General features: G+C 47.7%; 43 protein-coding genes (1 of these 43 running past the window's edge). 21 read left to right on the top strand and 22 right to left on the bottom strand.

What is annotated here, in order from left to right; all coding sequences use genetic code 11:
* The 4 genes from LC073_RS09060 to LC073_RS09045 form a co-directional block, all read left to right on the top strand.
* Positions 1–1,149: the 3' end of an ABC transporter permease gene (locus LC073_RS09060; protein WP_226646292.1), read on the top strand. 1,287 nt of this gene lie to the left of the window's left edge; 1,149 of the gene's 2,436 nt are visible here — the last part of the coding sequence; the start codon falls outside the window, past its left edge; the stop codon is at positions 1,147–1,149.
* Positions 1,150–1,238: 89 nt separating this feature from the next.
* Positions 1,239–2,147, top strand: a complete 909-nt coding sequence (locus tag LC073_RS09055) for an alpha/beta fold hydrolase (RefSeq protein WP_226646290.1) — start codon at positions 1,239–1,241, stop codon at positions 2,145–2,147.
* Between the two features lie 666 nt (positions 2,148–2,813).
* Entirely contained in the window at positions 2,814–3,422 is a 609-nt protein-coding gene (locus tag LC073_RS09050; protein WP_226646288.1) for a hypothetical protein, read from the top strand.
* A 385-nt stretch (positions 3,423–3,807) separates the two neighbouring features.
* The gene (locus LC073_RS09045) at positions 3,808–4,125 is read left to right on the top strand and encodes a heavy metal-binding domain-containing protein (RefSeq protein WP_226646286.1); all 318 of its coding nucleotides are present in this window, start codon (positions 3,808–3,810) and stop codon (positions 4,123–4,125) included.
* A 198-nt stretch (positions 4,126–4,323) separates the two neighbouring features.
* Here the strand turns inward: LC073_RS09045 and LC073_RS09040 are convergent, their stop codons facing one another.
* Positions 4,324–5,574, bottom strand: a complete 1,251-nt coding sequence (locus LC073_RS09040; protein ID WP_226646284.1) for a S41 family peptidase — start codon at positions 5,572–5,574, stop codon at positions 4,324–4,326.
* A 462-nt stretch (positions 5,575–6,036) separates the two neighbouring features.
* Between LC073_RS09040 and LC073_RS09035 the strand changes: the two genes are divergently transcribed.
* The 7 genes from LC073_RS09035 (at position 6,037) to LC073_RS09005 (ending at position 18,354) form a co-directional block, all read left to right on the top strand.
* Positions 6,037–6,912: a S1 family peptidase gene (locus tag LC073_RS09035; RefSeq protein WP_226646283.1), complete on the top strand. Its 876-nt coding sequence runs from the start codon at positions 6,037–6,039 to the stop codon at positions 6,910–6,912.
* A 50-nt stretch (positions 6,913–6,962) separates the two neighbouring features.
* Positions 6,963–7,421, top strand: coding sequence for a nuclear transport factor 2 family protein (locus LC073_RS09030; RefSeq protein ID WP_226646281.1), 459 nt, complete (start codon positions 6,963–6,965; stop codon positions 7,419–7,421).
* 250 nt (positions 7,422–7,671) lie between these two features.
* Positions 7,672–8,169 (top strand): hypothetical protein, encoded by a 498-nt coding sequence (locus LC073_RS09025; protein WP_226646279.1) that lies wholly within the window; start codon positions 7,672–7,674, stop codon positions 8,167–8,169.
* A gap of 652 nt (positions 8,170–8,821) precedes the next feature.
* Positions 8,822–13,948 (top strand): alpha-2-macroglobulin family protein, encoded by a 5,127-nt coding sequence (locus LC073_RS09020; protein WP_226646277.1) that lies wholly within the window; start codon positions 8,822–8,824, stop codon positions 13,946–13,948.
* The gene (gene pbpC / locus LC073_RS09015; protein WP_226646275.1) at positions 13,945–16,317 is read left to right on the top strand and encodes a penicillin-binding protein 1C; all 2,373 of its coding nucleotides are present in this window, start codon (positions 13,945–13,947) and stop codon (positions 16,315–16,317) included. The genes LC073_RS09020 and pbpC overlap by 4 nt, the downstream gene beginning before the upstream one ends.
* A gap of 254 nt (positions 16,318–16,571) precedes the next feature.
* Entirely contained in the window at positions 16,572–17,036 is a 465-nt protein-coding gene (locus tag LC073_RS09010; protein ID WP_226646273.1) for an AgmX/PglI C-terminal domain-containing protein, read from the top strand.
* A gap of 757 nt (positions 17,037–17,793) precedes the next feature.
* Positions 17,794–18,354: a YdeI/OmpD-associated family protein gene (locus tag LC073_RS09005; RefSeq protein WP_226646271.1), complete on the top strand. Its 561-nt coding sequence runs from the start codon at positions 17,794–17,796 to the stop codon at positions 18,352–18,354.
* 454 nt (positions 18,355–18,808) lie between these two features.
* On the opposite strand, the gene LC073_RS09000 is transcribed toward LC073_RS09005, so the two are convergent.
* The 7 genes from LC073_RS09000 to LC073_RS08970 form a co-directional block, all read right to left on the bottom strand.
* Positions 18,809–21,448, bottom strand: coding sequence for a TonB-dependent receptor (locus tag LC073_RS09000; RefSeq protein ID WP_226646269.1), 2,640 nt, complete (start codon positions 21,446–21,448; stop codon positions 18,809–18,811).
* A 288-nt stretch (positions 21,449–21,736) separates the two neighbouring features.
* The gene (locus LC073_RS08995; RefSeq protein WP_226646267.1) at positions 21,737–22,486 is read right to left on the bottom strand and encodes a 2OG-Fe(II) oxygenase; all 750 of its coding nucleotides are present in this window, start codon (positions 22,484–22,486) and stop codon (positions 21,737–21,739) included.
* A 225-nt stretch (positions 22,487–22,711) separates the two neighbouring features.
* Positions 22,712–23,893, bottom strand: a complete 1,182-nt coding sequence (prpF, locus tag LC073_RS08990; protein WP_226646265.1) for a 2-methylaconitate cis-trans isomerase PrpF — start codon at positions 23,891–23,893, stop codon at positions 22,712–22,714.
* Positions 23,894–26,491, bottom strand: coding sequence for a Fe/S-dependent 2-methylisocitrate dehydratase AcnD (acnD, locus tag LC073_RS08985; protein WP_226646263.1), 2,598 nt, complete (start codon positions 26,489–26,491; stop codon positions 23,894–23,896).
* Between the two features lie 131 nt (positions 26,492–26,622).
* On the bottom strand, positions 26,623–27,750 hold the full coding sequence (gene prpC / locus LC073_RS08980; protein ID WP_226646261.1) for a 2-methylcitrate synthase: 1,128 nt from the start codon (positions 27,748–27,750) through the stop codon (positions 26,623–26,625).
* Positions 27,751–27,848: 98 nt separating this feature from the next.
* Positions 27,849–28,727, bottom strand: coding sequence for a methylisocitrate lyase (gene prpB / locus LC073_RS08975; protein WP_226646259.1), 879 nt, complete (start codon positions 28,725–28,727; stop codon positions 27,849–27,851).
* Positions 28,728–28,730: 3 nt separating this feature from the next.
* A complete protein-coding gene (locus LC073_RS08970; RefSeq protein ID WP_226646258.1) occupies positions 28,731–29,396 on the bottom strand; it encodes a GntR family transcriptional regulator in 666 nt (221 codons plus the stop codon).
* A gap of 320 nt (positions 29,397–29,716) precedes the next feature.
* Here LC073_RS08970 and LC073_RS08965 point away from each other — a divergent pair, with 320 nt between their 5' ends.
* Positions 29,717–30,244, top strand: coding sequence for a DUF2062 domain-containing protein (locus tag LC073_RS08965; RefSeq protein ID WP_226646527.1), 528 nt, complete (start codon positions 29,717–29,719; stop codon positions 30,242–30,244).
* Here the strand turns inward: LC073_RS08965 and LC073_RS08960 are convergent.
* The 6 genes from LC073_RS08960 to LC073_RS08935 form a co-directional block, all read right to left on the bottom strand.
* Positions 30,241–30,636, bottom strand: coding sequence for a hypothetical protein (locus LC073_RS08960; RefSeq protein WP_226646256.1), 396 nt, complete (start codon positions 30,634–30,636; stop codon positions 30,241–30,243). The genes LC073_RS08965 and LC073_RS08960 overlap by 4 nt on opposite strands.
* Positions 30,637–30,662: 26 nt before the next feature.
* A complete protein-coding gene (locus LC073_RS08955) occupies positions 30,663–31,922 on the bottom strand; it encodes a lipoprotein-releasing ABC transporter permease subunit (protein WP_226646254.1) in 1,260 nt (419 codons plus the stop codon).
* A complete protein-coding gene (lolD, locus tag LC073_RS08950; protein ID WP_226646251.1) occupies positions 31,915–32,667 on the bottom strand; it encodes a lipoprotein-releasing ABC transporter ATP-binding protein LolD in 753 nt (250 codons plus the stop codon). Before lolD ends, LC073_RS08955 begins: the two co-directional genes overlap by 8 nt.
* Before the next feature lie 72 nt (positions 32,668–32,739).
* Positions 32,740–33,981: a lipoprotein-releasing ABC transporter permease subunit gene (locus tag LC073_RS08945; RefSeq protein ID WP_226646249.1), complete on the bottom strand. Its 1,242-nt coding sequence runs from the start codon at positions 33,979–33,981 to the stop codon at positions 32,740–32,742.
* A 51-nt stretch (positions 33,982–34,032) separates the two neighbouring features.
* A complete protein-coding gene (locus tag LC073_RS08940; RefSeq protein ID WP_226646247.1) occupies positions 34,033–35,658 on the bottom strand; it encodes an alpha/beta hydrolase in 1,626 nt (541 codons plus the stop codon).
* 94 nt (positions 35,659–35,752) lie between these two features.
* Complete coding sequence (locus LC073_RS08935) at positions 35,753–37,387, bottom strand: alpha/beta hydrolase (RefSeq protein WP_226646245.1); 1,635 nt, start codon at positions 37,385–37,387, stop codon at positions 35,753–35,755.
* Between the two features lie 185 nt (positions 37,388–37,572).
* On the opposite strand from LC073_RS08935, the gene LC073_RS08930 reads away from it, so the two are divergent.
* Positions 37,573–37,869, top strand: coding sequence for a hypothetical protein (locus LC073_RS08930; protein WP_226646243.1), 297 nt, complete (start codon positions 37,573–37,575; stop codon positions 37,867–37,869).
* A 218-nt stretch (positions 37,870–38,087) separates the two neighbouring features.
* Positions 38,088–39,494 carry an asparagine--tRNA ligase gene (gene asnS, locus LC073_RS08925; RefSeq protein ID WP_226646241.1) on the top strand — a complete coding sequence of 469 codons (1,407 nt, stop codon included), beginning with the start codon at positions 38,088–38,090 and terminating at the stop codon, positions 39,492–39,494.
* Between the two features lie 46 nt (positions 39,495–39,540).
* Here asnS and LC073_RS08920 read toward each other — a convergent pair whose 3' ends face one another.
* The gene (locus LC073_RS08920; protein ID WP_226646238.1) at positions 39,541–41,502 is read right to left on the bottom strand and encodes a GMC family oxidoreductase; all 1,962 of its coding nucleotides are present in this window, start codon (positions 41,500–41,502) and stop codon (positions 39,541–39,543) included.
* A gap of 757 nt (positions 41,503–42,259) precedes the next feature.
* Between LC073_RS08920 and LC073_RS08915 the strand changes: the two genes are divergently transcribed.
* Together LC073_RS08915 and LC073_RS08910 are read left to right on the top strand one after the other, a co-directional pair.
* Complete coding sequence (locus LC073_RS08915) at positions 42,260–42,637, top strand: hypothetical protein (protein WP_226646236.1); 378 nt, start codon at positions 42,260–42,262, stop codon at positions 42,635–42,637.
* Between the two features lie 291 nt (positions 42,638–42,928).
* The gene (locus LC073_RS08910; protein WP_226646235.1) at positions 42,929–43,570 is read left to right on the top strand and encodes a hypothetical protein; all 642 of its coding nucleotides are present in this window, start codon (positions 42,929–42,931) and stop codon (positions 43,568–43,570) included.
* Between the two features lie 158 nt (positions 43,571–43,728).
* Here LC073_RS08910 and LC073_RS08905 read toward each other — a convergent pair whose 3' ends face one another.
* Positions 43,729–44,382, bottom strand: coding sequence for a hypothetical protein (locus tag LC073_RS08905; protein ID WP_226646233.1), 654 nt, complete (start codon positions 44,380–44,382; stop codon positions 43,729–43,731).
* Positions 44,383–44,813: 431 nt separating this feature from the next.
* Between LC073_RS08905 and LC073_RS08900 the strand changes: the two genes are divergently transcribed.
* Complete coding sequence (locus LC073_RS08900) at positions 44,814–45,083, top strand: DUF1330 domain-containing protein (RefSeq protein ID WP_226646232.1); 270 nt, start codon at positions 44,814–44,816, stop codon at positions 45,081–45,083.
* A gap of 130 nt (positions 45,084–45,213) precedes the next feature.
* Here the strand turns inward: LC073_RS08900 and LC073_RS08895 are convergent, their stop codons facing one another.
* A complete protein-coding gene (locus LC073_RS08895) occupies positions 45,214–45,486 on the bottom strand; it encodes a hypothetical protein (protein ID WP_226646231.1) in 273 nt (90 codons plus the stop codon).
* 74 nt (positions 45,487–45,560) lie between these two features.
* Between LC073_RS08895 and LC073_RS08890 the strand changes: the two genes are divergently transcribed.
* The gene (locus tag LC073_RS08890) at positions 45,561–46,532 is read left to right on the top strand and encodes an IS30 family transposase (RefSeq protein ID WP_226646230.1); all 972 of its coding nucleotides are present in this window, start codon (positions 45,561–45,563) and stop codon (positions 46,530–46,532) included.
* Here LC073_RS08890 and LC073_RS08885 read toward each other — a convergent pair.
* From LC073_RS08885 to LC073_RS08870, 4 genes are all read right to left on the bottom strand, one after another.
* The gene (locus LC073_RS08885) at positions 46,449–47,192 is read right to left on the bottom strand and encodes an alpha/beta hydrolase (RefSeq protein ID WP_226646229.1); all 744 of its coding nucleotides are present in this window, start codon (positions 47,190–47,192) and stop codon (positions 46,449–46,451) included. The two genes, LC073_RS08890 and LC073_RS08885, sit on opposite strands and share 84 nt — an antisense overlap.
* 247 nt (positions 47,193–47,439) lie before the next feature.
* On the bottom strand, positions 47,440–48,810 hold the full coding sequence (locus LC073_RS08880) for a M23 family metallopeptidase (RefSeq protein ID WP_226646228.1): 1,371 nt from the start codon (positions 48,808–48,810) through the stop codon (positions 47,440–47,442).
* Positions 48,811–48,813: 3 nt separating this feature from the next.
* Positions 48,814–50,310 carry a peptidoglycan DD-metalloendopeptidase family protein gene (locus tag LC073_RS08875; RefSeq protein ID WP_226646227.1) on the bottom strand — a complete coding sequence of 499 codons (1,497 nt, stop codon included), beginning with the start codon at positions 50,308–50,310 and terminating at the stop codon, positions 48,814–48,816.
* 22 nt (positions 50,311–50,332) lie between these two features.
* Positions 50,333–50,710, bottom strand: a complete 378-nt coding sequence (locus tag LC073_RS08870; protein ID WP_226646225.1) for a BlaI/MecI/CopY family transcriptional regulator — start codon at positions 50,708–50,710, stop codon at positions 50,333–50,335.
* A 1,201-nt stretch (positions 50,711–51,911) separates the two neighbouring features.
* Between LC073_RS08870 and LC073_RS08865 the strand changes: the two genes are divergently transcribed.
* Genes LC073_RS08865 through LC073_RS08855 form a run of 3 tightly spaced genes read left to right on the top strand, consistent with a single transcriptional unit; the run spans position 51,912 to position 55,755 of the window.
* On the top strand, positions 51,912–52,796 hold the full coding sequence (locus LC073_RS08865) for a peptidyl-prolyl cis-trans isomerase (protein WP_226646223.1): 885 nt from the start codon (positions 51,912–51,914) through the stop codon (positions 52,794–52,796).
* The gene (locus tag LC073_RS08860; protein WP_226646221.1) at positions 52,793–53,821 is read left to right on the top strand and encodes a HupE/UreJ family protein; all 1,029 of its coding nucleotides are present in this window, start codon (positions 52,793–52,795) and stop codon (positions 53,819–53,821) included. The genes LC073_RS08865 and LC073_RS08860 overlap by 4 nt, the downstream gene beginning before the upstream one ends.
* Positions 53,822–53,841: 20 nt before the next feature.
* Positions 53,842–55,755, top strand: a complete 1,914-nt coding sequence (locus tag LC073_RS08855; RefSeq protein ID WP_226646219.1) for a DUF3604 domain-containing protein — start codon at positions 53,842–53,844, stop codon at positions 55,753–55,755.
* Positions 55,756–56,461: 706 nt separating this feature from the next.
* On the opposite strand, the gene LC073_RS08850 is transcribed toward LC073_RS08855, so the two are convergent.
* On the bottom strand, positions 56,462–57,202 hold the full coding sequence (locus LC073_RS08850) for a carbon-nitrogen hydrolase family protein (RefSeq protein ID WP_226646217.1): 741 nt from the start codon (positions 57,200–57,202) through the stop codon (positions 56,462–56,464).
* Positions 57,203–57,671: the final 469 nt, after the last annotated feature.

The raw sequence follows: 57,671 nt of genomic DNA, 5'->3' as shown, positions 1-57,671 counted from the left end.
CTAATCCGCAAGGTACTCATCAGTAGCCAAGTGGCGATGACCAGCTTACTTATCGTCGCCAGTTTACAGATATTCCTGCAAGCCAATCGCCTGATTAACCAGCCATTTGGTTTCCCTTTTGACAACGTTCAGGTCATGACTCTGAATATCGGCAATCTTAGGAGCTCCCCCACTGCCGAGCGAGAGAGTTATCTGAAGGCCATCAGGCAGAGATTGCTGGAACACCCTAAAGTACAAAATGCCAGCCTGAGCTTAAACACGCCTATCTCTATCAGCCGGCCACTCTGGACCACATCCCTAAGCCATGATGCTAGCCGACAAAACCCGGTGATGGCCAAGACCACAGTAGTCGACGAAAACTACCTTTCCATTTTGCGTATGCCACTGGTAGCTGGCCGCCATATCAATGCGGCTGAGTTTTCCGATAACAATCGCATGATGCTCGTTAACGAAACCCTGGCCCAGCAGCTGGAACCGGATGGAGAAGTATTAGGCAAGCGCTACTACTGGCTAGGTGATTTGCCCTACCAAGTGGTCGGTGTAGTGCGTAACGCAAGCCTGCCCGGCAAAAAGGAACCCGCCCGCTTATTTGTGCGCGGTATCAATGTGAGCTATCCCCTACTCGTACTCAGGCATAAGCCTCACCAACCGCTCAGCACCACAGAGGTAAATCGGGAATTTGCTGAAGTAAACAGGCAGTACAAAGTTTCCGAGCTATTCTCCCTGGAGCAGGCGCGAGACCTTCTCCTAAGCAATGACCGGGTCTCAGTTTGGGTAACCACCGCCCTAACATTACTGGCACTCAGCCTCGCTGCCGTCGGTATCTTTGGTGTGCTCAGTTACAGCGTGCAACTGCAGCGTACTGAGCTTGGCGTGCGCATGGCAATCGGCGCCCGCCCAGCGACAATTTTCTATCACACCCTAATCGATAGCTTGATTCCCGTAATTATCGGTATCGCTGTAGCGACTTTGGTAATAGTCCCACTGGCACTTTGGCTTGAGCAAAGCGAGTTCAGTATTGAAACCAGCCTCTGGGGCTGGCTGCTACCACCACTACTTATTATCGGCCTAACCGCCTCGGTTACCCTGCTTTCTGTATGGAAGATAATCAACAAGCCCACGGTTTACGCATTGCAAGGAACAGGATAATTACTTTCCACCTGATAGCCGCTGCTTGAGGTTGCGCGCTTATCGTGCAATCTTTACCACAAATACAACGATAAGAAATGGAACAGCCAATGCAACCTCAGCAGTGGTTATCAAACGGAAAGATTTTTGAGCATCAAGGCCACCAACTTTTCTATGTCGATAGCAACCCAGGCTGTCGACATAAACCAGTACTGCTTTTGATTCACGGCTTCCCCACTAGTAGTTATGACTGGCAAAAGATATGGGCCGAACTGACAGAGCACTATCGCTGTATTGCTATGGATATGCTGGGCTTTGGCTATTCAGATAAACCCAAGCGGCATAGCTACAGTATCCACGGGCAAGCTGATTTACATGAAGCTCTTCTGCAACATTTAAACATCAACAAGGTCCACCTGTTGGCCCATGACTATGGGGATACTGTTGCCCAGGAGTTACTCGCCAGAGCCAATAGCGGTGGTACCACGGGGTATATCTCAGCATGCCTGCTGAACGGCGGCCTTTTCCCAGAAGCCCATCAAGCTCGTCTCGTGCAGAAACTCCTGCTCTCTCCCGCAGGTTTTCTGATCAATAAACTAATGAATTACCGACAGTTTTGCCGCAGCTTCAGTGCCATTTTCGGACCAGAGACACGACCCTCCGGAACAGATTTGAGAGACTTGTGGCAAACTCTCCAATATAAGAATGGCAACCGGCTCCTCTATAAACTGATCACCTATATGCACGACAGGCGCCAACATCGTCAGCGCTGGATCGACGCCCTGAACCAATACCCCGGTCCCCTGCTACTAATCAATGGCTCATTGGACCCAGTTTCAGGGAAGCATATGGTAGATCGATTTCGTCAGTTGATTGATCGTCCAGCAGATATTGTTGAGCTGGGAAAGATTGGGCACTATCCCCAGTGGGAGGCGCCTGATCATGTGATGAGTGCCTACCTAGAATTCACTGGGATGCGACTGGATAACCCTGCTCTTCTTTCTTTATTAGCAAAGTAGGATTATCTAACGACCTATCTAAACGCAACCAATTTGGTCAAAATTCGCTCAGAGCCATCGATTTTAATAAGGCTATATACTATCAGTAACAAAAGTATGAGTACTTCTATGGTTCCTACTAGTTGCCAAACTTACTAAATTTCTGGATAGTCATTAACTTACAATATTCATCAGAAAGCTACACGCTCTAAAATTGCTGACTTTAGACTCTGAAATGGTTTTCCAAAAAATTAAATTAACTCGTATATCCAAGACAAATGTTTAAGCCCAAGAATAAATGACAAAGAAATTAACATTATCCGCTGTATTGGCCATAATTCTTACAGGTTGTGCGCACCAGGAGGATACCCTAAATAACGAACTGTGGTCTGGGGATCTGAGTATGTATCAACTTAGATACTCTAATGAACCTCAGAATACCAGCATTCAGCAAACTTATAAGCAACCTGAGAATAAAGAATCTAATTATAAGCTATACCTTAGGTCTGACCTTATAGGCTGGCATATCAAACTTGGGGATATGACAATCATTTTTTGATGATAATTATAAAGCTTATAGTTCCCCCCCCTTTTCTTTAAGAAGGGGTCCATATTCACTTGAATTTCTACTCTCAAAAACGGAAACAATCAAGTGCCATTATTTAGAAACAGGCTGTAGATCTGAATATGAAATGTATCCCAATTAAATACCTACCTCTTTTTCTGATTTTTGTTTCTTTCTCCTCCCTCACTGTTGAAAAAGCGGGAGCTTGCCAAGACCATGACAACAAAATTTCGCAGGAAAACAGTCATCTCTTGGAACTATTTAACCAAGACCAAAGCGCGCGCAGTATTCCCCACCGTGAAATCGACTGGAGCTCACTTGATCATGAAGACAAGAATCGACGGGGAAAAGTCTTAAAAATGCTAGCGGATGGCCGAATTAGGACTTCAAAGGATTACTATCATGCGGCACTCATCTTCCAACATGGGAGTGATGTAGAAGATATAAGACTCGCTCACTCTCTTGCCACAATTGCTGCAATCTTAACTGAAAATAAGAGTAAAGCTAATTGGCTTAAGGCAGCAACCTGGGATCGCTTAATGATGAATCTTGATCAGCCACAATGGTACGGTACTCAGTTCATTAAAGACAACTCTGGGAACTGGAGCCTGTATAACGTTAATTCGGATATAATTTCAGATCAGCAGCGAATAGACTGGTCGGTTCGTACACTAGACGAATCGAAAGCTATGGAGAAATCACTAAACAGCAAGAAAGAAAGTGAACCTTAAAGAGACTTCAGGTATTCAGCTGGCAGATATCTTTTCGTTAATGAGACAACAAGCTACAATTAGGACCACTCTTAAATATAAGTAAAGAATAAAAGTATGATGCAAGCAGTTAACACTATCGGATTAAGGAATACTCAAAAGACAAGCTTCCCTGTCTAATTGTCGAATTTGAAGGCCGTATAGGTCGCTACTGTTATGTTTGCAAATGGAATTAAGCTTGAGCATACCATCACTAAATAAAGAGCCATGCATTTGGATACAGTTCCAACATAGGGCTCATTAGATGTATTTTTAGCAACATATAAATGTCATACTTTCTTCTTTACCCAGCATATCCTGATGTAATCATATCAATAACCACACAGGGCACCATTAAGAAAATAATATGATCTACTCGACAACTGAAAGCGTACCCGGACAAGAAATTAAAGAGATACTCAGGGTAGTTACCGGTAACGTTGTTCAATCAAAGCATATTGGCCGCGATGTTATGGCTAGCTTGAAGAGCATCGTTGGCGGTGAGATAAGAGGCTATACAGAAATGCTATCCGAAGCCAGAAATTTGGCCCTTCAACGTTTGATTGATAGCGCACATCAAAAAGGGGCAGATGCTGTGGTGGGCATTCGATTTTCAACAAGCGCCATTATGGAAGGCGCTTGTGAAATGATGGTATTTGGAACTGCTGTCAAGCTGAGGAGGTGATTTATCCTAAGCCACAGTTTATATATTTTGCGACAAATTTGGTAAAGAATAGCCATTAACTACTAATTAACATCAATTCTGGTATACGAGGCTTTGAAATTAGATTCAATGGGGTTTCAAACGTACAACCCCATTGCAGAGCCTCAATGGTCAAATTAAAATTTATAGCTAATTTGGCATGGACTGATGCCACAGTGGCTACAGCCGCTTTCTTATATCATCTAAAACCCACTCCAGTGGTCTATCGATCCCCTTCTTATAACTTTGCCAGTCCCGCTTGATCATTACATCCGGCTGCACACCCTCTGTAAAGGTATCCTGGAACCTATAGTTACGCTTTGAATAGGTTATGACCCAATCGGAGTTGGGCAATGAGAACTGATCCATATCCTGATAGCCAACAGGATTCCCACCGGTAGGCTCTCCCACCAACTTAGCATTCAGTATTTGGCGGTATTGAGCCGCATTACTCATCCCTGCGGAATAGGTCTTAGCGCTTATTAATGTATAAACACCATGATCCCAATCAATACTATCGACAAGGACCAGCCCCCAGGCCATAATCAGTCCAACAAAGAAATCACCACCACCATTATCCCTCAAATCAACAATCAAATTTTTTACATTATTTTTTTCCAAAAATTTTTCCACATCACGTACAAATTTCTCCATATTTGAAAAACTAGGATACTTTTTGAAGTATATATAAGCAGTTTGAGTATCCATATCAGCGGACATCCAGAGGTTGGATGACTCTTCGACCCTCTTTGACTTGAAGGGTGTGGTCTTTGGAAAAAGATGGTGGGTAATTTTAGAGTGGTAATCTCCCATAGACAAAGAAGACACCGAGACAGTTTCCTCCAGACCAGAGTCATCTGTAAATGTATAGGCAGCACGCTTAGTACTAGCTGAAATGCCTGCCCCCTCGAGAACTTGTGCAATGTTTATTTGGAAAGCTCTCCTTATTTTTAATGAGTACTCATTCTCAACCCCCTGTACAATAGGAGATAGCCGATCAAGAATGACGTCTAACGGAGTACCATTAATAGCAGTTAATTTATGACCCAATAACTGCCGATAGGGTTCGTCGGTAGCAATCAAGCGTAGATCCCCATCAAACTCTAAGAATTGAAATGGATAAAGATTTATATCCTGCTCCCAAAAAGCGAGCTGGGTATGGCCGTCCCCGATCATCCGGCTAATTTTCATCAATTCAACCATTACTTGATTTTCAGAAAGACTTGGCAGATCGGATTTTAGCTGGAATAGCTTATCAGTAAATTCTTCTTTAGAAACATTGTGATAAAGATTAATATGATTCCTCTCTAACTCTTTATGAAAGTAATCAATATCTTCAACCCAATCTCCTGTATTTGAGATCGCAAGTATTGTGGCGGAATGCATCACGCATAACCCAAAAACCAACCACTTCAAAATTTCAACTCCCATAGTGCCCTTTCCTTGATACACCTAAACTTAACCGGGAGAGATCGCAACTCCAACCAATCCCATTTTCCTGCTCTTTAAAAGAAAGGAAGTATAATCGGGGTTTAATCGACAAAATATATTGATAACTATTCTTTTGAGGTTATCATTAATACACACTCTTACAAAGTGACACGATCGTTCTTTATTTTAAACATACAATACTGGAAAATCCAAAAAATTCAGAAACACCGATATCAAAAATCAACATTCCGAGATAAACAGAAATCACCCCTAAATATTGGATACGTATCCTCTCAAATTAAATGAATCGTACCCAAAATTTAAATGCACAAGGGAGGTATCGCATGCTTACCTTGTATAATGACAAGCTATCTGAAATACTAGAAAATCTGTAAATAATCCTATTCAATACATGTAGCTTTCACAAGAAAAAGCAAATGCTCCCTACTTGAAAACATACTCATGAACCGGCTGACAAGGTGCTTATTAGTTTTATTTCAGTTAGTTTTAGCTCCCTCGGTGACAGGCATAGTTATTCGCGATGACGTAACTGACTCAAAATACCGTATAGATGCTTCTGAATTCCCAGCACTTGTAGATTTACCGGGAGAGGGGCACGGAGTACTTATCACCCCAAAATGGATTGTCACAGCTGCGCATGCCATTACTTGGCAACATTGCATTGAGGAAGTCGTCATTAATGGCACTCCCAGAGAGATCGAAAAACTAGTGATACACCCCGGCTACAAGAAGATACCTCAAAGGATGACTGATGAAGCACTAGAGACGGGAGATGCCAGCAAAATAGAAGCGTTTTTGATCACATCTGATGATATCGCCTTAATCAAACTATCTCAGCCTGTCGCTGATGCTAATCCGGTGGGGATTTACCGTGAGAATGATGAACAGGGAAAAATAGTAAAGCTGATCGGAAAAGGGGCAACGGGTACAGCTGACCTCGGCCATGACCCCAAAGGCCCAAATCGAACAGAACTCCGCAGAGCATTTAACATAATCTCATCAACTCAAAGTCGTTGGCTTGGCTATGAATTTGATCAGGCCCCGGATGCGTTGCCACTTGAAGGCATGTCAACGAATGGCGACAGTGGCGGCCCAGTACTAATTGAAATTGACGACCAGTGGTTACTCGCAGGTCTTACGTCCTGGAAGCATGCTGAAGACGTCGATATACGAACCTTCCGCCCCGGTACCTATGGGCAGACTTCCTATTCCATTCGCTTAAGTCATTATGCAGACTGGATTGACAAAATGATTTCTAAAGATTTATCTATTCAGCAATCTGTCATAGCAGAATCTGACAGTTCATCAACTAAGTAACAATCCCTTATTCTCCAAATCCAACAGCATGAGTTACCCGAGAAAATATTATGTACAAAACAATACCTTTCATCCTGTTAGCTTTTTTAACTTCATCTGTATATGCCAATTCCGCTGAGGACAATACCAAAATACGAAGATCCGTACTCGACTACATTGAGGCACAACAAAAAGTTGAACCAGACCTAATGGAAAGAGGTTTAGATGAGAAACTAGCCAAGCGAACCTACTGGAAATCCAAAAACGGCTCAGAATTCATCATGGAGACAGACTATGAAACTATGATTTGGTTAGCCGAAAACTACAATAAGGAAGGGGATAAGTTTCCAGTGTCCCCCAGAATTGATATCGACATACTTGATATTGATAACCGGGTAGCCTCGGTAAAGCTTACTGTCGATGATTGGATTGATTATATGCATTTATATAAGAATGAAAAAAATGACTGGAAGATTATTAATGTTCTCTGGCAATATCATGATACTGAGAAGCATGTGAACATAAAATAAGTAAAAAGCAGTTTGACATCAAGCTTGGTGAAAACCCCTGCAGCAACTCGGTCAATAATCCTTACTTAACCGGGAGGGGGTTTTTGTAATTGCAGCCACAGCAATTTCTTTCATACAAAAAATATTTATAAACAAATAAAATTTTTAACAGTTGGCGACTCGCACCCTCTATAAAGACAAAACCCTTAACTATCGCACAACGACTGACCTTAATGTATAATTCAGAGATATTTACATTAAGGAATAGCCAGTGAGAGTTACCTTTTTACTTTTAAGTGTCACATTAATGGCATCTTGCGTCTCAGCACCACCGTACACCCCCCCTACTGACGGACCTATTGCAAAATTAATAATCCCGTCATCAACGTCTTCATACAGGTTTATTGGCGGCGTCACTTCTAGAAATCTGAGGTTTGCAGTCGATAACGGCAATAATTGTAGTATTTTTGGGAAGCCAGTTATTGCTAAAGATGGTGCTCAGGCCACTGAAATTAAAATACCCGGAAACAAGACAATATTTGTTAAAACCGAGTATAGCTTTGGCAACTCAACGTGCACGCCTTCAGTATCATTTGAATCTGAGATTGACAAGGTTTACACCGTAATCCCAACACATCATGGGAAGTATTGCTCATTATCCATTTTCACTGAAGCAGATAATAAGGAACCCATTCCGGTTAAACTAGAAACCGCATATGTGGATTCATGGTCCGGCTTAAAAGTCTGCACCGATAAAAAAAATATTTAATTACCCACCACCCATATGCATCATACAACTAGAAAGTATATGGTGCATACTTGGCCATATATAATGGACTTTGAATTCACCCCAACCTCCACTATATAACAATAATTACCGACTTTTCATATGAAACATTCTTAAAAATTGGATACATTCGGTTTATATTGTGCAGTAATTGGATTAAGGCAACCTTAGTTATAAAGTTATATGTTCCCTGAGCACCAAATTAAAGAATATCACCGTCGCCCTACTATTTTTACTAGCAGCCATTACCTGTTATGTACTTGATGTACCTGTTGGCGGGGCCTTTTTTCTCGCTTTTGGTATTGTTTTTTGAGAGGATCTTCTGGATAAAACTGTTCAAACGCAGAAGAAAGTCAGCCTAATAGCTAGTATCTTGATATTTCCACCAAAGCAAAGAGGCGTTGGCAGCTTAATCGAGCCTCAGCGACTCTATTTTTGTTCCTCCTTCTAGCTCTAACGAACCACATTCTCCTCTCACCGATACCTCCTTAAGCTACTCATCCCACCTCTGTTGATATTCATTCTCAAAGCTCAATACCCTTACTCACTCACATTGAGCGATACGAAAGCTTGAGACAACTTTCAAGACCAACTAACTTGTCCGCCACTTCATTCCACCAACTAGGAAATAGCCATGCTCCCTCACCGCTTACCGCGTTGGATTGCGGTCACTCTTCTCTGCCTTGTTGCTGTAGCCTGCACGCCAGAGAAACCGGAAAAGCCGGGCGAGCCCTCTGCTGATATAGCATCTACGCATGGCCCACTCAAAAGCCGTGATGAAAAATCAACGGAAGAAACACCCCCATTAGTCTCTGCTCCAAAGATTAGTGGTAAAGAAGCTAGCAGTGAGACTGGATCAACAACTTCCGATACCAAATCCATAAGCAGGTCCAGTGAAGAAGCTCCTTCGCAGGCTACGACTTCCAACAAAGACACAATGCCGGTGGTTGCGGGTTCAACGGAGCGTGCTCTTACGGTGCTTCATATAGGCGAGCGGGTCTACAAAGATACACGAGCTATTGCGGTGATCTTTTCCGAGCCCCTGCTGGGGAATACCCATTTTGGTTCCTACCTGACCCTCTCCCGCGAAGATGGTGAAAATGTTGATGGGGGCTGGATTTTATCCGACAACCAGAAGACCCTTTATTTCACCAACATCGAGCCGAATACCCGCTACCGAGTAACGATAAACCCCGGTTTGCCCAGTGAGGATGGATTCGAACTACAGAAGTTGAAGAAGGAAACAGTTCACACGCGGCGCATCGAACCCAGTATCAGTTTCACAAGTAACGGCAGTATATTTCCGGCTACGGTATCTCCTGGTTTACCGGTGACAGCTGTCAGTGTTGAGGCGGTGCAAATCCATTTTCACAGGGTGAAGCCTGAGCACTATTCCGATTTTTTTAGCTTGGTCAACAATCAATCCCTGAGGTACTACTACCAGCTAAGCGCACTGAACAATGTTGCCGAGTTAGTCTACAGTGCACATTTTGACCTCACTCAGGAAAAATATGTTCAACGAGATTTCGATCTCTCCATCGGCCATATTGAGCCTCTAAAGCAGCTAGGCATTTATGTTGCAGTCATGCAACCGGCCGGTGTGTACAACACCAACCTTTTCGATGCCACTCACTTCTCTATTTCTAACTTAGGCCTACATGCCCGTTACTACCCGGAAAGCGTTGACCTCTATGTTTCTTCTCTGGATGAAGGGAAATCATTGAAAGGCATCCAAGTGGAGTTACTAGACAACAAAGGAAGACTGATCAAGCAGCATACGACCTCTAAAGATGGGCATGTTCGTTTTCTGCTCAGCCAGGAGCAGGAAGACTCCCAGCGCTTCTTTGTTGCGCGAGACCCAGATACCGGCCATTTCTCCTTGTTAGATTTGCGTGAACCGGCGCTGGACCTGTCGGACTTCAAATTAGGCCAGCGCCCTTCCAGGCCGATGGAGTTCTTTTTGTACGGTCCCCGGGACTTGTACCGCCCCACGGAATCCATCCAAGTTAGCGGCCTGTTACGCAATTACGACGGGCGCTATTTAAAAGACTTGCCGATCAAAGCAGACTTGATCAAGCCCGATAACACCAGTGCCCATACATTCACCTGGCACGCCAGCGCGCCGGGATACTACGAGAAGCACCTTCCCCTACTTCAAAATGCTCCGACAGGTGAATGGCGCTTGGAAGTTGAGCTGGCCGATGGACGCAAAGTGAATTACCCGTTCAAGGTAGAGGAGTTTCTGCCTGAACGTATGAAGTTGGTATTACAGGACGGTGAAGAGCGAAGCCTGGTTCAGGGGCACGATAAAGCCTTGGAACTGGAAGTTGAGGGAAGCTATCTGTACGGCGCTCCGGCAGCGAGCAACCGTCTGGAAACCCTAGTGCAAGTCAGCCACTACCGGGAACCCTTCCCTCAGTGGAAAGGCTTTTTGTTTGGGGACTCCACCGAGCAATTGCCGGTGCGTCAGTTTAATGCCCCCACCATCGAGCTGGATGACGAAGGTGTTGGCAAATTGCCGCTGCGCTCCCGTTGGAATCGAGCGAAGAGCCCGCTAAAAATCAATCTGGTTTCCAGCCTGTTCGAATCCGGCGGTCGTCCGGTAACTCGCCAACATCCGGTGCTGGTTTGGCCAAAGCATCCAGTAGTCGGCATTCGCCCGAACTTTGGCAAGGAGAATCCCTCGGCCAATAGCAGGCCAGAGTTCGAAATTGTCGTAGCCAATGCACAGGGTGAACCGGTCACCGGTCGTAACCTCAATGCAGTATTAATCTCGGAGGACCGCCAATATTTTTGGGAGTACTCCGCTAGCCAGGGTTGGCATTATGAATACTCCACTGCCGAGTTCGAATCTTTCAGCCGCCAGCTGCAATTTAATGAAGAGACTCCCCTGAAACTCACCGTGCCAGTGGAATATGGCCACTACCGCTTGGAAATTACCGATACTAAAAGCGGAGCCACAAGCAGCCTGCGCTTCCATGCCGGGCGCGACTGGTATTACTGGTGGCGTAAAGACCAAGTAGCGAAAGGCCAGGCGGCCCACCCGGATACTGTGGCTTTATCTCTAGATAAACCCAGGTACTCACCTGGTGATTTGGCGCAACTCACTATAGTGCCGCCGGCAGACGGTGAAGCGTTAGTGTTGGTAGAAAGCGATCAACTGCTGTGGTCCAAGCGTGTACCGGTAGAGAAATCGGGTACCAAGATTGTAATCCCCATTTCAGCAGACTGGGACAGTCACGATACTTATATTACTGTGACCGCATTACGTCCGGCCGATAAGAACGAGCGTATCGCCCCCAACCGCGCTTTCGGGCTGGCTCATTTGCCACTGGACCGGGAAATCCGACGCTTGCCAGTGCGCCTGGAAGCCCCAGCACGCGCCCTGCCCGGCTCGGAAATAGAAATCACTGTAATCTCGGACCTGGATTCCATCGGCAAAAATGGCGGCACAGCCTGGACCACTTTGGCAGCGGTAGATATAGGCGTGCTCAATATCACCCGCTTTGAAACACCAGATCCCTTTGAAGCCTTTTTCGGGCAACGCCGCTACGGTGTTGATGTCCGCGATGTCTATCACCGAATTATTGATTCCGGTAATGGCAAGCTGTTGGAGCAACGCTTCGGTGGAGATGCGGAACTGGCACGTGGTGGAGAAGAGCCTAATTCCGATGTGCAAATAGTTTCACTATTTTCCGGCCCGGTGGAATTTGATCAGCAAGGCAAAGCCAAAGTTTCCCTTCAGCTGCCGGAATTCAATGGCAGCCTGCGCCTAATGGCGGTGTCATTCAGTAAAGAGGGGTTTGGCAGTACTGAAGGAGAACTGACAGTCGCCTCCCCATTAGTGACCCAGGCAGCTCTACCCCGTTTTATGGCTCCCGGAGATACCAGTACGCTAGCTCTTGACCTGAATAACCTGAGCGGCCGCACACAAAAGCTGACTGTGGAAATGCGATCTGTGGGCGCCGTGGATATGGAAGTGGGGGAGCGCTTGTTAGAGCTGGCCGACGGCGAGCGCAAAACTTTGCGATTCCCCATAACCGCCAAAGACGCCACTGGTGATGCTGAATTCCAACTGGTTGTCCGTGGTGCGCTAGATGAAGATGGCCAAGCTATTTCCATTGAACGCCAGTGGAGACTGGGTGTTCGCCCAGCCTGGCCCGCCACCACGCACACCCAGCGACGCCTGCTGGGCCAAGACGAAAGCTTCAGTATTGATACGGCTTTCCTCGACTCACTGATGCCGGATACAGTGCAGACGCTGGTCTCCCTGGATAGCCGCCCGCAATTGCAACTGCAGGATCATCTGGCAAGCTTGCTGGGTTATCCCTATGGATGCCTGGAGCAAACTTCCAGCCGCGTTTACCCATTGGTAATGGCAACGCCACTACAACAAGAAAAATTGGGCATCGAACCTCTGGAAGAGAGTGAGCGTGCGAAACGTATCGATGCCGGCATCGAGCGCATCTTTAGTATGCAAAAAGGCAACGGTGGTTTTGGCCTGTGGAGCTCGGAATCTCCGGAGAACCAATGGCTCACGGCTTATGTGGCCGACTTGTTACTGCGCGCTCGGGACCAGGGTATTGTGTTCGATAACGCACGCCTGGAGTCCACCCTAAAGCGCCTGCAGGAATATGCCCGCGAACGCGGTAGCTTCTATCAGCAGCGTTACAGCAGTGACCCTGACTTTTACGCTTATGCTGCCCGCTCCTATGCCGCCTATGTGTTGTCCCGTGTACAAAAAATATCGCTCGGCCAATTGCGTAGCCTGTATGAAAACGGCAGTACTATGACCCAGTCGCCCCTGCCGCAATTACACATGGCAATTGCATTGCACGCGATGGGCGATACCGCTCTAGCTCAGGAAGCCTTACAAAAAGCCCTCTCCATTGAACGCAAACGTCGCGATTATTACGGCGATTATGGCTCCGATCTGCGCGATACTGCACTGATGATTTCCCTATTGCTGGAACACGATTTAGCTACCGACAAAGCCGAAGGATTACTGTTTGAAATGGTGGATCTACTTCGCGAACGCGAGTACCTAAGTACGCAGGAACGTAACAGCGTGTTTATGGCCGGCGTGCAGTTGCAGCTGAATAGTGGCGAGAACTGGTCTGCCTCTCTGAGTACCAATGATGGCTTGCGGGAATTAAATCGTGACACCCCATATAACACCCTCTTCCGAGGCCGTGAGGCTGCAGAAGCTATTGAGGTGACCAGCCAAATAGAAAAACTTTTCGCTGCTATGACCACCAATGGCTACAGCAAGCAGGCACCGGCAGAGGTGATGGATAAGGGCGTTAAGGTCAGGCGCAGCTACCACAAACTAGACGGTTCAACTGTGGCACCCACTCAGGTGCGGGAAGGTGAACTCTATCTGGTGCGCCTGCAAATCGACGCGGACCGACGCCTACCCGATCTTCTCGCTGTCGACCTGCTGCCTGCAGGGTTCGAACTGGAAAACCAGAACTTGGCCGATAGTATCAAAGTGGATGAGATTGAGTTCGACGGCAAGAACATCGCCCAATGGCAGGAAGATCAGGACAATGTTCAACACGTGGAATTCCGTGATGACCGCTTTGTGGCAGCGCTGGATCAATCGGAATGGAAAACCACCAACCTCTTCTACATTGCCCGAGCAGTAACTCCCGGTCGCTACCAAGTACCTCCTCCTTTTGTGGAGGATATGTACAACCCTGAGCGCTTCGCGATTGGCAAAAATCCAATGGCGCAAATGCAGGTAATCGGCAAGCAGTGAAACTGTTCGCCACTCTAACAGTCCGATGGAAAAACAGCAGTCGCGTATTTCGCGCGCTGCTGCTCTCTCCTTTCATTCTTTTGGGTTCACTCTTAGCCCTGGATACTATTTTTCCTCCGCCTTTGCCTGAAGCGCATGGTTTTGCGCGGGTAGTGGCCGATCGCCATGGCAAACCGTTGCGCTTCTTTGCCGATAATCGCGGAGTATGGCGTTACCCCATCACTCAAGAGGAGGTATCGCCACGATTTATTGAGGCACTACTCACCTATGAGGATCGCCATTTCTATCAGCACCCTGGAATCAATCCACTTGCTCTCGTTCGCGCTGCCGGCCAATACCTTGTTAATGGACATGTGGTCTCCGGTGGCTCCACCCTGACCATGCAGGTAGCGCGCCTGTTAGACCCTCATCACAGAACTTTAACCGGTAAAGCTAAACAAATGTTGCGCGCCCTGCAGCTGGAGTGGCATTTCAGCAAGCGGGAAATTCTCGATCTCTATCTAAACCTTGCACCTTATGGCGGGAATATTGAAGGCGTGGAAGCGGCCAGCCGTTTATACCTACGCAAATCGGCTGCCGACCTTACCCACGCCGAAGCAGCACTGCTGGCGGTACTGCCCCAAGCTCCTAGTCACCTGCGCCCGGATCGACACCCACATCGCGCTCAGAAAGCGAGAGACAAAGTACTGACCAGGTTGCAGACCTACGGCGTTTGGAGCAAAGACGAAGTCGAGCGCGCGCAGCTAGAAAACATCTATGCAGAGCGCCTGGAATTCCCACACAACGCGCCTCATCTATCGCGCAGGCTGATAGAAATGATCCGTGATAAAGAGGTGATTCACACCACCATCGACGGCAATATTCAACGTGGGTTGGAAGACTATCTGCACGACCATATGGAAAGCTACCCACAAAGGACTTCTGCCGCTGTTGTTGTATTGGAAAATACTGATTTATCTGTGCGTGCTTATGTAGGCGCCTCCCATTTCGGCGATGGGCGTCGATTTGGCTATGTGGATATGGCTAGAGCCATACGCTCGCCCGGTTCCACTCTAAAACCGTTTCTATATGGGCTGGCAATCGATGGAGACCTGATCCACAGTGGCTCCTTACTCAGTGATGCACCGCGAATTTATGGCGATTACCGCCCAGAGAATTTCCACCGTGGTTTTTCCGGCCCTGTCAGTGCCACTGCCGCTTTGCAACGGTCTCTCAATATTCCAGCCGTACAATTATTGGAGCACTACGGCCCCGGCCGATTCGCAGCAACATTGGAAAATGCTGGCCTGTCACTGCAATTCCCCAGCGGCGGCAAACCCAATCTGGCGATGATATTAGGTGGCGTAGGCGCCCGCCTGGACCAACTCACCGGAATTTATGCTGCCCTCGCACGCGGCGGACTCGCTGCAGCACCCCGCTATTTACCAGAAACTCCACTGAGAGAGAGACATCTGATGTCCCCGGAGGCCGCCTGGATCACATTCGAAATGTTGGCTTCCAATCGCAATGGCTCACGCCGCTGGCGCAATCTGGTAAGGCAAACCAAAGCAGATATTGCCTGGAAAACCGGCACCAGCTATGGATACCGCGATGCGTGGGCGATCGGTGTAACCCCCAGTTATACCGTAGGTGTTTGGGTAGGCCGCCCAGATGGCACCCCTCTACCCGGCTACTATGGCTCCATCAGTGCTACACCACTATTAAACGCAGTGATTGCAGCACTGCCAGGTAACAAACAGCAGCACCTGGCAAGACCAGAATCAATTGCTAAAACCGAAATATGCTGGCCGTTAGGTGGCCAGAAGTCGTTAACCGAAGATGAACAATGCCACCAAGAACACAATGCCTGGCTGATCCACGGCCGAGCACCCAGAACCCTACCGCCGAAAGGCGAGCCCTTGCACGCTGCGCAAACATACCGCTTCTTTACCAACCAACAGGGGTTGCGTGTTAAACCCAGCTGTATGGACTCATCGGCTGAAAAGCGAAGCATAGCCTTGTGGCCAAAAGAACTGGAATCCTGGCTGCCCACAAACCAAACTCGGGCCCAACAAATTCCACAGACAGCACCCGAGTGCAAAGCCCCTGCTGCAACTTCGGGCACACCATTAAAAATTGTCGGTGCCGACAATGGCAACCACTACCGCCCTACTGGCAACAATGCTCCTTTACCACGTTTAAATCTTAGTGCGATTGGTGGGCAAGGGAAACGCTACTGGTTCGTCAATGGCGAACCTAAAGGTGAAACTTTGGGCACTCAAAATCTTGAACTCTCACCTCAAAATGGCCAGCATCAAATTGCCGTGTTGGATGAGAGTGGGAATGTGAATCGGATTGAAATATACGTGGGGATAAGCTATTCAATTTAGCGCCAACGATATGGACAGAGATAAAAACTATCGCAGAGCTAATGAACTCCAAGCTTCCGGGAAGCTTTCTCAAGCTCTTAAGTTGTATTCACAATTAACGGCCTCATCTAATGACCCAAGATATCACACTGCAGAAAATTCACGGATCTTAGATATAACCAATCAATATACTAGCCTCCCCCTAGAGATAACACCTAGAACAGCCTAGGTGCTTGGTCATGGATGTCGAAGCATGAATGGTAAAGTAACCCGATTTGCTCATAGAAGCATTTTTTTGTGTCAGCCTTACTCTCTGCAGTAATCTTGCCCATGCGGAAATTTATCAGTCGGTCGATCAAAATGGGCATATCAGCTTTTCTGACAAAAGGCCCGCTGGTATAGCGTCTGTCACCCTTAAAAGAACCGGCAAGAAAAAGCGAGAGCGCAGCAGAACTGAAATCCAGCAGGTATTTGATAAACACAAGGGCCAGCTTTATCGTTTATACCTGAATGCGCGCAAACAAGACCCAGACCTTAAAGGCGGAGTCGAGTATATTATCGATATTGAAGCCAGTGGCGAGGTTGCCAATATCACATTAGCCAGCTCCAGCCTCAATTCCAAGCCGTTTACCGATCAGTTAATGGCCAAAATTCAGCAAATTAACTTCGGAGCCAGTGACGCACGGAGAACAACAACTGTCTACCCAATGCAATTTTACCCGCCCAATAACAGTCAGTAGACTCTTCAACCTTGCCCGCTAGGGATCAATTATCCCGCTAATTTGGATATGGATAATTGATTACAGCAGAGTCTACAGGTAGGAAATATAGATGCTAAGTCACTGCGAGTAAGTTACAGTCAAAAGCGGTTTTCAAATAAAACTTCATATAGAGATAGCTGGCCTTACACTCACTTTCCACTTTCGCTGCCATTCCGATTGCCTTCATTATTTCGAACAAATAACCATCAGTTATGGTTGATAAATTTAGCTATTTTTCGGATCAAATCCAACTATTGCGTCCACATCATAGATGTATGAGTTTTTGGCCTGTGCGGCGAGGTCACAATTGGGTATTGTTTCGTCCATTTGTAACTGGCACCTGCTCTCATAAAATTCGCCATGGTGGAGATATAATCTCTGTCCAGCAAGGATGGAAACCCCACAATCTTAATGAGGTCAATAAGTTTTTGGCGAACTCTAACGACACAAATATTTGTGGCAGACATCTTTATACATAGCCATATTTGATAGTTTATATTAAACAAACAAAACAACATGACTTTCTTCTTGACTTAATTCAAAAAATAGACTCAGATAGGTAGTAATCTCTTCAATCTTGACATGTGATTTTTCATTCTTTTACCTTATTCACAGCACCCACAATCGAATTCAGAAATACAGTTTTTAACGCCTTCATTGTGCAATAGACGTAAATATTACCTATAAATAGCAATCAACATACGCTGTCAAATTCTACCGAATATGGAGGTGCACTTTGATTAATAAAAAATCCAAGGATACATCTGCACTATTTCAAGCAAAACTACATCGCCCAAAAAAAGCTGAGGACAATTCTTCGTGGGCATTTATAGTTTTACCTAAGGACGCTAGCGATAAGCTCCCGAGACGAGGAAGAACAACTGTTGTAGGGAGTATCAATAACCATCAATTCCAAGCAATGCTTGAGCCTGATGGAAAACTGAGTCATTGGTTACAGGTAAATAAGAAGCTCCAAAAAGCGGCGGGCATTGATGTTGGCGATATCGTAACCTTAGAAATCAGACCAGTTGACAAAGAACCTGACCCGGAAATTCCCTCAGACTTAATGGAAGCATTGGCATCGACCCCTGAGGCAAAAGTCACCTGGAATGATACAACCAATATCGCTCGCCTTGATTGGATACATTGGATTACATCGGCCAAGCAATCTAAAACCCGAGCAAAACGAGTTAACGATGCTTGTAATATGCTTGCCAAGGGGAAAAAACGCGTCTGCTGTTTTGATCAATCAGGCTACTACAGCAAGGCCTTTAGCGCACCTGAAGCGGAGGATTGAACAAGTTAACTACGCTATTACAATATAGCAGTTAAGACTTTCTCTAACAGTCATCGGCTCTCACATTCCGGCTCATTAGAATAATTTAAGCTTAGGAACTAATATCTAAAAGTTTCAAAATAATTGATAGCATAAAGATTTTATTTAATCTTTTACTCGCAATACAACCCTTTGCCTTTTCCCTCCGCTGGTTAGAATTTTAATATTAAGGAGAGCTGATGAGATCATACATTCCATATTGGCACCAGCAAAAAACCAAACATACGTGAGAGCTCAAGCCTTGAACTCATTAAAAACCCAGTTGATATAGCTCGCTCAGCAAGCAGCTAGGTATTTAGTGCTCCAAGAACCTCCTAAAAAATCTGCAACCCCCTTCTGATACTTAGTGATTACAAGGCAGTCATCGAAGCCTTCTAACTATACCTAAAGGGGGTTACAGAGTTTTCTCAAGTATTTAGAAATTGTAGTTAAAGCGTACACCATAACTCATCGGAGTTGAGAAAGGACCGGAAACCAGGCCATCACTACCATCTGCATAATAAGGAACCACTTCGTCAGTGATGTTATTGCCAAAAGCTTCAACATTCCACTGGTCATCCGGGCTCACATACTTCACAGAAGCATTTACCATCCAGAAAGAATCGCGGCTGTCATCAAAAGCAGAAGTATCACCAGTGGGGAAGTCGTGCTTGTCAACATTCCAGTAGGTTAGATAAGACTCATCTTCCCAGTGAATACCGACAAATGGAATGATCGCTCCACCGTGAGCCAACTCAAAAGTGTGATCGTAGTTGATGGTGAAGCTGAACTCAGGTGACGCCGGCAGCTCATTTCCTTTCAGGTTACGGTAGAGTTCTTCGTTGCTGTTATCGTGAGCTGTGCTCCAGTCATCAATCTCAAATAGAGACTGGTTATTGAAGTTCCAGCGGTTCCTGAAATCAGAGGTGATTTCTGTTTTCATCCAAGTGGCAAAACCACTAATTCGGCCATTTGGATATGGAGCCCAGTCAAACTCAAACTCCATTCCCATTATTTCTGCTCTGGCAGCATTTTTTGTGAGGTAAATTACGGCAGGCTCTGTGGTAACCTCTCCCGTTAAATTGCCTTCATCATCAACCTCTTTAACATAAAAAGTATACGCAGTATCCGGCGCGGCCAGCTGCATATCTTTATACTTGGAGAAGAAGAAAGTATTGGCAAGGTTCAAACGACCATCAAGGAAAGTCCCTTTGGCACCAAGCTCCAAAGTGACCACAGTCTCTTCATCGTAGTTGGTATCAAAAGTTGCAGCTACAACACGGTTGCCATCACCATCATAAATATAGTCGGCAGTATCAGGGTCCTGCTCATACTGAGTAATTACATCGCCTAGACCACCTGATTTAAACCCGGATGCAACGTAAGAATACAGCATCACATCATCTGTCAGATCGTAATCAAGACCGATACGGAAATCCGCATTTTCCCAGTCGTCACTAACATCATTGTAAGTGTCTACGGAATAGATTGAGTCATCAGCAAAGTGACCGGTAGACAATTCATTAAAGAGCGCCTGACTGTATGCAGGGAAACAACCGTACTCGCCAGTTGCATCAGTATCAAGTGACCAGTCACGGGTACAGCTTAAGTTATTGCCGCCCTCATCACTTTTTTCGTCATATGTATAGCGGCCACCAAGTGTCAGGTGCAGAGTATCAGTGAGGCTATAAGTTGCCTGGGCAAACGCCCCTAGCGCATCGACATTTCTCTCTGGCTGACGCCAGAATACGGCATTATCCAGTGAAGCCAGGAAGTAACCATTAAGGTCATTGGACTCATGGAAGTAGAACAGGCCTGTAATCCATTGAAGCGGAGCATCATCAGTAGATTGGAGCTGAAGCTCATGGGAATATGAAACATTCTCTGCATCTGTGATGCTCATGCTCATATCCCAAGTATTGCGGCCGGCCTCAACATCGATCAGGTTGCTGCGGTTTTGCACTGCATAGCCAGTGTTGTACACAAACGCTATGCTGTCGCTAAAGTCCCAGCGGAAGTTGGAGCGGAATGAAGTCATAGTAAGGTCAAGTTCACCAGGAACGTTAACCGCTACCGTGTACTCGTCCGCACCAGAGCCATAATAAGTCTCGCAGTTTACGCCATCTGTCCGCAGTTCAGCCTTTTCACAGTCAATGGTATTAATGCCGCCAGCACTGCTGTCTTGGTAATGTTCAACCACTGCATACCAGGAAATATCTTCGGTTGGCTCCCACAGCGCACCAATACGTACTGCCTGCTGGTCAACATTCCCATAGAAGTCATCAGCATCAGCCCTTACCAGGGATACATCCTTAGATGCCCACCAGTTTCCATTTTGGGTGAAAGTACGATCTGCATCATCAGAAAGCGTGGTCGCCCCGAGACTATCTGCTTCGATATAACGGTTGTCATATTGGTTAGCATCGTAGTAACCAGTCAGATAGGAATCCCGTGTTTCATCCATAAAGGATGCGCGAAGTGCAAAGGTGTCAGAAACCGGAATATTAATAACGCCCTTGACTAACTCTTGGTTCCAACGGCCAAGCTCAATACCTACTGAACCTTCGAACTCATTAATTATTGGTCTCTTTGAAATAACGTTGATTGCACCAACCGTAGAGTTTCGTCCGTAAAGGGTACCCTGAGGCCCACGCATGGCCTCTACCCTCTCAGAATCAAACATCATCGCCATAGCAGACTGAGGACGCGATGAGTAAATACCATCAAAGTGTAAGCCGACTGCCGGATCACCCAGCTCGGACGTATTTGTGGAGCGCACTCCACGCATAGAAATTACTGGGGAGGACTGAGAGGCATCGTAGCCAATATCCACATTGGGAATTGTACTACCCAGATCTTTTACATTCTTAATACCCTGGCGATCCAGCTCTTCCTGGGTAAAAGCAGAAATGGCAACTGGGGTTTCCATCAGGTTGGTTTCGCGCTTCGTCGCTGTAACCGTCACCTCTTCTAGTGCCCATTCCTCTTTTTGCTTACTGGTTTCCTGCGCCCAGGCTGAGGCCACCGCTATATTGGCCATTGCAATCGCAAGGGTAATTGGTTTTTTAATTGTCATTGATGTCTCTCCAATCTGCTGCAACAGGAAAGCCGGATTTGATTGTTATAAATGGCTAACCTACGGGCCGTCGGCTGTACGTCGGCTAGGTTAAAATCTCAAAAAGGAGAGTTCTGTGAAACTGAGATACGATGGGGCGGATCGCGATTAGGATCAATCGGACCTTTAAACCAATTGGAAGGTGGTACAGTACCCTAGAGGCCCTGCGATAACCGCAGAGCGCTAGTATGTTTTCCCTCGATAGAAAGGAATTTTAGAGCTTCATTTCAAGGTGGGTAACCCAGTACTTTAACGGGGCGGATCAACTCGATCGGTTACTGAAGTATTTACCCGAAACCAGCCTGCAATAGAGTAGCGATCCCGATTAGCTGGTAGAACTTCGTGGGGAAACTCCTCGCTCAAGAAGGTCACCACCGTCCCCATCAGCGGGGTTACTTTGGTGCCTACCCTATCCTGCTCATCTTTGTAGAGTACCAGCTCACCGGCATCTGCAGTATTCCAGCTTGGATTAAGGTAGACTACCAATGAAAGCACCCGATTCGCTTCTCCGCGAAATGCATCGTAGTGTCTTTTGTAATAGTCCCCAGGCCGGTAATGGGCAAAATGACTTTCAAATGAGAAGAGCCCGAGAAAAAGACGCCTATTGAGATCAACCTGAAGTTGACCCGCCCAGTTGAGCCAGTCTCTACCTGTGACAGATTCCCCGGTAATCCAACAAATTTCATCCGTCCGAACGAACTCATTCAGAAGGTAATCGTCACCACGTCCAATCCCTGCATCAATAAATTTCTCTGCATTCATTTCCTGTTGATAGGTAAAGAGCGCATTGGAGAGAGATTCAGGGAGTGCGGCATGGCGAACACTATAGCCCTGCTCTGTAAGATCCCTTGCGATGTGTGCAAATAGAGTTTCATCGATAGTGTTATCGCCACCGAGCGACATTAACGATTTGGCTGCTACCAAGTTATTTTTCCTGCTAACAATAAGAGGCACGGCGATGGGTGAAAACTTCGCCAAGAGCGCTTGCTTAATAATCAATCTGTATTCTTTCAGAAACAGCGTAAGACCCGAGTGAGATTGCGGCCGATGGTAAGCCGGGTGCTGGAATGGGAGGCTCGGGATGCAGGAAAGGTAGCCCAAAGCTGCTTGAGAGTCTACGAAAGTATTGAGCGAGTCGGCTAATAAAATAGAGTCCCTTTTAGAGTCAAAGCCGACCACTCAAAAGGGGCGGATCCCGCCCCCAAAGATGTGATCAAACCAAGACTAGAAACTATCGCCTGGCACCCTCACCCAGCCTTCCATCAGGATACGGGCACTACGGCTCATAATGGCTTTGGTGGCAACCCACTGGCTATCAACAACTTTCGCATGGGCTCCAACCCGCAATGTGCCTGAAGGGTGGCCAAAGCAGATGGAATTACGATCACCCCCACCGGCGGCGAGGTTGACCAGAGTGCCGGGAATCGCCGCTGCAGTTCCGATAGCTACGGCAGCGGTGCCCATCATGGCGTGGTGCAACTTACCCATGGAGAGGGCTCGCACGAGCAAATCAATATCTTGCGCCGCTACCTTTTTTCCACTGGAGGCGATGTAGTCCTGTGGCTTGGCAACAAAGGCAATCTTCGGCGTGTGCTGCCGGGCCGCGGCCTCCTCCACAGAGGAAATCAGGCCCATCTTCACTGCACCGTAGGCACGGATGGTCTCGAACATGGCGAGTGCCTTGCTATCGCCATTAATGGCATCCTGCAGCTCAGTGCCGGTATAGCCAATATCTTCCGCATTGACGAAGATGGTGGGGATACCGGCATTGATCATGGTCGCCTTGAGCACACCGATCCCGGGCACGTCCAGATCATCGACTGGGTTACCGGTGGGAAGCATGGCACCCTCACCGTCCGAGGGGTCCATAAACTCAATTTCTACTTCAGCTGCCGGGAAGGTTACGCCATCCAGCTCGAAATCTCCGGTTTCCTGCACTTCACCGTTGGTAATAGGCACACGGGCGATAATGGTTTGGCCAATATTGGCTTGCCAAATGCGCACTGTACAAATACCATTCTCTGGAATTCGCGCAGCATCCACAAAGCCGCTATTAATAGCAAAGGCTCCAACAGCCGCAGTGAGATTACCGCAGTTACCGCTCCAATCGACCATGGGCTTATCGATGGAAACCTGGCCAAACAAGTAGTTCACATCGTGATCGGGCTTATCACAGGCAGACAGGATCACCGTCTTGCTGGTGCTCGAAGTGGCACCGCCCATCCCGTCGGTATGCTTACCGTAAGGGTCCGGGCTACCAATCACCCGCAACAGCAAATTATCACGGGCCTCTCCCGGAACCTGCGCAACTTCGGGCAGATCCTGCAAACGGAAGAAAACGCCCTTGCTGGTGCCCCCGCGCATATAAGTCGCGGGGATTTTGACTTGAGGAGCAAATTTCAACATTTAGGCGGTCGCCTCTGCTTCGAGGAAGTCTTTAGCAAAGCGCTGCAGAACACCGCCCGCCTCGTAAATGGAAACTTCTTCAGCGGTATCCAAACGGCAGGTTACCGGGGCCTCAACCGTCTCACCGTTGGCGCGGTGGATCAGTAGAGTCAGCGTGGCATGGGGAGTGCGCTCACCGATCACGTCGAAGGTTTCGGTACCGTCGATGCCCAGGGTTTCGCGGGTAGTACCCGGCTTAAACTCCAGCGGCAACACGCCCATACCAATCAGATTGGTGCGATGAATACGCTCGAAGCCTTCGGCAGCAATCGCTTCTACGCCGGCCAGGCGCACACCTTTCGCGGCCCAATCACGGGAAGAACCCTGCCCGTAGTCGGCACCAGCAATGATAATGAGCGGCTGCTTGCGATCCATATATGTCTCGATGGCTTCCCACATCCGGGTAACCTGCCCTTCCGGCTCGATACGGGCGAGAGAACCTTGGCGGATCTCGCCGCTGGCATCGCGCACCATTTCATTGAGCAACTTCGGGTTAGCGAAAGTTGCGCGCTGCGCAGTGAGGTGGTCACCACGGTGGGTCGCGTAGGAGTTAAAGTCCTCCTCCGGCAGGCCCATTTTTGCTAAGTATTCACCGGCAGCACTGCTGGCGAGAATGGCATTGGAGGGAGACAGATGGTCGGTGGTGATATTGTCACCCAACACTGCCAGCGGGCGCATGCCTTTCAAACTGCGCTCGCCTGCCAAGGCACCTTCCCAATAAGGTGGACGGCGGATATAGGTGCTCATCGGGCGCCAGTCATAAAGTGCTTGGCCCTGCTCTTCTGCGGCATCCCGCTCTTCGAACATGGGAATATATACATCGCGGAACTGCTGGGGCTTCACGCTCTGACGTACGATCGCATCAATCTCTTCGTCGCTGGGCCAGATGTCTTTCAGGGTAATCGGGTTGCCTTCGGCATCGTATCCCAGCGCATCTTTTTCGATATCGAAACGAATGGTGCCGGCAATAGCGTAGGCAACGACTAACGGCGGTGAAGCCAGGAATGCCTGTTTGGCATAGGGGTGGATACGACCGTCGAAGTTGCGGTTTCCGGACAAGACCGCGGTGGCATACAGGTCGCGATCAATCACTTCCTGCTGGATTTTCGGGTCCAGGGCACCGCTCATACCGTTACAGGTAGTACAAGCGAAAGCTACAACACCAAAGCCCATCTGCTCCAGGTCCAACAGCAGGTTGGCCTCTTCCAGGTACATTTTTACCGTTTTGGAACCGGGCGCGAGGGAGGATTTCACCCAGGGCTTGCGGGTCAGGCCGAGCTTGTTCGCATTGCGGGCAATCAGGCCTGCGGCAATCATATTGCGCGGGTTACTGGTATTGGTACAGCTGGTAATCGCAGCAATAATCACGGCGCCATCGGGCATCTCACCGGCTTTCTCTTCCCAAGCCTTGGCGATACCGCGATTGGCCAGTTCCGAGGCCGGCAGCAGCGCGTGGGGGTTGGAAGGACCTGCAAGGTTGCGGCCTACCGTTGTGAGATCGAACTTCAGCACGCGCTCGTATTCAGCATCCTTCAAGGTGTCGGACCAAAGGCCAGTTTCCTTGGCAAACTTCTCTACCAAAGCTACCTGCTCATCATCGCGGCCGGTGAGCTTGAGGTAGTCGATGGTCTGCTCATCGATGGAGAACATGGCCGCAGTCGCGCCATATTCCGGAGTCATATTGGAAATAGTGGCGCGATCACCCAGGGTCAGGTTGGAGGCACCTTCACCGTAAAACTCCAGGTAGGCACCGACCACACGCTCGCGGCGCAGGAATTCAGTGAGAGCCAATACCAGATCAGTACCGGTAATGCCGGGCTGCAATTTTCCAGTAAGTTCCACCCCAACAATATTCGGCAGTCGCATATAAGAGGCGCGGCCGAGCATCACACTCTCGGCTTCCAGGCCGCCGACACCGACGGAGATTACACCCAAGGCATCGACCATCGGCGTGTGGCTATCAGTACCGACACAAGTATCCGGGAAGGCCACACCCTCGCGCACCTGCACCACCGGAGACATTTTCTCCAAATTGATCTGGTGCATAATGCCGTTGCCGGGGGGAATCACATCCACATTTTCAAACGCGGTTTTGGTCCAGTTAATAAAGTGGAAGCGGTCTTCGTTACGACGCTCCTCTACCGCACGGTTTTTTTCAAAAGCATCCTTCTCAAAACCGGGGTGCTCGACCGCGAGGGAGTGATCCACAATCAACTGGGTGGGAACAACTGGATTTACCTTGGCGGGATCACCGCCTTTTTCGGCAATGGCATCGCGTAGACCGGCCAGGTCCACCAGTGCGGTTTGGCCGAGGATATCGTGGCACACCACTCGCGCCGGAAACCAAGGAAAATCCAGCTCGCGTTTGCGCTCGATAATCTGCTTCAGGGAGTCGGTCAGTTTTTCCGGCTCACAGCGACGCACCAGGTTTTCCGCCAGAATACGTGAGGTATACGGCAGTTTGGCATAGGCTCCGGGCTGGATCGCGTCAACGGCGGCGCGGGTATCGAAATAATCGAGGTCGGTACCGGGCAGTGATTTGCGGTAATCAGTATTCATAGCTAGGTAAATCAGTTCAGTCGAATCTTTTTAAAAATCGTGTCTCTTCAGGGAGCGACTCCAGGTCACCAACCAATGGCAACCTGAAGCCGGCACACTGGGTGTGCATCATTTCAATAAAGAAATGAAAATTAACCGCGCTCAGCAATAGGCGGTACTTTGCGCGGTTCGACACCTACATATTCAGCACTCGGGCGAATAATGCGGTTGTCTGCGCGCTGCTCAAATACATGAGCAGCCCAGCCGGTAACACGAGACATAACAAAAATCGGCGTGAACAGCTTGGTGGGAATTCCCATAAAGTGATATGCAGAAGCGTGGAAGAAATCCGCATTACAGAACAACTTCTTCTCGCGCCACATCACTTCTTCACAGCGCACGGATACTGGGTAGAGAACCTTATCGCCCACATCTTCAGACAGTTTCTCGGACCAGGCCTTGATGATCTCGTTGCGCGGATCGGATTCGCGATAAATCGCATGGCCAAAGCCCATGATTTTCTCTTTGCGCTCCAGCATGCCCAGCAGTTCTTTCTCTGCTTCATCCGGGTTGGCAAAACGCTCAATCATTTCCATTGCCGCCTCGTTGGCGCCGCCATGTAGCGGGCCACGCAGGGTGCCAATGGCACCGGTAATGCAGCTAAACAGGTCAGACAAAGTAGAGGCACAAACACGCGCAGTGAAAGTGGACGCGTTAAACTCGTGCTCTGCGTAAAGGATCAGGGAAACATTCATCGCCTGCTCATGCAGTGCGTTGGGTTTCTCACCACGCAACATATGCAGGAAATGGCCACCGATGCTGTCGTCATCAGTATCGGTTTCGATACGCAAGTTATCGTGGGTGAAGCGATACCAGTAGCAGATGATGGAGGGAAAAGCGGCCAGTAAGCGGTTGGCTTTTTCCAATTGCTGCGCAAAGGACTCTTCCCCTTCCAGGTTACCCAGCATGGAGCAGCCGGTACGCATTACATCCATCGGGTGGGCATCGGCAGGAATACGCTCCAGTACTTCTTTTAGCTCTTGCGGCAGGCCGCGCATGCCCTTTAACAGGGCCTTGTATTCCGCCAGTTGGTCGCTGGTAGGCAGTTCCCCATAAAAGATCAGGTAGGCAACTTCTTCAAACTCACAGTGTTGTGCCAGATCTTTAATATCGTAACCGCGGTAAGTGAGGCCTGAGCCGGATTTACCTACCGTGGATAACGCCGTTTTACCCGCTACCTGGCCGCGCAGGCCGGCACCACTCAATGCTTTTTCTGACATCTTCCTTCTCTCCCCTAAATTGACACAGTCTCTGTGTTAATCCGAAAACCGCCGTATGAGCTACCCAATCCGGTAGCTCATACGGATTGCAAAGTGATTTACTTCTTAAACAACTCATCGAGCTTCTGCTCGAACACGTGATAATTGAGGTAGTCGTATAGCTCCTCACGGGTCTGCATGATATCCACTACTGCCTTCTGGTCACCATTTTGCAGAATACTGGAATACACATTCTCCGCCGCACGGTTCATGGCGCGGAACGCCGACAGCGGATACAGTACGATATCTGCGCCTGCTTCACCCAATTCTTTAGCGTTATAGAGTTCGGTTTTACCAAATTCAGTGATATTCGCCAAAATTGGCATATTCAGCGCGTCTTTAAATGCGCGATAGTGCTCCAATTCAGTGACCGCTTCGGCAAAGATGCCATCGGCACCGGCTTCAATACAGGCTTGGGCACGCTCTATCGCCGCTTCCAGCCCTTCCTGAGCGAAGGCATCGGTGCGAGCCATGATAAAGAAGTCATCATCGGTGCGGGCATCCACGGCCGCTTTGATACGGTCCACCATCTCCTGCTTGGAGACAATTTCTTTATTGGGGCGGTGACCGCAGCGCTTCTGCGCCACTTGGTCTTCGATATGTACCGCTGCGGCTCCGGCACGAATCATTTCTTGAATGGTGCGAGCGATATTGAAAGCGCCGCCCCAACCGGTATCGATATCCACCAGCAGCGGAAGCTCACTCGCAGCGGTAATACGGCGCACGTCCTCGAGTACATTGTCGAGGCTGGTCATACCCAGGTCTGGCAGACCATAGGAGGCGTTGGCAACACCGGCACCAGAAAGGTAAATCGCCTTGTGACCAATACGCTCGGCCATGATCGCGGTATAGGCATTGATGGTTCCCACTACCTGCAGTGGTGAATTTTCTGCGAGTGCGCTGCGGAAACGCGCGCCGGCGGAAAGCTTTTGGCTCATGATCTACCTCAGTTTGTTTTCAATATTTTGCCTGGAAGCACGGATATGTCGGCGCATTAACAGCTCCGCCAATTCACCATCCCCCGCTTCTATGGCTTCGATAATGTGACTGTGTTCGCGAAAGGCGCGCTGAGCCCTGGGGCTGGCCATGCCCAGCTGGTAGCGGTACATACGAACACGGTAATAAAGACGGTTGCACAGGGTGTCGATCAGAAGATCGTTCTTGGAGGCCTGCACAATACGAAAATGGAAGTCGAAGTCTCCCTCCGGCTGGAAGTACGCCTTACCGGCTTGCAGCTCTTCCTGCTGCTCGTGGCGGGACAACATCTGGCGCAGTTCCAAAAGGTCTTCCTCGCTGCGCTGTTCCGCGGCAAGGCGGCAAGCCATTCCCTCCAGAGCTTCTCGCACTTCGTAGAGATCCAATAAACCGCGCTCACTCAGTTCTACCACGCGGGCGCCTACGTTTACCCGGCGCTCCAGCAAACCCAGCGACTCCAAACGCATCAGGGCTTCACGCAAACTGCCGCGGCTGGCATTGAAGCGACGGGCCAATTCCGGCTCACTGATTTTGCTACCCGCGGGAATATGCCCCTCCACAATCTCACCGCGCAGAGTCAAAAACAGGCGCTCAGCAAGGCTTTGATGTGGCTCCCGCAGGGGGCTGTTCATTCCAGTCAAACCCATAAGGTATCAATATTGTCGACAATTTTTTATGATGGCAGACCTTAAATGACAAAGACCTGAGCGTCAACTCGAATCATCGTGAACAATTGTTGACAATTTATGGCGCAAAATGACTTCTATCACAGTAGTAGTCTTGCCACCCTTAAGTGGGCATAATAGCGCCCGCGCCAGATACGGCATGCCCTACCACCCTGGGCGCTCTATGCTTATCTGGGGTAGGGAAAAAATCCCGACGAATGAATTTTCCAAACCCCGGTACAGCGCTCATTGACAAGGCTGCCAGCACCCAGGTTTCAGACAGAGTTATGCCGAAGAGTATTATCAGGCGATGGCTGCCAAGCCCCGAAGAAATCCGAGCCAAGAATGGGCTCAAGTTTCTGGGGACTCTTCTCCACGATCCCAACCTATTTCACCTGAACCGACACTCGGTTTCAGTTGCTTTTGCCGTTGGCGTTTTCACTAGCTTTCTTCCACTACCCGGCCAGATGGTTATTGCCGCACTACTGGCTCTATGGCTGCGCTGCAATCTGCCGTTGTCGATCATTTTGGTATGGATCAGCAATCCGGTGACTATGCCTGCAATTTTCTATAGCACTTACAAGCTGGGCGCCTGGATTCTGGGCACCCCCCCAGTCGACTTTAATATTGAGCTCTCATGGGAATGGCTTACGGATGAGGTAGGTAAAATCTGGATGCCGCTGTTTTTTGGCTCAGTACTGGCGGGAGTTTTCTTTGCCACAGTCGCCTACTTCTCTATGCGCGCCCTGTGGCGCTGGCATGTGGTAAAACGCTGGAAACTGCGTATAGAGCGACGTTCTGCGGTTAGCAGCTAGCTGGCCTCATTGCTGCAATATAAGTCGACACAACATAAAGCCACAGCACCTGCCGCAATCGATAGCAATGCCGGCAGGGCCTGATCAGTAAGACCTCCCAGCCCCAAGGCTGTAAACGTACCAACCATAAAAGATATCGATGCCGCCTTGACCCGATTTCCAGCGGCAGTTAGAGCCACCACCCAAACTACCGCCAAGGCGGATAGCATAGCGCCCAGGCATACCAACCACAGAGGAAGAATCTGCCAGCCCTCGGCATAGCAAACAGTCCCCTCGCGCATGCCATCCGGGCAGAAAGTCTTTACCCGCCAATTTTCAAATTTCAGGCTTGCTATAAGCACAAGAACCCAAGAGATGACTGCCGCCGGCAGCGGCAGTAACTTGCGCAGCATCTGTTGGGCCCTGATCAACAAGCTGTCTATTCGTTTCGCAATGCCGCTGCGGGCTGCACGCGACTGGCCTGGAGAGCGGGATAGAGCGTGGCCAACAGGCTGAGCAGGAAGCCCGCACCAACCACTAAAGCCACATCGCTCCAGGAAAGCTCCGATGGTAGATAATCCACCGGATAAACATCAGACTTTAGAAACTGGATGCCGAGCGTGGATTCAAGGCCTGCCACCAGATCGGTTACTGTCAATGAAGCCAAGACACCCAGTGCACCGCCAACGAGTGCACCTACCAATCCCACTAACGCCCCCTGACTGACGAAAGTAAGGAGAATCTGCCGGGTGCTAGCGCCCATAGTGCGAAGAATGGCGATATCCGCATGCTTGTCGATCACCACCATCACCAGGGTCGAGACCACGTTAAATGCGGCAATGGCGATGATCAACAACACCAGCAGCCCCACCAGATTGCGGGACATCTGAATCGCCTGATAGAGATTACCGTGAGTGCGACTCCAGTCCGTGCCGTAATAGCCATCGCGGGGCAGCTCTTTCAGCAGTCTCCGCATAATCCAATTGGCTTCCAGCATCTCGGTCACACGCAGCTGTATGCCAGCACCGCCTTTTTTGCCGGCCAGCCGCTTGGCCTGCTCCCAGGAAACCAGCGCCAGAGACTGATCCAAAACCGTTCCCGAGTGAAAGACTTCCGCCACCTTGAAGCCGGCCACATGGGCGGCGCGACGGCTACCTGAGGCGGCATCGTTGTTCGGTACTATCAAAGACAGATAATCGCCCTGCTCCACCCCCAGTTTTTCCGCAATACCGCGCCCCAGGATCACTCCCGGCTCAGAATCATCGAGTATCGCTGGAAAGGCATCAGGGCTGAGGAAATCACTGATGTTCGACACATTAATGATCGTGTCCGGGTTGACCCCCTGCACCAACAGTGGCGTTACCTCACTGCCACGACGGGCAAGCGCATTCACCTGCCAAACTTCCGCTGCAGACTCCACCTGGGCATCCGCCGCCAGCTGATCGCGCAAAGCGGACCAATCCACCTCCGCAGTGGCGTTGTAGAGAGTGGCGTGAGGCATGATGCCGAGAATGCGCTCACGCAGCTCGCGGTCAAAGCCATTCATTACCGACATCACCACGATCATCAGGGCAACACCAAGCACCAGGCCAATCATCGACAGACCAGAGATAAAAGAGACCAGGCCTGCAGAGTCATCGCTACGGCGCTGGGCTCCCGCATAACGCAGGCCGATAAAGGCGGGGAGCGGCTTAAACATGATCACCCTGGTGCCAGTCACTAAGAAGCTCGCCATCCACCAAGTGCAGGCAGCGGTCCAGGGCCGCGGCGAGATCTGGGTCGTGGGTGACAATCACAAAACTGATACCCATCTCGCGATTGAGCCGGTCCATCAACTTGTGAATCTCCGCTGCCGTCGCCCTATCCAAGTTTCCGGTGGGCTCATCCATCAGCACACAGGCGGGGCGAGCCACCAGTGCCCTCGCGATCGCCACACGCTGACGCTCTCCACCAGAGAGCTGTGAAGGCTTATGGCCGATTCGCTCCCCGAGCCCCACCGCTTCGAGCATAGATTTGGCCTCGGCTCGGGCATTTGCCACGCTGTGCTTGCCTATCAGCAATGGCATAGCCACATTTTCCAGTGCGGTAAATTCGTTGAGCAGGTGGTGAAACTGGTAGACAAACCCTAGGCTGCTATTGCGCAGCCAACCGCGCTCATTGGCATTGAGTTGCGCCAGGTTCTGGCCAGCCACCCAAACTTCCCCCGTACTCGGAGTATCCAGCCCGCCGAGCAAATTGAGCAGGGTGGACTTGCCTGAACCAGAAGCCCCCACGATGGCGAGTTTCTCGCCCCGCTCTACCTGAAGCTCCACCCCACGCAGGACTTCAAGGTCTCTACCTCCCTGGCGATAACTCTTGCGCAACTGGCGGCAGGCAAGGACGGCATCACCGGGAGCCTCTGCCGGCCTTGCCTGCTCGGTGTCTATTTCCACTCGACTATTCATCAATATTTGCCGCTTCCAAATTCTTAGAAATCACTTCATAAAACAAATATAATCAATTGATTTATAAAGACTTTACTCATACCGCAAAGCTTCAGCCGGCTCGATTTGCGCAGCCCGCCACGCGGGGAACAGTGTCGCCAGCAAGCTCATACAGACAGCGGCAGATAACACTACTACCGCATCGCCCACACGAAACTCGGAGGGCAGATAGCTCACAAAAAATACCCTTGGATCAAATATCTTGGCACCCAGCAGATTTTCGACCCAGCTCACCATCTCGGTGAGGTTGAGCGCCACCAGGATGCCCAGCAAAGCGCCACTGAAAGCGCCTATCAACCCGATAGCACTGCCCTGCACAACGAACACCACCATAATCTGGCGGGAAGTGAGCCCCAGAGTTCTAAGTACGGCGATATCGGAGCGCTTGTCCGCCACCATCAATACCAGGGCCGAAACAATGTTGAAGGCTGCCACAGCCACGATGATCATCAACATCAAAGTGACCACCGTCTTCTCCATCTTCACCGCCTGGAACAAGCTCCCCTGAGAATGACTCCAGTCCTCACCACTGAAACCCTCGCCGAAGGCCGCAGCATAGGACTCAACCCTGCCCAGGGCATTGTCCATATCGTCGAAACGCAACTGTAACCCCTGCACCTTGCCGGACATGCGCATCAGTCGGGCCGCGTCCTCAACATTTATTAGTGCCACATTTTGGTCCACCTGAGCACCCACCGAGAAAACTCCGGCGACGGTGAAGCGCTTGGTACGGGGGAAGATGCCAGCGGGAGTTACCACGACTTCAGGTAGGGTCAGAGTGACGGATTCTCCGGGGAGCACATTGAGCTGCTGGGCGAGGATACGGCCGAGCACGATACGGTAACTGCGCGGCTGCAGCTCATCCAGGCTGCCCATCACCATGTTCTCACCCACCTTGGAGACGTTGCGCAAGGCTTCTGGATCAACACCCTGGAACTCAACTCCGTGGCTGTCACCGTAGGCGCTCAACAGGGCAAACCCTTTTACAAAGGGGCTCACCGCCTCCACATGGGGCTGCCGCTCAAGTTTCTCGGCCACTCCCTGCCACTCCTGCAGGCCGCCTTCACGCTCGATAAAGCCGTGGGGCACCACGCTCAATATCCGTGTTTTCAGCTCACGATCGAAGCCGTTCATGACTGAAGTCACAACGATCAAGGCAAAAACACCCAGCGCCATGCCAACCAGGGAGAAGCCATTAATAAAGGAAATAAACTGCTGCCTGCGGCGGGCAGCGACATATCTCAGACCGATAAAAAGAGGGACAGGTTTTAACATAGAGCCGATTTAAACGGAAAATAGTCAAGAAATCCAAGGATTTAAGCAACTTCAAAGCTTTGGGTAAGTATTCAGCTTCGCCCGCAGACGCTTTAAATCTGCCTCACTCCAGTCTGGGGGCTCGGTCAGGGCTATCCAGGCGAGCGTGTACCCCTCCGGTGAGTAGCGGTGCCCAAACCCTCGCGGTGTGACTCCTATTTTAAAGTCCGCCAGCAACTGCAACATAGTAACAACTGGGAACCAGCGTAGATCCGGGGAGACATCGGGTCCTCTGGGTCGCTCAAGCCAATCCGGCCTGCTAAACGCCCACCGCAAGCTAAAGAAGACAATCGGATCACTGGCATGTTGAATAAAAGCTATTCGGAATTTACCCCAAGGCTCTTGCCCCAGATAGCCACCGTATTGATTACCGAAGCGCACCACCTCTCCCCCCTTAAACTGAGGAAGCCAGGCTGGTGTTCCCGGATCTCGATTATCGGTCATCAATCTCCAGGATCTCATATTAAATGGAGGACCTGCCCAGAGAGCACCATCAATGGGGCTATCGATAATATCGTAGAATTTAAATGAATCTCCGGAAAGCTTTGCTCCCAAACTGAGCCCAAACAAATACAGTCTGGGACGGGTGCTAGCAGGCAATTCCTCCCAATAACCGTAAATCACCTCGAACAGAGTTCTAGCCGAGGTCATGATATATTTATTATCGGTAAATAACGCGGTTGGGCCCGGCAGATAGGAATACTGTACCCCGACGGTCGCTACATCACCCCGGTATAGAAACTCGAGCGAATTCACAGCTCCAGGGTCTATCCAACCATCCCCCACAGGAGTTGCGATCAGCAAAATTTCCCGCTCGAATGCCTTGAGCCGCTTCAATTCCTCAAGCGCCAAGAATGCGCGCTGTTGTGGAGTATCCGCAGAGTGTATACCCACATAGACCCTGATAGGCTCTCGCCCTTCTCCCGCAACCTCTTGAATATCCTCGACAGTAGGTCCAAGAGTCAGAAATCGACGTCCCTCATGCCCCATACTACCCCAAGCCAGTAACGAATCCGCGCCACCCGTCTTAGCGGGGTTTTCTGGAGGCGGCAAGTCCTCCGCAATAATCAAGTCCAGCTTTTCATAGATGAGTGAAATGGCATATAGACTCGACTGTAGTAACACTCCACTCAACACACTCCAATAAACCAGCAGTGCGACTAGTAACCCTGTGAGCAAGGCCACTCGCTCTGGAATAGTCTCTTCCAGGCGTGCAGACACCACCAAAACTATCCGGCGAAAACCTTTTCCTACCACTCTGAAAAGCAAAAATACACAGAGCGCAACAACCCCGATCGTAACAGGGCCAACGCCTGAAACTGCCGGCATCCCCATCAATGAGCGCACCGAGTTCTGCCACTCTGTTCCTTGCCAGAGAAACCCCAAAATCAGACAGGCACCAAAGAAAATCACCAGAAACCTCAATCTTTGTCTCTGCTGACTCGTTAGGGAGATATCAGGGATTTCTAAATACTTCCAAAGTTGGCGAAAAAGTACGCCCAAAGAATAGCCAATGGTAAAGGCGACACCGGAAAGGATGCCCTGAACAAAGGCACTGCGGGGAATTAGCGAAGGGGTTAAGCTCAGCGCAAAGAAAATTGCACCAAGTAACAGGCCAGAAACTGATAAAGCAACCATTGTTCGCATCCATGCCTGCCCGCGCGATCAAGTTATACGTCAAACTAGCAAAGTACCTACCACCCCCTAAACACCCCCTGGTATTCCCACATTCTCAACGTACCGGGTAAGTTTGGAGTTTTTCCCGTAGGCGCTTTAATTCCTCATCACTCCAATCGGGCGGCTCTGTTAAAGCCATCCATGCGAGAACATATCCCTCTGGAGAATAGCGATGGCCAAACCCCACCGGCGCAAACCCCAGATTCAGATCTGCCAGTAGCTGTAGCATGGTGACCACCGGAAACCAGTAAAGATTTGGGGAAACATCAGGCCCTCTGGGAGTATCCAACCAGTCGGGCTTTTTAAACATCCAGCGAAAATCGAAGAAGACGATGGGATCACTGGCATGTTGTAAGAAGGCAACACGAAAGCCATTCCATGGCTCATGCCCCAAGTAACCGCCATACTGATTGCCGAAACGAATAACCTCTCCCCCCTTGAACTGAGGCAGCCAGGCGGGTGTGCCTGGATCACGATTATCCGTTGCTGTTCGCCAGATAAAGGAACCAAATTCTGGCCCCGCCCAGAGCACACCATCAATCGAGTCATCGATGATGTCGTAGAAGTCAAAAGAGGCTTCAGACAACCGGGCCCCGAGACTCAAACCAAAAAGATACAGCCTGGGGCGGGTATCAACCGGCAAGTCCTCCCAATATTCATAGATCACTTTAAATAGCGCCCTAGCTGATTCCACGCCATATCGATTATCCGTTAATAACGCAAAAGGGCTTGGCAGGTAAGAGTATTGTGTGGCAACGATAGCTACATCTCCCCGGTACAGAAACTCGAGAGAGTTCATCGCCCCTGGGTCCAGCCAGCCTTCACCGGTAGGGGTCGCGATCAGCAAGATCTCTCTCTCAAAAGCATTCAGACGCTTCAATTCCGCAAGCGCCAAAAAGGCTCGCTGCAAGGGTGTATCCGCCGCACGCAGCCCTACAAAAACTCTGATCGGTTCCTTGCCCAACCCAGCAACTTCACGAATATCCTCGACGCTTGGCCCAAGTGTCAGAAAACGCCGCCCCTGATGCCCAACACTCTTCCAGGACAAAAAAGAATTGGCTCCCCCTACTTTATTTGGGGACTCAGGTGCCTTTAGCCCCTCCGCAATCACTTGGTCATGCCTTTCCCAAATGATCGAGATGGTATGCAGTGTCGCTTTCAGAAGCACCCCATTTAAAATACTCCAGTACAGCGCTAGAGCCACCAATAGCCCCGTGAGCAAAGCCACCCTCTCGGGGATATGCCTGGAGAGATGATGGGCGACAGCGAGAATAATATGCCGAAACCCTCTCCCCAATAACCAGAAAGCCAAAAAAGTAAGCAGGGCCACTGATCCGACGGTAAAGGGACCAATCCCGGTAACCGGTTGCATACCCATCAAGGCACGCACTGAGTTCTGCCAGTAGGCCCCCTTCCAGAGGAAGATAACAATCAGGCATATACAAGCAATCAACGCAACGCGCTTAAGCACTTTACGCTGCCCATGGCTCAGAGGGATATCGGGAAGCTCAAGGTAGTTCCACAGCCAGTGCAAAAACACACCGATGGCATAGCCGAAAGTGAATGATGTTCCTGCTAGTACGCCCTGTATTAAAGTACTGCGTGGCGTCAGGGAGGGAGTAAGAGATAGAGCGAAGAAAATGGCGCCTAGCAATAGCCCCAGAACTGAAAAGGTTTTTGAGAGTCGCATCCATGCCCGCCCAAAGGACCAAGTCCAATTGTCAGCCTAGCACACACAACCGCAGACCCCATGAACCTTTTTCCCCCTTCAAGGCGCATTCATCGGTACAAAAACGTGAAGAAGTCCAAGTGTTTTGGCATTTTTTCTGTTCTAATGGCTTGGCGTATTCGAACACTTAAACCGGAGAACAATAAATGTTCAGCAGAAATCGCAACGGAGTGGCCCAAATCGCTGGTACCGTGGCACTTCTTATGGCATTTGGCGCCCAAGCAAAACCCCTAGAGATCCCTGTCGGCTCCCAGGGTAGTGAGCTGTCCTTTGGCGAAGCTCGCGGCATGAAGAAAAACGATATTAGCATTCGCCTTGGTGAGCCACTCAGTATCAAGGGCCCAATTGGTGAACCTGCGATTACCCGCTGGGAATACAGCGACTTCTATGTCTTTTTCGAACGGGACACTGTACTCCACACGGTGAAAAAGCCACGCGGCTGAAACTGTATTGCATTGGGCTAGGCGTCAAATTCATGCCTGGCCCCACCTCTTCCTTATTTGGCGAACAGCCCAATCCCCCTTCTCCGGTACCAAAGGGACTGGATTTCCCCTCGTCAAAAGGTCAATATGCCCGCCGTAACTTCACCTTGGTGGGGTGGTCACCTTTTAGGCAAGTTGACAGAACACCACCTACAGGACCAGCGAGAAACCGATAGAAAATGACAGTAAAAGTCGAATCCGTAGATAGCCTATTGAAATCCAGTGGCCGTGAAGGCGAAGAAATTCGTGTGCAAGGTTGGATCAGAACCCGTCGCGACTCCAAAGCCGGCCTTTCTTTCCTGGCAGTACACGACGGCAGCTGCTTTGACCCCATTCAAGTAGTAGCCGAGAATCACCTGCACAATTACCAGTCTGAAGTGCTGCGCCTGACCACCGGCTGCGCAGTGGATGTTGTTGGCACCATCAAACCTTCAGAGGGCAAGGGCCAGTCGATCGAGTTGTTGGCTTCCGAAGTTCAAGTGGTCGGCTGGGTAGAAGATCCAGACACCTACCCCATGTCCCCCAAGCGCCACACCATGGAGCACTTGCGTGAGCACGCGCATTTACGCGTTCGCACCAATGTCAGCGGCGCGGTGGCCCGTGTGCGAAATTGCATCGCCCAGGCGATTCACCGCTTCTACCACGAGAACGGCTTTAACTACGTACACACGCCCATTCTCACCGCCTCCGATTGTGAGGGCGCCGGAGAAATGTTCCGGGTCAGCACCCTGGACATGGAAAACCTGCCGCGTAACGAGCAAGGTGCCATCGATTACAGCAAGGACTTTTTCGGAGAAGAGAGCTTCCTCACCGTATCCGGCCAGCTGAATGTTGAGAGCTATTGCCTGGCTCTGTCCAAGGTTTACACATTTGGCCCCACTTTCCGTGCGGAAAACTCCAACACTACCCGCCACCTAGCCGAATTCTGGATGGTTGAGCCTGAAGTCGCCTTTGCCGATTTGGCCGATATCGCCGATTTGTCTGAGCAAATGCTGAAATACGTATTCAAGGCGGTGCTCGAAGAGCGCGCTGACGATATGGCTTTCTTCGCCCAGCGTATCGATAAAGAGGCTATCAGCCGCCTGGAGAATATCATCGAAAATGATTTCGCTCGCATCAACTACTCCGATGCCATCGAAATCCTGGAAAACTGCAACGAGAAGTTCGAATTCCCCGTATCCTGGGGCATCGACCTGGCCTCCGAGCACGAGCGTTACCTGGCCGAAAAGCACTTCAAGAAGCCGGTAATTGTTCTGAACTATCCGAAGGACATTAAAGCCTTCTATATGCGCATGAACGACGACGGTAAAACCGTGGCCGCCATGGATGTACTGGCGCCCGGTATCGGTGAAATTATCGGTGGCGCCCAGCGTGAAGAACGACTGGAAAAGCTCGACGAGCGCATGGATGAAATGAGCATTTCCAAAGAGCACCTCGATTGGTACCGCGACCTGCGACGCTACGGCACAGTGCCTCACGCGGGCTTTGGACTTGGCTTCGACCGTATCGTGTCCTATGTGACCGGTATGGGTAATATCCGCGATGTTATTCCCTTCCCCCGCACACCAAAGAACATCTCGTTCTGATAAAAAGCCCCGCTCTGCGGGGCTTTTTTCTTTCTGTGATTAGCAATCAGGTCGATAGCCCCATTGCCGTTGCAATAATGTCATCGCTAGCTTTCTCACTAATCATGTAGACCGGCACCACGATAAAGAAGCCGGGAATACGCGGGAAAACCGAAGCGTCCACCACTCGCAAATTGTTGGCGCCATGCACACGGAATTTACTATCAACCACAGCCATAGGATCACTGGCCGGCCCCATTTTATTGGAACAGGATGCGTGATGACCCCATGCCTGATTCTTAACAAACTGACCAATCTGCTGATCGGTCTGCACATCACTACCAGGCAATAGCTCTTTGGATACACGCTTTCTAACAATCGGGCCCGACATAATATCCCTGGAAATTTTTACTCCCTCGATTACCGCCTGCAGATCCTCCTCATAGGCTCCACTCCCCTCATCAAAGTAGTGAAAATTAATCTCCGGGGTGTCCTGCGGATTTGCTGAGCGCAAGGTGACCCGCCCAGCAGTATTATTAGTGTGACCTTTAAGTACAATCCAAGAGAAGCGATCTTTGTACTCCCTCAGCGCCTGGGAATAACCTGGAAAGTAACCATGAAAGTCAGAGGGCGCTCCAAAAATAAACAAATCAGGATCTGGTAAATCGGGGCGGGAGCGCTTCACCAGAGACAGTACAGGGCCATTGCCACTATAAGGACCTTTATTTAACCAGCCGTAGCGATATCGGTTCAAACAGGGATCTCCCTGCTCGCCCCAGGTACAATCTTTGAGGAGAGCCAGATCCACAGCCATCTCACTTACGATGCCCACTTCGTAGCGATCCTGTAGATTTTCACCGACACCAGGCAAATCTACTACCTGATCAATACCGTGCTGGAGCAGCTCTTGGCTTGGGCCAATTCCTGATAACTTCAATAGTTGAGGGCTGTTAAATGCACCTCCGGACAGAATCACTTCCCTACTAGCCCTAACTTGGCGCATTACGCCAGCCGAGCCCGAACCATCGTGAAAGGGGTCTGCTTTATAGAGACTCGCCCCTTCCATAAACTCCACACCAACAGCTGTTTTTCCATCAAACATCACCCGGGTTGCCAATGCATTGGTACGTATATGCAACAGGCTCGGATAGATACTTTGGGTGTCCAAAAGGTGCTCACGCACACTCTTTCGACGACTTCTACTATCCGCAGCCATCGGAGCGATAAAAGGACCCTCTTGTCCTGAAGCTACATCCCAGTGATTTATATCCAAACGCAGGTTACCTGAAATAATCTGCTCGAAAGCGCCCTCCAACCCGTATTTTGCCAACGCCGCCTTGACGATTTTTAATATTGCTGGGTCTTCCAGTAATAAAGCTGGGTTACCTCTATTGGTAGGTAACCAACCATCAAAGCCATGGCGAGAGGGATTTGAAAAAATGGGACGGGGAATATATTGGCAGCGTTCAAGTCGCTCAAAATATCGCCGCATATTGCCGCTAGCCCAACTACTATCCCCGGTGTCCTGGGCGATACGGTCAAAGTCATTATTATGGGGATAAACAGTAATCAGCGCATGATGTGTGGTACAGCCCCCTATAGTACTGGCTCGGGGATATAAAATACCTTTACCCGGGATGTATTTGTCATCCAGCTGCTGTTGATTGATATCCCCATAGTGTTTAACAAAAAAATCCCAGCTCAGCTTGCGATCCTCGGATGCAAATGGGTGCCAGGCAGGAATATTATGAGTGTCATCGCTAGGGTCATTAGCACCAGCTTCAAGCACCAGCACAGAAAAACCGGCTCTCGCCAGGTTTGCTGCCAGCGGCCCTCCACCAGCGCCTGAACCAACTATCACATAATCGTAAGTATCATAAAATTGGTTGGAACGGCCTGAAAATGCTGAGCCTAATCCAGAAGTAACAGCCCCAGCCGCTAAACCCGCTTGAATAGCACGCTTGGTAAAAGTTCTTCGGCTAACGCCCTCCGTACCCTTTCTTTTGTCGGGTGTTTTTTTTCTATCCATACTGGTTATTCGCTCTAACGTTTTTAAGATTGCATTGAGTACTTGGGAGTGAGAAAACGGTACAACCTGATAAAACCAACCACTGAAAAATCATCACTAAAGCTCCTCAAGCCTATCTACAGCAGATCTTTAAGCAATCATGGAAGCGCTGTTTTAAAACGAGCATCTCAAAAACAGACAAAGAACAAGACCCTACATCAATCTGGTTTTACTCTAAGACTCAATCTAGGCCTGATTGACCGCTCTAAATTCAAACAGGCTACACTTATAGATCAGCTTTCTTTCTTATAGGGATAGCGAGGATCTAAACCATCTCAGTATCCACCCAGGATTCAGCAATTCATAAATAGAAAAAATTTCACCCATCTAACAACCCTTACCAGAAAGTTATCGGCCACTAACCTCGCGAATGATCCAGCGGATAAATCCGCATCAAGAAATCTATATTGCTTTTAGACGGTTTTATTTGATTATTTTCCGCACTCGACCACCCTTCGGTTACAAATGGCGACAAATAGCCAATCAGTGTGAAAATTACACTCGGTAATTTTCAAATTTTCTACAATATCACAACAAAACAACCGTACTTGTTGCGCCACACAGCGAGGCGCAGTTATGATTGACACCAATAAGCAAAAAAATAAAGAAATCTTCTTGCTTTTAAAACCAGAAAAAACCAAGAGCAAGATTTTTAGTTGAATAATCGTCAATAATAACAAGAACACCAGCCCAACCGATTTTTTAAAGGGAGAGCGAGATGTCCCTCCAAGAAATGTATATCGAATCAAATTTCTTGCCTAAATTTGGTCACCTAGATCAAAGAGAAAACTTCGAATTTCTCACATCTCAACTGGATACAACCTTCCTGAGCAACAGAACTATTGTTATAGCAAACGACAAAGGAATACGGGTCTTCGATCAAAAGAGCATCAATCAATCAACCTTGAATGGATGGGTCTGCCGTTTTCCAGCGGGAACAACACTCCCCATCGGCCTTAAAATTGTAAAAAAAATTTCAGGACAATATTTTATTTCCCCAGAAAGAAACATGACCATTGAGCGTTTTATAGAGCTCTTAAAAGAAATGTCTCTCAGCGCAATAACATTATTTAAGCGAGCCGATAAGGCCGTTTAAACCAACGAAAAGTAAAAAATATCCTGCCGCTCTCAATAAGGCATGAATTTAATTGGTTTCATATTACATTGTTTAAACAACATGCACTCCAGAAAGAGTATTTTTCACGCAACTTAAGGGTGCTCGACACGGATTTCGAATTACTGAGCACCAAAATAAATAGTGCCTTATAAGCATATAAAGCTTGCTGTAAACCCGTATCAATCAGAATTTGCTGTTATTAATAAAATAAATCCAAAAGAACCAAAAAGAGCTGTATGACCCTCTATTAGTTAAAATAGGAGAATAGAAATGCCGAACCTTGTCCGGAGCCGCACCATTGCAACTAGCTGTAACGATATGTTAGGCGATTTAAGCGCTGCCCTTGGCGTAACCCAAGCAAATATGCGCTGTATTGGTGTAATGATACAAGCAGGCAAAACACTAACTTCATTTAGTAATATTAAAAAAACTATAGGTGGTGGGCACGTTTCACCTTTTGTAGTGAATGCCAATGGACTGCAAAGTTGGGATGAGATTTGTGGTAACAGCTGGCAAAACTGGGCACAAAACTCAGCCTCTGGTGAAAGTCATGGCACTGTCAATAATGTTATGTTCTATCCCAGCTCAGCAAATGACGTGACTATTTACGTGCATCCCGCCTCTGACATAGAAGTTGCAACTGTTGTCAGCAGAGCTCAACAACTATTAAATTCCACCAGCCTCGTTTACAACCATAATCCAACGCTGACCTCCAACTTCCCAACCTCCGGGGACTGCGTCACCAAGAGCGCATGGGTCATGGGAGCCTTTTCTTATTCAAAGCCCATGCAAGGTGCAGTGACTCCTTGGGGACAGGCGGTTATCTATGAAGCCTACACCTCTCCGGTCAACTTTATGAGTAAATGGGTTAAGATCAAAAACAAAGGTTGTAAGCTTGGAGTGATGAACTAACCTATTAAAAATTTCCCCAAAACTGAGCCCCAAAGGGAACGTCTTAATATAATTAGAAAGTAGCACCTTAGAGGACCGTATTACTCGATCCGGCTTCTAAGGCACTTTAGAAAAGTAAGAGCCCTTAATCCATATATGCAGTTAAAATATAAAGGGGACTAATTAATTTTATCCAAGCTATCTAGCCAGGGGGTACCCTCCTGGCGTGGGTAGCCCTCAAGAAAAGAGATCTCGGCTCCAGTGTCAGCGTGAATCTTTCTTACAATGTCCACAAAAGTTTTTTCAGTCCACTGCTCAGGAGTACCAACCATCGCGCTTGCAGCCTTACGAGAAATCTCCATCAACCCACCTTCTTGCTTTGAAAAATTTGCATATAAATCTAGATGGTATCCCTCAGAGTAAGGAAACAGACAAGCGGTTAATTTGAGCTCAGATTGCCCTTTAACCACTCTTGTTGCCCCCGCAATCCAAGATGCCCCGTCACAAGTAGCAATTTTATAACCAGCATGACCACCTGATTCAGCCAATGCAGATAAAGCTGACCCTTGAAGTGGATTAACAATCTTGAAGCGTCCTGGTACCTCTGGCAATTCGGCAGATTCAGGAATGGGTTGATTTTCATGAATACTGCCAACATTTCGACCCAAGCCATCACTAGCAGATTTTGCAATAGTATAACGATCAACATCTGTTTTTATATCAAAAATTCTGTAGTATTCGATATTTTTCTTCTTATCCGCAATGAAACTATTGAAATTTCCACAACCTACAAGACCAATCAGAATAGCAAAAACCAGTAAAAGACCTTTCATCCTTGACCCTTATCTCATTAAGGAAAATTATTCATATATGATTAATCTTTATAGTGGATTTTATTTTAATACTAGAGAAGACCTCCAAATAATCACCTAAAGAAAATCACAATCCAGGTTTCACAAAAGCAATACACTTGTAAATCATCAACTACACATCACAGTAGTAAATCTACCAATCCAGCAAATTCGGAGCAACCAGTAAAAGCGCTATCTGCAGTGAGATTTTCAGTTTATAAATTGCACAACCGTACATATAGATAGCAAGCCAGTTTAAAAATACGATTAAAAATTATTTTTTTGAACGCCCATACAATGTAGCCTCAGGTTTTTCAGTATGGTGATAACTTTAAATAAAAGCTGACTAACTTAAACTATAGTTAAGTAAATCACTATCTTAATCCTTAAAAAATCACACCAGGAAGAGCAAAATGGTCTATCTATTTATGCAAGCTTCAGTGGAAGATTTCGATAAATGGCAGAAGGCTCTTAAAGATTTCATGCCAATATTGAATCAGATGGGCAGTACAAATACATCAGTGTATCAAGAGATAGGTAGCCCCAAGAATGTGACTGTTATCCACGAATTCCCCTCCAAGGAGAAAGCAGAAGCATTCGTCAATAGCACCGAGTTACATGACTCTCGAAAAGAGGCTGAAGTCATTGGTACACCTAAGATTTGGTATACAGAAAAGCTATAAAAAGACTATTTTTATATAGCAAAAGACCTTCATATGAAGGCCTCTTGCTTGATAATATTACACTCATCAGTTCATTAGCACAGAATACGTCAGATCATATCTTAATTGCCTTATTCAAACTCACGAAATATCAAGGCATCTTCCATTGGTCCTGATAAATCCAACGAAGCCCTTTTGCCAAGCCAACAGGAAAGGTTGAATAGTGATCAGCTCCACTTACCACCTCATCATTGAGGTACATACCCTGATATTTTCGCGAGCGCAAACGCTCAACAAACCTCCTGTGGCCTTCCACCATGTTATGATTCATTCCAGAGCTTTCTTTAGTTTCCAGGGCGCCAGTTGCAAGGTAGATGTTTGCATTTAAAGACTTATGCCTCCTGCATTCAACTTTGAAGTGCATCAGTTAATCACCTGGAAAAGAACGGTCAGCTGAAGGTAACATCTGCCGGTTCTTCTCTGCCAAGAGATTAAGTGATGACAAATAGCTACCGACAGCTGACCGAAGAGCAACGATGCCAGATCTGGGCACTAAAGAAAAGTGAATGGAGTCAGAGGGCAATCGCCAGGGAGATTGGGGTTAGTCAGCCTACGATTTGCAGAGAGCTAGCACGTAATCGAGGTAGAAAAGGCTACCGCTATAAGCAAGCTCAACGGATGACTGAAGAGCGGTGTAGACAGGCGAGAAGACCAACAAAGATGTTACCTAAGACTATTGCACTGATAGAGAGCAAACTGAAGCTGCAATGGAGCCCAGAGCAAGTTTCCGGCTGGCTAGACCTGGAAGAAGGTCTGTCGATTAGCCATGAAACTATTTACCTACACATCTGGGCGGATATGCAGCGTGGTGGAACCCTCTACGAGAATTTACGGCGCAGGGATAGACCTTACAACAAACGAGCTAATGGAAAGTCAACTAGAGGGCATATCAAGAACGCCATCAGCATCGAACAGCGTCCACAAGTTGTCGATGATAAATCTCGCATCGGAGACTGGGAAATTGATACCGTTATAGGTAAAGGTCATAGTGGTGCTCTGGTCACTATTGTAGATCGTAAGAGCAAATTTACACTCTCTCAGCAAGTTGAGCGCAAGACGGCAGAGTTAGTTGCTCAGGCTACCATTGCGCTACTTGAGCCGTATAGGCACTTAGTACACACCATTACCGCCGATAACGGCAAAGAATTTGCTCTGCACGAGAAGATTAGTGAGGCTCTGGACGCGCAGGTCTATTTTGCGCATCCGTATTCATCTTGGGAGAGGGGCCTGAACGAGAACACTAATGGCCTGCTGCGCCAGTACTTTCCGAAAAAAACTGACTTTAAGCTTATAAATCAAGCAGATGTCAGAGCGGCTATTGAGCGTTTAAATAACCGTCCCAGAAAAACACTGGGTTATAAAACTTCTAGACAGATAATGGGAGAATACACGGCTGCCATAGCAGCCTAAAGGATGATGCACTTCAGAGTTGAATGCAGGCCTTTTTGAATACTCTTCTTCAATATTAAAAATTATTCCATTTTTATACCAAAGCGATGGGCTTGTCAGGATATAACTGGAGAAAAGCTTAGGCTTGTTTAACAATACCCAGGCTCCAAAAGAACCGCCTAAAGATTGACCAGCCAAGATTCTTCTTTTGGGGTTAGCACGATAATTTGCCTCAACAAACGGAATTACCTCACTCTCGATAAATCTCAGGTACTCCGGAGCACCGCCGGTTTTATAGCGCTTCCAGCTATCATCAGGCACAGGGGTAAGATCCCGCACCCGACTAAACTGGCCTAGTTCCTCTTTTGCAAAAGAGATGCCGATTACAATCGCCTTATTCATGCTTTTCAGGTGTGTTACACCTGAGGCAACTCTGAATGTATAGGGACCATCATTTAGATATAAAGATGGATAGCTTTTTCTTTTCTTAGCTTTATCGTAATAGCCAGCAGGAGTCTTAATATATATTTGATATTCTCGCCCCAAGATTTTTGAATGAATTGTAAAAACCTCAGAGTTTTCCAACTCCAAAGGCCCAGACCTTTGAACAACAAGCTCTTCTGCCAATATTGAAGCAGAATATAGAGAAAACACCAATACAAAAAAAATCAACCTATACATAACCCGCCCTGTATAACGTACTTTGACCCGAAAAAATCTTTGACTCAGTTAATTTTAAATAGATACTCTAATGAAGGCATAATTTGCCCCAAAATCTCCAGAAGAAATTACCAATGTTTTTACTATTTCTTTAAAACTGAAATTTATACAATGATCGTTGCGACCATTATCCACAATAACCTAGTAGCCATCTCTATTACCAAAACCCAACCATTGCAACAGCTTTAACAAAGCACACAAAATATTTTCATTCTTCCTGTGCCTTGTAAGCCTTTATAGCTTCATCTACCGTCTCAATAAATTCATAGTAACGTTCTAAGCTTTCTCCTGACAAACGACTGGAAGCTGGGAGGTCCAACCTAAGTGGATCAACTGCCTTACCATTTTTATGAATTTCATAATGTAAATGCCGGCCTTTAACCCTGCCTGTAGCCCCTAAATAACCTATCACCTGCCCTTGCTCCACTTTCACACCAGTCTTGATACCCTTGGCATAGCCTTTCAGATGTGCATAAATAGTTTGCACTCCCGATTTGTGGCTAATGCGAATGTAATTGCCAAAGCTACCAAAGTAAGAGGCTCTTTCTATAGTGCCATCTCCAGTAGCAAGAATCGGCATACCTGATGGAGCACCAAAGTCCAGGCCTTTATGCATTCTTGTATAGCCCAATACTGGATGTTTACGCCTACCATAATATGATGACAGGCGCGCATTCTTTAGTGGAGTCTTTATGAGAAAACTTCTTGAGCTTTTCCCTCTGGGGTCCAAGTAATCAACCATTCCAGTCTCACTATCTTCATAGTGATATAGGGAAACTGAATCATTTTTCAAAGTAACTTTAGCAAAATATATTTCATGAAAAACTTCATCACCTTCCACATCATCTCGCAAAGTACTATAAAATATAGAGAAACGATCACCTGAACGAACCTCACGTTGGAAATCTATCTCGTAACTTAAAATTTCATTGAGCTTTGCCAGAGCACCATTATTCAGGCCAAGCCGTAGACAAGACGCATATAAACTTCCTACAATCTCACCTTCTACATAATATTTTTTTAGAGTGGTTGGACTTTTATTCTTAACAACAATAAATTTTTGACCAGACCTCTTTACTTCAAGACTCTCGGCAAATGCTAATTTCACACCAATACTTTGAAACCTTAATTGCTCATCAAAAGTCAATTGAAATGCTTTTCCAGCTGGTATTGCATTCACATTAAAGTGCTCATACAAAATTTTTACAACCGCATAAGCATCCTTATTGCTAATCGAGTTTTCGGTTAGCAAGGACAGTAAACCTTGATTTTTAACAAGAGATACCGACTTTATTCGATCACTTTTCTCAATGGTAAGGACACCATAACCCATATTGGGTTCTCCAATTTGAATATTACCCTCCTTTAAATTGGATTGACCTGCTTTTACTGAATAGAATATTGATAGAACATCGTCATTGAGCTGAAAGATACCTCCTTCCTGCTCTAAGGACTTTGCCTGCAATACCGTTGGACAGAGCATTATTAACAATAGAACAGAAGCAAACTGAAGAATTAAATTGCCATAAAAAGCTAACAACTCCCTTGTAAAAACATGATCAATTAGATACCTTGCCATTGATCAACCAAACCACAATGTAAGCAAGTGTTCTGGATCAACTCTTTCACCCCGCTCAATTAACTCAAAATGCAAATGAGGGCCGGTCACGTTTCCTGTGACACCGACTGTTCCAATCTTCTGTCCAGCTTTTACTGTTTGACCAACGCTCACTTCCCGCGAGTCTAAATGTGAGTAAAGTGTCTGAGCATTGTTCCCATGATCAACAATAATAATCTTTCCATAATTTTCATGTTTGTAGTGATCAGTTGAAACAACAACGATTCCATCAGCAGCAGATGCTATTACCGTACCCAGGGGGGCGGCAAAATCTGTACCTAGGTGAGGTTTCTTTCTAAATTTCTCTAAACCTCCAAATTGACTACTTATACGCGCACCTTCAATAGGTGCCATCCAGATCTCTTTTTTAGAGCTAGCGATTGAGAAACTAGATTTTATAAGAATACCAATAAGAATGAGAAATATAGTAAAACTCACAAGTACCCCCCTAAAGATATCAGAAGCAAAGCTGTTAGGTTTAGAAGCTTCTTGAGCAGTTTCCCTGATATTCACCAATCTTTTCTTAAAAAAATTTAATTGGTTTGCCTCTTCAAATACTGAAAAGGCAACAACACCCTTACAGCTGGCTTGCACAGAGCACTGTTGCAATGTCCGCAGCATTGCCTGGGCATAAACCCTTCCACTTCCCACCTCTGAGGATTTCAATACTTGTCGATCACAGCTAAGTTCAATAGCCCATAATAATTGCCCTTTAACCCACCTAACAAATGGAATAAACCATAAGAAACACACCAAAATATGAGCAATCATGATTAACAATAGGTCTCGCCGACTTATATGCGTTAATTCATGCTCCATAATCAATTGTCGCTCCTTGGCATCCATCAACAACAAATAACTAGGTAGAACAAGATTCAAGTTAAATAAGCCGAACACGAATGGGGAGCACTTAGCCTTTGTTATAATCAGCTTTACATTCTTTTTAGATAAGTAATCAAGCTGCTGATAAGTTAGTAGGCTACCTATAGCTTGCGATTTAAATTCAATCTCATTAGCTATATTTAGCGCTCTAACCAATCTATCATGCCTTCGAAGTATCAGTATCAGGCTCAGCAATACCCCACCAACATACAAAATCATCCAGCCACCAGCTAGAATTCCTAGGTAATCAAAAGCTAGCCTTTTATCCACCAGCTGAGCGTTTTCATTTAATATATGACCAAAATCTGCATCCGGAGGAGTAAGATCATATCTAAATTCAGGTACCAAGCCTGCTGAAGAGAGATCTATTAATTGCGCAAGAAAAAATGGCAAGCCAATCACACATAAAACACACAACCAAAAGCTACGCCAACCAGAAACCCCCCTAGATTTAAAACTAGCCAGGGGGGTTATAGTTCTTACACCGATATAAATTAGGCATGCCCAAATTACAGAAAATATGGATGTAACAAAAAGGTTGGGCGCAAAGAATGACAACGAGGATAATAATTCCTGCATATAATCTCACTACCTCCCCGACTCAATCTACATCAGGCCAGGTATTCAATATTTCTTGTAGCTCTTCCAGGTCCTGATCATTCATTAATTTGCTGTTAGCAAACATAGCTATAGGGAGTGGACCATCCAGCTCAAGAACCCGTGAGGCGAAGTCTGTGGCATATTGCGCAAGCGTTTCGACTTTATCTAGGGCTGCCTTATAGACATGAATACCATGTACATCAGACTGAATCACAAAGGACTTATCTCGCATTCTATCCAATGTTTTCCTAGTGGATGAATAAGACCAGCAAAGTTCGGATTTCACCTTTTCATGCAATTCTTTTGCACTTAGCGGACTCTGCCTCCAGAGCGCCTTTAGCAGGGTAAGCTCTGAGGGGGAAGGTTTGGGTTCTTTCATTTATTTTCTTCTCATGACCTTAAGCGCAATCTTACTACATCAAGCGCAAGTGTGCGACACATGTCGCGCCGCGTCAAGCATAAGATTGCAACTAGTGAATTTTATTTAGCAAATAATTTTTTTACAGTCTTGGTTTCAAATATTAATTTTGCATTTAAAAGGTACGACCAATTGAAGATGACTTCTACCGCTTCCTCTCAAGTAAGAGATTAAGTGGCAACAAGAAGCTATTAACACTTAACCAAACAGCAACTATGCAAGATTTGAGCACTATTTATAAGGGTCTGTACTCTGAGCGAAATGACCTAAATACTTGTGGAGAGGTAATCAGCCAACAATCAATAGAGAGCTAACCCGTGACCATGGTGGTAGGAGTTATTACCATAAACAGACCCACCAGGTGACTCAGGGGCAGCGCAGGAAGGTTAAAAACCACAAGCAGGCTTTTTGAAATGACCGGGCTGCCTTCTATACGGGAAATAACGGCATAGGGAGAGGGCCTTCTTCTCTTCAACTCTATTCATAACCCTAGATGCGCCTGTCTGTCGAATGCCGAATGCCGAATGCCGAATGCCGAATGCCGAATGCCCACAATTGCCAGATTGACTCGCATATTCATTTACCATTAAATTTTTATCGGTTAATTATATTCCAAGGAAATACAGTTAGCTCCCGTCTTCTCTACTACCCTCATCCATACTTGACAGATGGATGTTTTAAGTAATCCACCAATTAACATTATTATTTGATTTTTTTATTCAGTAATGAAAATGGATAAAATACAAGATGCAATCCACTGCTAAATTAATTATGAATATTATTTTACCTTGCTCTAAACTGATGCTACAAATGCGCGCTTAGCAAACACGATTAGCACTTCAGTAATCTTAATCATCAAAATGGATCGAATAAAATATAGAAATTCCATTTGCAGCCTACATCCCTATAATAGGGGCTCTCATAACCAGAGCCACACGGAGAGATGGCATTTTTCCTTAAAAAAATAACCAGAACCGTCCCTCATCCAATATTTACAAAGCTTGTCAACACACAGGTTTTTTACTGATCGGCAATGAAGCAATATTCATCATTCTGATCAATTTGATTAGAAATAGCTTTTGCAAATAGCATATTTTTTGTCGCACAAAGTACCCTTGATTTTATATTAGAGGATCAGACCGAAATAACCACCATGGAGGGGATGCTTATCCAGTTGCTTCTACATATGGCGCGTCAATTGGGGCGTGAACCGATGTTTCATTTTTTAGCCGCTGCCCTAGTGCTATTTACCATCGACAATTGGCAAGATAACCAGGATGGGACCAACAGCGATATTGTCATCGGTGCGGATTACATTGAGTCTTTAGCTGAACAGCACCGCGACCGTGTAGGCCGAATACCAAGTGGCGAGGAGCTCAAGGCAATTGTTATTCGTCACGCCGAGGAAGAGGCGCTAGTACGCTATGGACAGTCATTGGGCTTACACCGCGGAGATCCAATCGTACGCCGACGTGTGATGCAGAAGGTTTACTTTATGGCCGAAACTCTGGCCAGGATCGATGAACCCTCTGATGAAGAACTTTCTGAGTATTTACAGGCGCACGCACACGTATATCAGCGGCCCGCACAACTACGTATAACTCAGATCTATTTTGATACTGAGGTGGTCAACAACGCCCTTATCACAGCGGCTCAAGATAGCCTCAGAGCCGGAGCTGATCCACAGACTATAGGCAGCATGCTGCCCATTGGTCATCGTCTTGGCTGGCAAACCCCATCTGATCTCGACAATCTTTTAGGCGTTGGCTTTGCTGATTCCCTGGCCGATGTGCCTATCGGGGAATGGATCGGCCCGATCGCTTCGCGCTATGGTCAGCATTTGGTATTGGTGATGGCGCGCAGACCTGAACGCACCCCCGAGCTCGAAGAAATCCGCAATCGAATTCGCCAAGACCTTATCACTGAACGTCGTTTGCATGCGCGTCGTATGACAGTTGATAAAATCATGAGCGAGTTTAGTATCCAGATAAACTGGCCTGAAGAGAGGCGACCTGACACCATCGCGATGCGAGAGGTAATGCCATGAAATGGTATTTGCCCGTCCTCATCGTAATCTTAGGATTAAGCACCACAGCCCCACGGTTGACCCATGCGCACGCCTTTGATCCTGCCATCGTCGAGATAGAGGTGATTGACGATGGTTCCACATTTATACGTCTATTGATGTCTCCTACCACTCCCGCTGATGCAGTTCTCAATGTCGAACTACCAAAGCACTGCATACAGGTGAGCAAAATAGATCGACGAATCACCACCGAGCGACGCATTCATAGCTGGAATGTCGATTGCGGACAACAAGGGGTGTTTGGCCACAAGATTAGTGTGTCCGGTAGCAAAGGCCGTACTACTGGGGTAATTATTAGTGTTCATGGTTACGGACTTGAACCTTTTACTGCAGTACTTCCATCACCTCAATCATCAATTCGCTTACCTAGTGAGCCCAGTGCAAAAGGGCACCTCTTCAACACAGCAGTTATCTATCTCCAGCTTGGTGTCGAGCACATCCTATTGGGTGTAGATCACCTGCTCTTTGTGCTCGGCCTACTGTTACTCGTGCGCGGGACAGGTCGGCTGATAGCGACGATTACTGCGTTTACCTTTGGGCACAGCTTAACCCTTGGGTTAGCCGTATTGGGTCTACTGGAGTTGAGGTCAGCTCCAGTGGAGGCGGCCATTGCTCTGAGCATCGTTTTCCTCGCACGTGAAGTTTTGCGAGAGCCAAACTCACTCTCACTAGCCCGTCAGCAACCATGGCTAATTGCGGCGGGCTTCGGGCTCTTACATGGAGTTGGATTTGCCGGAGCGCTTTCCGAGGTAGGAGTGCCAGGAGATGCCATCCCACTCAGTTTGGCCGCGTTTAATGTTGGTGTTGAACTCGGGCAATTGATATTTGTGATCGCGGTACTGTACTCCAGGCACATCTGGCGTAGATGGAGTTTTATCAGTAACGGACTATGGAGAAAAGTGCCTGCGTACTCTATGGGGATTCTGGGCGGTTACTGGGCTTTGGAACGTATAGCCAACGTTACCGGAGTCGGATCAGTAACCTAAAAATCAAGCATGGAGAGTGGATGATGAGTTTAGAAAACTGTGAAGAGAGCAATAGGGGTAGTAAAGGTTGGCTTTTGAAGGCCTTCTGCTCGTGCACAAACCTGTTCGTGTTTGCTTTTATCGCCTTCAGTACCAATGCAAGCACCTTCAGTGAGGTCAAGGCCAAAAAAACTGCGGCCATTGCCACCAGCTTTCGCCCTGAGTGTGATGACTTTGAGCCCCTGCGGCAAGCATATTTTGGAGATTTACATGTGCATACAGCTTACTCATTCGACGCCTATGCATGGGAAACACGCAACGACCCAGCACAAGCTTATCTCTTTGCACGCGGGGAGGCTCTGGACATCGCTCCTCTTGATGAATATGGGCAGGGTACGGTCACCATCCAGCTTGATCGCCCTCTTGATTTCGCGGCGGTAACAGATCACAGCGAATTCTTAGGTGAAGTTAACCTTTGTGTCACTCCTGGTTCTGAGAGCTACGATACTCGGGCTTGCCAGCTCTACCGCACCGGAGGGAAAATTGGGGTCATTGGCATGACTTCGCGCATTCTCAGCCCACTCCCACATCGCAGCCCGTTCCTGTGTGGAGACGATGGAAGTACCTGTCTACAGACTGCAGCCGGCCCCTGGCAGCGCATCCAGGAAGCCGCAGCGGCCGCCAATGACGCCTGTGCATTTACCAGCTTTGTTGGCTACGAATATACCGGAATGCCATTTGGCGCAATGCTGCACCGCAACGTTATCTTCCGTGGTGAAAGTGTCCCCGAGCTGCCAGTGAGCTATTTAGAAGCTCCCACCCCCGAAGATTTGTGGACCCGGTTGGATGCTGTCTGTACAGATGCTGGCACCGGTTGTGAGGTATTAGCTATCCCGCATAACCCCAATTTCAGCCAGGGACGAATCTTTAATGTAGAGTATGGAGGTAATAGCGACCCAGTTATTCAGGCTGAAATCGCAGCTCGGCGCGCCCGGCTTGAGCCGATAATGGAAGTCTATCAGCATAAGGGTTCTTCCGAGTGCGCATTTCCCTTTTTCACCAGCGATGAGGAATGCAGTTTTGAACTCCTCAGCGAAGAGGAAAATGAAGATCCGGGATTTCCCCCACAGGAATCTGACTTTTTACGCGGAGCTTTGGCCCTCGGTTTGAACGAGTCGTTACGACTCGGTGTTAACCCCTTCAAACTCGGAGTAATTGGCAGCACCGATACCCACAATGCCTCACCGGGTGAAGTTAATGAAGCAAACTGGCAGGGACATGTTGGCAAAGAGGACAGTGATGTAGCCAACTCAAGGATCAGCTTCAGCCCCGGAGGCCTTGTGGGAGTATGGGCAGAGGAGAATACTCGGGATGCCCTATTCCAGGCCATGCAGAGACGCGAGACTTTTGGCACTAGCGGCCCACGTATTCGGGTGCGTTTCTTCGGCGGTTGGGACTATGACGAAGGGTTGTGTACGGCTCCAGACATGCTTCAGCAAGCATATAAAAATGGAGTGCCCATGGGGAGTGACCTTCCTGATACGAATACCGATCACGGATCACCGCGCTTCATCCTTCAAGCTATGCAAGATGATATCCCACTGCAAGTAGCCCAGATTATTAAAATATGGTTGGATCAGGATGGCAGCGTGCACGAAAAGGTTTTCGATGTGAATGGAGACCGCGAGAACGGAGCTGGAGTTGACCCACACACCTGTATTCGTAATGGATCCGGTGCTCCCCATTTGTGCTCAGTGTGGCAGGACCCCAACTTCGACCCTACAGGTCCTGCCGTCTACTACGCACGAGTTTTAGAAAACCCAAGTTGCCGCTGGAGTACCTTTGCTTGCAATGCATTGCCGGCGGATGCCCGCCCAAGTCAGTGTTCCGATCCCGGAGTTGCCAAGGCCGTAAAGGAGCGAGCCTGGAGCTCGCCGATCTGGTACCAGCCATAGCTGTGGTCATAATTTCAGCGTGGGGCTCTGTTCTTACAGTCGTACTGTGCCAGAATTGTTGTTAGCCTCACTTTTTCAGATCGTATTCAAAAACACTGTTATTAGCTGACAAATTTAGATCTTTGATAAAGTTTTACAGTTAGCGGAATTAAATTTTCACCACCTTCCTACCCTATTCCTATATATTTGTTTTTTTACCTCTTCACATTTTCTTTATTCATCATCAAAGGCCAATTATTGAAGCTTTTTATATTTTAATCTCTAGACAGAGATGGAACGCCAGTTTAGGAATCCGGGCAACTTAACGGTTTCGGCAAGATGCCACAGTTAAGCAAAATTAAGCAAGGTCATCATACATTCTAATGGGCGATATCCTATGAGCAACCTAGTTGTACAGGCCACAGAAAATTTCTTCGATCTATGAAACAAGGATATCAATAGCCTCAAGAGGCTCGACTAATTACACAGATAACAAACAAACTCAAGGCTGGGTATGCTGATAAATATAAAAGCATGCACTAAGAAAGTAAATTATCTATATTTTAAGAATTAGAACAGTATTGGGCCCTTGCTTCATTTTCATTTTGCCTGTCTAATTAATAACACTAGCTAACGACCCTATATGGTCATTGGAAGCACATCGATATAATTATTTAAGCAGTTTCAACTGATCATAGAGCCCTAGCTTTTGCTAGTAGCAACTTGACTATAGCTCCACCACTTTTGATACCCACTGGTTTTTCACAAACTTTGAAACCACCAACGACGATTTGTCAATACCGGCAATAGCGCTCCCTCCTTTTCCACACCAAGCAGCACTCTTACCACTAGGCTGCCAACCTCCTGTGAGCTGATTGTGATTCGCCATGCTTACTAGCATATTATGTCGTTTAGCGTAATCGGCCAACTTTTTAGTTTCCGCAGTATAACCATGCTCACTGATTAAGACTCCAGCAACATAAACGGAGACTCCCAATTTAGCATATTCTTTGATATGCATTGGGTTATTGATATCCGCACAAACTGCAATACCAATTTTATGATTACAAATTTCAACGACCTTCAAATCTCTGCCCCCCTGAAAATATTCCTCTTCCCCTGGATGTAAATTTATTTTTGAATAAGAAGATATATTTCCATCTGGCGAAAGCACAATAGCACTGATTTTCGGCAAGCCATCTGATTTTAATGGAGCACCAACTACTATATACATGTTAAATTGGCCAGCTAATTTCTGTAAGGGCCGCAATCTTTCATCATCTATGGAAAAAGCCAAGTCTTGGGCCAACTCCGGTTCATATCCAGTTAAAGATAGCTCGGGAAACACAATCAATGAAACCGAGTTTTCACTTGCACGTCTAATCGCATCTCCGTGAGTTTTAGTATTCCTGGCAACATCACCCTTCAAGGAAGGGATTTGTGCTGCAGCAACTATTAAATTCTGCATCTTACAATCTCAGTAAAATAAAAGCTGTGTTTGCTGACTCATTGAGCTTAAAAAAATCACCAACTGATATACTATATTTCTAAGCTACCCTGTTGAATGGAAATCTTTATAAAGATCCTTGATCTTTAAGCTGAAACAGCCCATTAAAAGAACCTATACCCCCCTACTCCCTACCGTATAACTGATCTATCTAATGAGCATCCAAAGAAGTAGTGGTACTATTCATTTTCAATTTAAATAGCCATTTTCCCAAATACTTATACTCTCTCACTGATTTCATAGCCTGGGGTAACTTCAAAGATTGGTTTGTCGTTATCCTTTTTCATCGGCTCATAATGAACCAGTGGTCCATGCGGAAAATAAGGTTACGTAATTTGAGTTCGCGTATACTTGCCCCATGGATACTCCTGACGTTTTCACAATTACCGCTCATGATGCAGCGACCCTGGAAAGCTGGATTCGCAGCACC

Origin of the sequence: Microbulbifer variabilis, assembly GCF_020524905.1 — a bacterium.
In the GTDB taxonomy this organism is placed as follows: Bacteria; Pseudomonadota; Gammaproteobacteria; order Pseudomonadales; family Cellvibrionaceae; genus Microbulbifer; species Microbulbifer variabilis_A.
The sequence above is the reverse complement of the archived record's forward strand: the minus strand, read 5'-3'. Positions and strand labels throughout refer to the sequence as shown.

Coding starts and splice junctions, on each gene's coding strand:
- LC073_RS08940 (WP_226646247.1), bottom strand. CDS start 35,658: ATGGTTGCTTTATCAGTTTCTGGCCTGTTACTTGGTGCAATTTTCTTT.
- LC073_RS08970 (WP_226646258.1), bottom strand. CDS start 29,396: ATGAACAGCCCCCTGCGGGAGCCACATCAAAGCCTTGCTGAGCGCCTG.
- asnS (WP_226646241.1), top strand. CDS start 38,088: ATGACAGTAAAAGTCGAATCCGTAGATAGCCTATTGAAATCCAGTGGC.
- LC073_RS08960 (WP_226646256.1), bottom strand. CDS start 30,636: ATGCTGCGCAAGTTACTGCCGCTGCCGGCGGCAGTCATCTCTTGGGTT.
- LC073_RS09030 (WP_226646281.1), top strand. CDS start 6,963: ATGTACAAAACAATACCTTTCATCCTGTTAGCTTTTTTAACTTCATCT.
- prpB (WP_226646259.1), bottom strand. CDS start 28,727: ATGAGCCAAAAGCTTTCCGCCGGCGCGCGTTTCCGCAGCGCACTCGCA.
- LC073_RS08870 (WP_226646225.1), bottom strand. CDS start 50,710: ATGAAAGAACCCAAACCTTCCCCCTCAGAGCTTACCCTGCTAAAGGCG.
- LC073_RS08965 (WP_226646527.1), top strand. CDS start 29,717: ATGCCGAAGAGTATTATCAGGCGATGGCTGCCAAGCCCCGAAGAAATC.
- LC073_RS08955 (WP_226646254.1), bottom strand. CDS start 31,922: ATGTTTAAGCCGCTCCCCGCCTTTATCGGCCTGCGTTATGCGGGAGCC.
- LC073_RS08915 (WP_226646236.1), top strand. CDS start 42,260: ATGTCCCTCCAAGAAATGTATATCGAATCAAATTTCTTGCCTAAATTT.
- prpC (WP_226646261.1), bottom strand. CDS start 27,750: ATGTCAGAAAAAGCATTGAGTGGTGCCGGCCTGCGCGGCCAGGTAGCG.
- LC073_RS08910 (WP_226646235.1), top strand. CDS start 42,929: ATGCCGAACCTTGTCCGGAGCCGCACCATTGCAACTAGCTGTAACGAT.
- LC073_RS09045 (WP_226646286.1), top strand. CDS start 3,808: ATGATCTACTCGACAACTGAAAGCGTACCCGGACAAGAAATTAAAGAG.
- LC073_RS09020 (WP_226646277.1), top strand. CDS start 8,822: ATGCTCCCTCACCGCTTACCGCGTTGGATTGCGGTCACTCTTCTCTGC.
- lolD (WP_226646251.1), bottom strand. CDS start 32,667: ATGAATAGTCGAGTGGAAATAGACACCGAGCAGGCAAGGCCGGCAGAG.
- LC073_RS08905 (WP_226646233.1), bottom strand. CDS start 44,382: ATGAAAGGTCTTTTACTGGTTTTTGCTATTCTGATTGGTCTTGTAGGT.
- LC073_RS08900 (WP_226646232.1), top strand. CDS start 44,814: ATGGTCTATCTATTTATGCAAGCTTCAGTGGAAGATTTCGATAAATGG.
- LC073_RS08860 (WP_226646221.1), top strand. CDS start 52,793: ATGAAATGGTATTTGCCCGTCCTCATCGTAATCTTAGGATTAAGCACC.
- LC073_RS08865 (WP_226646223.1), top strand. CDS start 51,912: ATGCTTATCCAGTTGCTTCTACATATGGCGCGTCAATTGGGGCGTGAA.
- LC073_RS08945 (WP_226646249.1), bottom strand. CDS start 33,981: ATGTTAAAACCTGTCCCTCTTTTTATCGGTCTGAGATATGTCGCTGCC.
- LC073_RS09055 (WP_226646290.1), top strand. CDS start 1,239: ATGCAACCTCAGCAGTGGTTATCAAACGGAAAGATTTTTGAGCATCAA.
- LC073_RS08930 (WP_226646243.1), top strand. CDS start 37,573: ATGTTCAGCAGAAATCGCAACGGAGTGGCCCAAATCGCTGGTACCGTG.
- LC073_RS08875 (WP_226646227.1), bottom strand. CDS start 50,310: ATGCAGGAATTATTATCCTCGTTGTCATTCTTTGCGCCCAACCTTTTT.
- acnD (WP_226646263.1), bottom strand. CDS start 26,491: ATGAATACTGATTACCGCAAATCACTGCCCGGTACCGACCTCGATTAT.
- LC073_RS08920 (WP_226646238.1), bottom strand. CDS start 41,502: ATGGATAGAAAAAAAACACCCGACAAAAGAAAGGGTACGGAGGGCGTT.
- LC073_RS08890 (WP_226646230.1), top strand. CDS start 45,561: ATGACAAATAGCTACCGACAGCTGACCGAAGAGCAACGATGCCAGATC.
- prpF (WP_226646265.1), bottom strand. CDS start 23,893: ATGTTGAAATTTGCTCCTCAAGTCAAAATCCCCGCGACTTATATGCGC.
- LC073_RS08855 (WP_226646219.1), top strand. CDS start 53,842: ATGATGAGTTTAGAAAACTGTGAAGAGAGCAATAGGGGTAGTAAAGGT.
- LC073_RS08850 (WP_226646217.1), bottom strand. CDS start 57,202: ATGCAGAATTTAATAGTTGCTGCAGCACAAATCCCTTCCTTGAAGGGT.
- LC073_RS08880 (WP_226646228.1), bottom strand. CDS start 48,810: ATGGCAAGGTATCTAATTGATCATGTTTTTACAAGGGAGTTGTTAGCT.
- LC073_RS09035 (WP_226646283.1), top strand. CDS start 6,037: ATGAACCGGCTGACAAGGTGCTTATTAGTTTTATTTCAGTTAGTTTTA.
- LC073_RS08895 (WP_226646231.1), bottom strand. CDS start 45,486: ATGCACTTCAAAGTTGAATGCAGGAGGCATAAGTCTTTAAATGCAAAC.
- LC073_RS09040 (WP_226646284.1), bottom strand. CDS start 5,574: ATGGGAGTTGAAATTTTGAAGTGGTTGGTTTTTGGGTTATGCGTGATG.
- LC073_RS08935 (WP_226646245.1), bottom strand. CDS start 37,387: ATGCGACTCTCAAAAACCTTTTCAGTTCTGGGGCTATTGCTAGGCGCC.
- LC073_RS09050 (WP_226646288.1), top strand. CDS start 2,814: ATGAAATGTATCCCAATTAAATACCTACCTCTTTTTCTGATTTTTGTT.
- LC073_RS09000 (WP_226646269.1), bottom strand. CDS start 21,448: ATGACAATTAAAAAACCAATTACCCTTGCGATTGCAATGGCCAATATA.
- LC073_RS08885 (WP_226646229.1), bottom strand. CDS start 47,192: ATGTATAGGTTGATTTTTTTTGTATTGGTGTTTTCTCTATATTCTGCT.